The following is a 49,300-nucleotide window of genomic DNA, read 5'->3' as shown; positions in this document are numbered from 1 at the left end:
TGGACGGCGGAGCGGGCGTTTCCTCAGAACTTCATCGTGAACTCGGCGCCGACGGTGCGCGGTTCGTTGATGAATCCGGTCAGGTTGTTGAAGTCGATCGCGCCGACGATGCGGGTCTGGTCGGTGATGTTGCGGCCGAACAGCGCCACTTCGTAGTCACCGTAGTTCCAGCCGTAGCCGATGCGCAGGCCGCCTTCCAGCGAGGACTTGCCGGTGAATTCCACCGACTCGTACAGGAAGAAGTTCACTTCGCTGCGATAGGCCCAGTCGGTGTAGAAGTACAGCTCGGCGCCGTCGCCCATCGGCACGCTGTAGCGCGCGGTCAGGTTGTGCACCCACTTCGGCGCCTGCGGCAACGGATTGCCGTTGATGCGGGCAAAGCCATTGACGATCGGATCGGTGACTGTGCAGCCGCCGCCGCAGGGCGCGACGCCCAGGTCGGCGTCCTTGATCTCGGTGTCGTTGTAGCTGCTGCCGAAGGTCACCAGCAGGTTGTCCAGCACGTAGGCTTCCAGATCCAGCTCGAAGCCCTGGCCGATGGTCTTGTCGGCATTGAGCAGATTGGCCTGGTTGGTACCACCGCCGACCGCGATCAGCTGCTGGCCGTCGACGTTGTAGCGGAACACGTTGAAGCCCACGCGCGCGCGCTTGTCCCACAAGTCCGCCTTGACGCCGGCCTCGTAGGAAATCACTTCCTCCGAATCGGCCTTGGTCACGGTGCCGAAGGCTACGCGGCCCTGGATCGACGGCGCGCGGAAGCCCTTGGCGACGCGGGCATAGAAGTTCACGTTGTCGTTGAACGCATAGACCGCGCTGCCATCCCAGCTGACATCGTCCACGTCGGTGTGCTCGCGGAACGGACCGCCGACCGGCGAACCACCGGGCACCGCCTGCAGCACGCTGGCGCTGAAGTCCTTCTTGTCCTGCGTGTAGCGCACGCCGCCGCGCAGCTTCAGCTTGTCGGTAGCCTGGTACTCGCCGGAGGCGAACACCGCCCACGCCTTGTTCTCCTGCTCCTGGATCGCGTGGCCGCTCTGCGGATTGCTCGAGGCCAGCGAGTCGTAGTTGAAGCTGTCGATGCGGATGTCTTCCTTGAACCAGAACAGGCCGGCCTGCCAGTTGAACTTGCCGGCGTAGTCCGATTCCAGGCGGAACTCCTGGGTGAGCTGCTTGTGGTGCGGCAGGCCGTCGGCCGATTCGGACGGGAAGCGCGCGCCGATCAGCGGCTGGCCGGCGTCGATGCCGTCGGCCGGATTGAAGTCGAAGGTGTAGACGTAGCCGCCGTCGATGTCGCCGCGGTTGAGCGATTCGGCGGTCTCGTAACCGGTGATCGAGTACAGGTTGTAATCGCCCAGATCCCAGCGCAGGCGGGCGCTGCCGCCCCAGGTGTCGAGCTCGGAGAAGTTCACGCCATCCGTGTACATCTTGTCCTTGTCGAAGCCCGGCACGAAGTCATTCGTGCCGGGCTTGATGATGTTGGCGCGGAACAGGCGGGCGGTGCCGTTGAGGTGGCGCTTGTGCAGGTTGAACAGGCCTTCGAACGCGTCGCCCTCGTACAGGAACTGCACGCGCGCGGCGGATTCGTCGTAGCCCTCGGCGCCGCGATCCGGGCCGGCCGGGTTCTGGTTCGTCACCCAGTCTTCCTTGCGCTGGTACAGCGCCGACACGCGCGCGGACCAGCGCTCGCTCAGCGGACCGCCGATGGCGCCCTCGAAATTCCACATGTTGTCGCTGCCGTAGGACAGCTGGGCATAGCCGTCCAGCTCGCGGGTCGGCTTGGCCGATTCGAACTTGACCACGCCGGCCGGGGTGTTGCGGCCGAACAGCGTGCCCTGCGGACCGCGCAGCACCTCGATGCGCTCCAGATCGAAAATCGGGAAACCCTTCAGCAGCGGGCTTTCCTGGACCACTTCGTCGTACACCAGCGAGACCGGCTGCGAGGCGTTGAGATCGAAGTCGGTGTTGCCCAGGCCGCGGATGTAGAAGCGCGGGAACGCGCGGCCGTAGGAGGATTCGATGTTGAGGCTGGGCACCCGCGCGGAGAGGAAGCGGATGTCGTTGCCGCCGGAGCCGAGCACGTCCAGCTTCTCGCTGCTGACGCTGGAGATGGAGACCGGGACGTCCTGGATGTTCTCGACCTTGCGCTGCGCGGTCACCTGCACGGTGTCCAGCGTGGACGCTTCGGTCTTGGGAGCGGGGGTGGCCGCTTCCTGGGCGAGCACACTGCCGAACGGCAGCAGCGCGGCGATGGCGAAGGCAAGGCGGTGCGGCCGCACGGCGGTGGAGCGGAGTCGGGACATGGCGATGGCTTTCCGGTGGGTGGTCGGGAGCGGCGGGCGCCGCCTAGCATGCGAATGTTGCATTACAGCAACAGGCGGGGCAATGGCCGGAAGTCCTGTTCATGCCGAAGGTAACGGCAATCCCGCCGCCCCGCGATGGCGGTCGCGTTCCGACCGTACCGGGCAGGACTTCCGGGTATGTCGCGGCAGGGGCCGCGCGGCTAGACTCGCGGCTCTTTCCACCCCCGGACACCCTCATGAGCCAGTGGTATTTCCATAGTCCCAATGATCAGCAGCGGGTCGGTCCGCTGGACGACGAAGCCGCCCGCCGCCACGCCCAGCTCAACCCCGGCGCGCTGGCCTGGCGCGAGGGCATGCGCGAGTGGAAGGCGGTGCGCGAGGTGCCGGAACTGGGCGGCGCCGCCAGCACCCCGCCGCATGTGCCGCCGCTGCCGGGTTCCGGCGGACGCCGCGGTGCCGACGAGATCGATTTCCGCATCGTCGGCCACGACATGCAGTTCGTCGAGGTCGAGCTGGATCCGGGCGAGAGCGCGATCGCCGAAGCCGGCGCGCTGATGTTCAAGGACGGCACGGTGCAGATGGATACCGTGTTCGGCAACGGCTCGCACAGCGGCCAGGGCGGCGGCTTCATGGACAAGCTGCTGTCGGCCGGCAAGCGCGTGCTGACCGGCGAGAGCCTGTTCACCACGGTGTTCACCCATACCGGCACGGGCAAGGCCAAGGTCGCGTTCGCCGCGCCCTACCCCGGCACGGTGCTGGCGATGAAGCTGGACGAGCACGGCGGTCGCCTGATCTGCCAGAAGGACAGCTTCCTGGCCGGCGCGCGCGGCGTCAGCGTGGGCATCCACTTCCAGCGCAAGATCCTCACCGGCCTGTTCGGCGGCGAGGGCTTCATCATGCAGAAGCTGGAAGGCGACGGTTGGGTGTTCGTGCATGCCGGCGGCACCGTGGTCGAGCGCGAGCTGCAGGCCGGCGAGCGCATCGACGTGGACACCGGCTGCGTGGTCGCCTACCACGCCAGCGTGAACATGGACGTGCGTCCGGTCAGCGGCATCAAGAGCATGTTCTTCGGCGGCGAGGGCGTGTTCCTGGCCACCCTGACCGGTCCGGGCAAGGTCTGGATGCAGTCGCTGCCGTTCTCGCGCCTGGCCGGCCGCATGCTGCAGGCGGCGCCGCAGGCCGGCGGGCAGGCGCGCGGCGAAGGCTCGGTGCTGGGCGGGCTGGGCCGGATCCTGGACGGCGACAACAGCTTCTGAGCAGGCACCGGCGGCGGGAGCGCAACTACTCCCGCCGTCCCCGGAGCCGGCTGGCTGGGACAGGCTCGGGCGGCCGGAGCCGCCGGTTGGAAGCCATTGAACCGCCGCGCGGTATCCTGCGCCGTCGATTTCCACTCCACCTGCACATTCATGAATCCGCTCCGCCCTCGCCTTTCCTGGCTGCTGCCGCTGGTGCTGCTGGCCGCCTGCGGCGGCAACACCCGGCCATCGCCGCCGCCCGCCGCGGTGGCGCCGGTCGCGCCGGTACCGCCACCGCCGCCGGTGAAGGTCGGCATCGCCCTGGGCGGCGGCGCGGCCAAGGGTTTCGCCCACATCGGCGTGATCAAGATGCTCGAGGCCAACGGCATCCAGCCGGTCGTGGTCTCCGGCACCAGCGCCGGCAGCGTGGTCGGCGCGCTGTACGCCAGCGGCATGGATCCGTTCCAGATGCAGAAGCAGGCGTTCGCGCTGGACGAAACGAAAATCCGCGACGTGCGGCTGTTCTCCGGTGGCCTGGTGCAGGGCCAGGCGTTGCAGGACTACGTCAACGATCTGCTGGGCAAGCGCCCGATCGAAAAGCTGAAGAAGCCGTTCGCCGCCGTCGCCACGCAGCTGGAAACCGGACAGCGCACCGTGTTCGTGCGCGGCAATGTGGGCCAGGCGGTGCGCGCCTCCAGCAGCATCCCCGGCGTGTTCGAGCCGGTGGTGATCGGCAAGTCGACCTACGTCGACGGCGGCGTGGTCAGTCCGGTGCCGGTGGATGCCGCGCGCCAGTTGGGCGCGGACTTCGTGATCGCCGTGGACATCTCCACCAAGGCGTCCGGCACGCGGCCGGGCAGCATGCTCGGCATCGTCAACCAGTCGATCACGATCATGGGCCAGAAACTCGGCGAGCAGGAGCTGGCGCGCGCGGACATCGTCATCCGGCCACGGGTCAACGAGATTGGTCCTGCGGATTTCGAGCAGAAGAACAATGCGATCCTGGAAGGCGAGCGCGCGGCGATGGCGGTGATGCCGCAGATCCGCGAGAAGCTGCAGCGCGTGCAGCGCGAGCGCCTGGCCGCGCACACGGCGAAGACTGCGCCGGTCGTTCCGCCCAAGCCCGCGGACTGCGACGACGAGGGATTCCGCCTCGGCAAGCTGTGGGGCGGCAAGAAGAAATGCGAGTAGAGCGGAGCTTGCTCCGCTGAGCGTTTCCGGACCGGCGCCAATGCCGAGCAAGCTCGGCATCTACATGATGCCGCGTACCCGCCGCTACGCCACCGCGCGTGCCAGGTTTTCCTTTGCGCGGGTTTCCAGCCGGTCGTGGAAATATGGCGTCGTGTACAGTCGTGGCCGCTCCAGGAATCCCTGCAGGATGGCGCGCCGCTTGCGCCGGAACAGCCAGCCGGGCACGAAGGCGTATTCACGCCGGATCTGCGCTTCGTATTCGGCGAAGCGCGCCGTGTCCGCACCGAGGATGCCCAGATCGATATCCACCAGCAGCTGCGCGTCGGCATCGGAGGGAACCGCGTCGTGCCGGGTGGCCATGATCAGCGCATGCACGCGATCCGCGACCGCGCGTTCCACCTCCGCGTCCAGCAGCGCCTCACGCGCCCAGTCCGCGCTGCGTGCCTCGTTGTCGGATCGCTTCACGTCGTAGATGGCGTCGTGGAACCACAAGGCCAGCGCGATCTCATCGGGATGTGGCGCCAGCGCGCGCGCCTGGTCGAAGGCCGCCAGGCATTCGCCGAGGTGTTGCAGCGTGTGGTAGTGGCGATGCGGTTCCTGGTAGCAGGCCAGCAGCCGCTCGCACCACGCCAGGCCATCGCCGACCGCGCCGACGCCGCGCCATGTGCGCTGCCAGGACGATTGCAGATGCTGTTTCATCGTGCGGAGTCTACGCCTCTTGCCCACGCGTGATCCGCCCGCATCTCTGCCATCGAATCCCCCGCCGGAGTTCCCGCCGCATGTCCGTTTCCTCCCCTGCCGACCTGGCCGCCATCAACCACAAGATCGTCGCCGCGGGCGAAGTCCTGCCCGCGGTCACCCTGAAGGACGGCAGCCGCGTGCAGACCGGTACCGTGGCCACGCTGCTGCACAACATCACCCTGTACAACGCGGGCGAACGCGGCCGGGTGGAAACCGAACTGGCCGCCGCCATCCCGACCCTGTTCAAGGTCGGCCTGTTCGACCTGTTCCCGCCGGCCGAATGGATCGCCGGCGACAATCCCGGTCGGCGCCACGTGGGCGAACTGGCATTGGCGCACCGGGACGGCGCGCGCGTGGAAAGCGGCGACGCGTGATCGCGCGGGAGACGCCATCCGTCTAGAGCAGGCGGATCCATTGCCGCAGCACGGCTTCGAACGCGGCCTGGCGACGGCGCAGATCCGCCATGTCGGCGAAGGCCGCCCGCGCGCGATCCGGTCCCAGCCATTCCAGCAAGCCGTCGGGATCGTCAATCGCGGGTTTTCGCTCCGGCGCCCGCGTCTTCGCGCCCAGATGCAGGATCACGCCGATGCCCTGTTTCGCACGCAGGTGGGTGGTGGCGAAGTATTCGTCCAGGCGCCAGCTCGGCGCATTCCATTTGACGCCTTCGGCGATACGCGCGTCCACGCCGGTGATGATCCGGCGCAGCGCTTCCACTTCCGCCTTGCAGGGATGATCGAGCGCGGCCATGTAGGCATCGACGGCGTCCGTGGTGTCGGTGGTCTTGCGGTGCATGGCGGCGACGCTCCTGTCACCCGGGATCGGGCCCGCGGATTATTCCTGTTCCCCCCGGCGCAGGTCATGCTGCGCCCGCGCTTCGGCCAGTGCGGCCTGGTGGCGCTCCGCCCAGCGGTCCAGTCCGAGCAGCGTGCGGTCCAGCGAACGCCCCAGGTCGGTCAGGCGATATTCCACGCTCGGCGGCACCGTGCCATGGTCGATGCGTTCGATCAGGCCGCTGCGCTCCAGTTCGCGCAGGTTCTGGGTCAGCACTTTCTGCGACACCCCGTCGATGCGCCGAAGCAGCGCGTTGTTGCGCACCGAGCCGCGCGCCAGTTCGGTGAGGATCGGCAGTGCCCACTTGCCCGCGAGCAAGGCCATCACCGCCTGCGACGGACAGGCGCCGTTTGCGGTTTCCGGCTGTTCCGGCAGGGCTGGCTGAGCGCTGTCCACAGGCACCTCGAAGTGCGTACTTGTACGGTAGCCAGTGTGTGGTCAGGCTGGGCGCCCTTCAAGTGAGCCGGAGTCCGCGATGGCGTGGTGGCTGCTGATCCTTGCCGGCCTGATGGAAATCGTCATGGCCGGCGCGCTCAAATCCGCGCAGGGATGGACGCGTCCCCTGCCCGGCGTCATCGGCATCGTCGCGGCGCTGGTCAGCATCTTCCTGCTGACCCACGCCATCCGTGATCTTCCCACCGGCACCGCCTACGCGGTGTGGACCGGGATCGGCGCAATCGGCGTCGCCGCGCTGGGCATCTTCGCCTACGGCGACAGCCCGTCGCCGGCGCGGTTGGGCTGCATGGCGCTGATCCTGCTCGGCATCATCGGCCTGCGCTGGCTGGAAGCGTAGGAGGCGCGCCTACGGTTCGTAGTCGTCCAGGTACACCGGCGGCAGCACTTCGGCCTCATGCAGCCATTCGCGCACCGTGGGCCGGGACAACAGGCGCTCGCTCCAATCGACGGCATGCGGCCAGGCGCTGGCGTCGACATCGTGCGCGAACAATCGCCACAGTACCGGCACGAACGCCAGATCCGCCAGTGACAGCGCACCGCACAGATAGGGCCCACCGCTGTGCACCAGCGCCTGCTGGCAGGCGGCCAGGATGCGTCCGGCCTCGGCCTGTTCCTGCGCGGTCATGCGCCGCCGTTGCGGATAGAAAGCGCTTTCGAACGACAGCCGGCCACACAATCCGGACAGGCCCGAATGCACCCAGGCAAGCAGCGCGCGCGCCCGTGCCCGATCGCGGATGTCGGCGGGCAGCAGCGGCGAGGCCCCCAGTTCACTGGCGTATTCCATGATCGCGAGCGAGTCATGGATGACGACGTCATCATCCACCAGCACCGGCACGGCGGCCGGCGGCGAGAACACCGCGATGCGGGCGAGGTTCTCGAACCGCTGCGGCTTGCGGATGTCGACGATGCGTTCTTCGAACGCGATGCCCTGTTCGCGCAGCGCCAGCCACGCGCGGAACGCCCAGCTGGAGGCGTTGCGGGTGCCGCTGTAGAGGATGCGGCTCATGCGCCGAGGTCGCCGTAGGGTCCGGCCACGACCACGACATAACCATCCGGATCACGCAGCCAGATCTCGCGATGCTGCGCGTTCGGATTGACCTTCGGTCCTTCCAGCACCTCCGCACCGGCCTGTTCCACGCGCCGGATCGCGGCATCGAAGTCATCGGCCAGGAACCACAGCAGCACACCATTGCCGGGCGCGATATCCGGCTGGCCCAGATGCGGATGCGCATGCGCCTCCCAGCGGTGCAGTTGCAGGATCATCTCGCCGTCGGCCATCAGCTGTTCGTATTCATCGCCGCCGTGACCGCTGTCCAGGCCGAGCGCGGCCTGGTACCAGCGCCGGCTGGCCGCGACGTCGCGCACCGCGATCAGTGGCTGCGGTTTCATGCCGTCGCCTGTGCCAGACCATGGCCGCCGACGGGCGCGGTCTCGAAATATTCGCCGAAGCCGGCGATCAACGGCTTGGCGCGGGCAATCACCTGCTGCACGGCCGGCAACGACAGGGAAGCCTTGTGGCTGGCGGCGCTGTCCCAGACCTCGGTGATCCAGATGCCTTCGGCGTCGGCCGGGTCGCGGGCGACGATGTAGCTCAGGCAACCGGGCATGGCGCCGACTTCCTCCAGCATCAAGGCGATCAGCGCTTCGCGCTGGCCGTCCACCGCTTTCATCTTGCCAATCAATCCGTACATCGGGGGTTCTCCATGGAGATGGGCCGGCAGTCGTGCGGATACGAGCATTAGTGCCGCGCCGGTCCCGGCCAACAGATCGCGGCGTTTCATTTCACGGCTCCGAAGGCTTTCGATCGGAGGGATGGTTCACGCCATCCTCGACCGGCACCTCGCCCAGCGCGAACGGGTTGACGCCGTCCAGGCAACCGACGTTGTAGCCGTATTCGTTGGGATCGGAGCGGCGCTGGTGATGCGTGTAGATGCCGCAGCGCGAACAGAAGTAGTGCCGCGCGACCTTCGTGTTGAACTGGTACAGGGTCAACACGTCCCCGCCCTGCACCACCCGCAGGCCGGATAGTGGCACCGAAGCGACGATGGCAGCCTTGCGTCGGCACAGCGAGCAATCACAGCGACGCGGTTTGACGATGCCGTCCGGCAGATCCAGTTCCAGCACCACCGCGCCGCAATGGCAGCGCGCGCGATGCGTGGCCTGGATGGGTACACCGCCGACTTCCCGGATCATGCCGTGCCTGCCTCTCGTTCCGACGCGCCGCGCCGCGGGGACGCCAGTTTATTACGATCGTGATGAGCGACGTGGTGGCGCATCAGGTATGGGTCAACATCAACCGATAGCCATCCGGATCGGCCAGCGGGAACTCGCCCCGCGGGCAATAGAACGGATAGCTCATCGGATCGACCGGCCACCCCTCGGCGCCCAGTCGCGCATGCACCGCCGCGATATCGTCAAAGTACAGATAGAACAGGATTCCCTGCTTGCCCGCATCGACCGGCTCACTGGCCTTCGTCAGCATCAGCTGCCCTGCCCCGCCCTCCAGCCAGGCCCACACCGGCGCGCCATCGTCGTCGGCACCGCCCGGTGCATGAGTGTTGCGTAGCTCGAAACCCAGCCGCGAATAGAACGCCAATGAACGCGCCATATCGGTGACCTGGAGCATCGCGACCAGGTTGCGGGGCGGAACCGGAGGTGGAGCGCTCATCTCGGACTCCCTGCAGCGCATGCGGCGTCAACGCTTGAAGTCGGTCGGACGCTCGAGCTGGTAGATGGCGTCCTGGACATCATCCAGCTTCGCCACCAGCGCGGCCTGCGCGTCGTACAGGCCGCGATTGTAGTAATAGGCGCCGACCTCCCGGGAGAAGAAGTCGAGCAGGAACTCGGCGTCGAACCGGCCGATGGCCTGTTTCAGCTCTTCACTGAAGTACAGCTGGATCCGATTGACGATCAACGCCTTCTCTTCCGGGGAAAACTGGATTTCGCTCATTGGTGTCCGCATCACTCTTCGAGGCGCGCGACCCGCACCGGCGGGATCGACTCACACCACCATCATCACGCAACCGGTCTCACGCAATGCGATCGGCATGCTCGCGCGGTTCCCGCGTCATGCCTTTGCATCGGCTTCCGGCGGCTCCAGCGCCCGGAACATCACGTACGCATCCACCCAGCCCAACCGCTCGTGGCGGAACGCGCCGGGCAGTGTCCCGACGATGTCGAAACCGAGCCGGCGATAGAGTTCCACCGCGCCCCCGTTGGTACTGACCACGTAGTTGAACTGGATGCCACGGAACCCGGCGGCGCGTGCACGGGCCAGGCTGTGCTCGACCAGTCGCCTGCCCACCCCCCTGCCCTGCATGGCGGGCGCGACCGCGTAGGTGGCGCTGGCGACATGCGCACCCCGTCCGGCGTGGTTGGCCCCCAGCTTGTACATGCCGATCACCTCGCCGCCCTGCTCCGCCACCGAGGCGGCATGGGCGCCGAACCAGTGCTCGCGAAAGGTGTCGCGATCGAAACCCTCGTCGAACGGCAGTGCGTCGCCCGGCGCGATCACCGCGCGGAAAATCGTCCACATGGCGTCGAGGTCGCCGGTCGTGGCGGGCCGGATGTGCAATGTGTCCATTCAATCTCCCGGGAGCGTTCTCATGCCTTCGGCAGCGGCCAGCCACCGAAGGCTTTCACGGTGCGCAGCACGAAACTGGAATTCACGTCGGCGACGCCGCTGGCGTCGAGCAGCTTGTCCAGCAGGAAACGCGAGAAGTGTTCCAGATCCTGCACCACGACGTGCAGCAGGTAGTCCATGTCGCCGGTCAGGGCGTGGCAGGTGACCACTTCATCCCAATGCTGCACGTTGTCGGCGAACAGGGCGATGCCGCTCTGGCCATGCTTCTCCAGCTGCACGCGCACGAACGCCTGCAAGCCCAGGCCGACGCTCTGCGGTTCCACCCGCGCGGCGTAGCCGGTGATGACCCCGGCCGCTTCCAGCCGCTGGATCCGGCGCAGGCAGGCCGAGGCCGACAGGTTCACCTGGGTGGCGATGTCGGAGTTGGGGGCCCGGCCCTGCTGCTGCAGCAGGGCCAGCAGGCGCAGGTCGGTCCGGTCCAGAACCAGGGAATCGGCCATTTGTTGCCTCGTAACATGTTTTTACGCAACAAGATTGCGCCCAAGGCCCCTGCACACGCAACTTTGCAAGCCCATTGCGCGGTCCCGGCGCTAGCATGCGATCGCAGGACTTGCCCTGCCAGGAGCCCATCATGAACGAACCCCGCCGCGTCGAGCACCAGCAGACCGACAAGGGCTACGTGCCGGTCTACACGACCGCCGTGGTGGAGCAGCCGGCCGACTATCCGGCCGCCGACCACGACACCTGGGGCAAGCTGTACGAACGCCAGCGCCAGCTGCTGGTCGGGCGGGCCTGCAATGAATTCCTGCAGGCACAGGACGCGATGGGCATGACCCCGGACCGCATCCCGCGCTTTGACGAGCTCAACCGGGTGCTGAAGGCGACCACCGGCTGGACCCTGATCGGCGTCGAGGGCCTGCTGCCGGAACTGGACTTCTTCGATCACCTGGCCAACCAGCGTTTCCCGGTCACCTGGTGGATTCGCCGCCCCGATCAGATCGACTACATCGCCGAACCGGATCTGTTCCACGATCTGTTCGGCCACGTGCCGCTGCTGATGAATCCCGTCTTCGCCGACTACATGCAGGCGTACGGCAAGGGCGGGGTGAAAGCGCACGGCATCGATCCGGAGGCACTGGTCCACCTGACCCGGCTGTACTGGTACACGGTGGAATTCGGCCTGATCAACACGCCTGACGGCCTGCGCATCTACGGTGCCGGCATCGTCTCGTCGAAGGGCGAATCGCTGTACTCGCTGGAATCGCCGGCGCCCAACCGGATCGGTTTCGATCTGGAGCGGCTGATGCGCACCCGCTACCGCATCGATACCTACCAGAAGACCTACTTCGTCATCGACAGCTTCGAGCAGCTGATGAACGCCACCGCGCCGGACTTCACCCCGATCTACGCGCGCCTGGCCGACCAGGAGGCCATTCCGGCCGGCGACGTGCGCGAGGGCGACCGGGTGTTCACCCGTGGCACCGGCGAAGGCTGGCTGACCGACGGCGACGTCTGACCCGGACTCCCGGTTCGCTGTAGGAGCGACGTCAGTCGCGACCACATCACCAGGTCCATCATCTGTCTCCAACGCCCGGTTGGCTTCATGGCCATCGAGGGGGAGCCGGTTGCCCGGACATTCCGGTCGCGACTGACGTCGCTCCTACAGGGCGGGGACCCTAGAATGCGCGCATGACGCATCTACCTCGCGCCAGGCTGGCGCTGGCCCTTCTCGTCGCCTTGCCGGCGGCCGCGCAGGACACCGCGCGCACCCTGGACCGTGTCACCGTGCAGGCCGCTCGCCTGGAGGGTGTCTCGGCGTTCGACACACCAGCCTCGCTCGATCTGATCGATCTGCGCGAGGACGCCGCCACCGCCGGGGTAAACCTGTCCGAGCGCCTGGGCGGCGTGCCCGGACTGCTCGCGCGTGACCGGCAGAACTACGCGCAGGACACCCAGTTGTCGATCCGCGGTTTCGGCGCGCGCGCGACCTTCGGGGTACGCGGGGTGCGGCTGTATGCCGACGGCATTCCGGCCACGCTGCCGGACGGGCAAGGCCAGCTGTCGCATTTCAACCTGATGGGTGCCGAACGGGTGGAAGTGCTGCGCGGTCCGTTCTCGGCGCTGTACGGCAATTCCTCCGGCGGAGTGGTGCAGTTGTCCAGCGCGCGCGGCGAAGCGCCAGGCGAACTTCGGGTGCGGGGCTCGGTGGGCAGCCATGCGACCCGCACGCTGGGCGCGCAATGGTCAGGCGCGCAGGGCGGGGTGCACTACAACCTCGCGGCCAGCATTTTCGACACCGACGGCTACCGGGATCACAGCGCGGCGCGGCGCGAGTCGTTCAACGGCAAGCTGGGTTTCGATCTGGTAGGCGAGGGCACGCTGGATCTGGTATTCAACCATTTCGATTCGCCGCGCGCGCAGGATCCGCTCGGCCTGACCCGGGCACAGTGGCGCGCGGACCCGGCGCAGGCGATCGCCGCCGCGCACCAGTTCAACACCCGCAAGTCGGTGCGCCAGGATCAGCTCGGGCTGGTGCTGGATCAACCGCTGGCCACCGGTCATCGCCTGCGCGCGACGGCCTATGCCGGCAGCCGCGATGTCGAACAGTTCCTGCCGCTTCCCGTCGGTGCGCAGGGCAATCCGCTCAACAGCGGCGGCGTCATCGATCTGGGCAATGACCAGGCCGGCATCGACGCGCGCTGGTCGTGGCAGGGCGAACTGGCCGCGCGGCCGTTCGAGGCCACCGTGGGCGTGAATGCGGACCGCCAGCGCCAGCACCGGCGCGGTTACGAGAATTTCATCGATGCGGAGTGGGGCGTGCGGGGCCGGCCGCGTCGCGACGAACGCAACCGGGTGGAGAACGTGGACCAGTATGCGCAGGCGTGGTGGCGCTTCGCCGATCGCTGGTCGCTGCTCGCCGGCGCGCGCCACAGCGCGGTGCGGTTCGCCTCGCGCGATCATTACGTCACCGCCACCAACCCCGATGACAGCGGTCGCGTGCGCTATGTCGAGACCACTCCGGTCGCGGGCGTGATGTTCGATGCCGGCGCCGACTGGCGCCTGTACCTGTCGAGCGGACGTGGTTTCGAGACCCCGACCTTCAACGAACTCGGCTATCGCGCCGATGGCGGTGCCGGGTTGGCGCTGGACCTGCGTCCGGCGATCAGCCGGCACTGGGAACTGGGCAGCAAATGGCGCTGGTCCGCCGGCGACCTGGCGTTCGCGCTGTTCCGCGCCGACACCGACGACGAGTTGTCGGTCGCCAGCAACCTGGGCGGGCGCAGCACCTACCGCAACGTGGGGCGTGCGCGACGGCAAGGCGCGGAGGCGAGCATGCGCGCGTCGTTCGGCGAACACTGGCAATGGCAGGCCGCCTGGACCTGGCTGGATGCCGAGTTCCGCGACGGCTTCCTGACCTGCGCACGCAGCGGTTGCGCCGTGCCGGACACGCCGGTGAAGGCGGGCGCGACGATTCCCGGTATCGCGCGCCAGCAGTTCTTCGGCCGGCTTGAATGGCGTTCGGAGAACTGGAGCGCGGCCGCCGAAGCCGTCGCCCAGGATCGGGTGGGCGTGAACGATATCGGCAGCGAGCAGGCCCCGGGCTACGCATTGCTGCACCTGGAAGCCGCGCGCCGCTGGCGATTCGGCGACGATATGCTGCGCGCGTTCCTGCGCGTGGACAACGCGCTGGACCAGCGTTATGCCGGATCGGTGATCGTCAACGAAGGCAACGGCCGTTACTACGAGCCCGGACCCGACCGTGGATTCCTGCTGGGCCTGGAGTGGCGCAGGATGCCCTGACGCCCCTCAGGCATCCGAAGGCGGCGGGCCGACCCGGCGGAAGTACGCCTCCAGGCCATGCTCGGGATCGTCGGCGAAGATCTCGCCGGTCTCATCCAGTTGAAGGATGCGGTCGGGACGGAAGTTGCGAAAATCGCGGCGGAAACGGCACCAGGCCCCGAGCGTCCAGCTGCCGCCCCAGAACGCCAGGCACAGCGGCTCGATGTCGCGCCCGGTTTCCTCGCCGGAATGATCGGCGTAGCGGAACCGCAGCACGCGGCGCTGCTCGATGGCTTCGTGCAGGCGATCCAGCAGGCCGGTGGATTCGAAGCGGTCCTTCAGTTCCGGCGCATAGATGCGGGTGCGCTGCGCACGCGCCTGCAGATCCGGCGGCAACACCGCCTGTATTTTCAGCAGTGCCGAGCGCGCGCCGACGGACAGGCGCTTGCCGCCGAACGCACGGACGAAGCGCGTGCCGACCACCAGGGCTTCGAGTTCGTCGGCGTTGAACATCAGCGGAGGAATGTCCGCGCCCTTGCGCAGCAGATAACCGATGCCGGCCTCGCCTTCGATCGGCACGCCGGACAATTGCAGGTCGGCGACATCGCGATAGACCGTTCGCAGCGAGACCGCCAGGGTCTCGGCGAGGGTACGGGCGGGCAGGGCGGTGCGGCGTCCACGCAGGGCATGGATGATCAGGAACAGGCGGTCGGCGCGGCGCATGTCGGCATCATCCCTTGCCGGCGCCGGGGGACGCAAAGGGACGCGCGCATCTCACGCCTCCCCGCCGGGACGCGGGTCGCGCCCCATCCGCGAACGCGCGGTGGGCGCCAGCCGCAGCAACTCGGTGCGATGCGGCTGCGCGCCGATCCGCCAGGCGGCCTGGAGCTGGCGATCGCAGCGTTCGTGGGTGGCTTCGTCGGCGAACTGCAGGAGACAGGCGAACACGTGCTCGCCCTCGCGCACCGGCAGGGCGGCGTAGTCGTTCGGCGCGGCGCTGCTCACCAGCGTGCCAAGCACGCGCGCCTGCATGTCCTCCAGCCATGGCCGTTGTATCTGTTCGAAATGATCCCGCCACTCCTGGCTCACCGGCGCATCGAAATGGTGCAGGCAGATGACGACGCGGGCCTGCTCCGGCGCGGCCGCGTCCATCGGCGGCGGCGGCGTCGACACCCGCAACGCCGGGCCCGGATGCGCGGGCTGCAGCAGCAGCACGTTGTCCGAATCGATCATCGTCGCGTTGGCGGCATCGCGATTCGCGCGCCAGGCCTGTCCCTGGTAGAACCGCGCCAGTGCCTCCCGCCGCGTCGCCATGTCGGCGAATCCGCGCAACCAGACGAAGCGATCCGGATCGTCCAGATCGCGGAACTGGCCCAGCAGGTGCATCCCGGCCGCTTCCTGGGTTTCGATGAACTCGCGTTCGAACAGGGTGATCAGTTCGTCGCGCCGGCCCGGGTGCAGGGTGTACTGGCGCAGTTCGATCACGCCGGGAACCACGGTGGCGACCGGCGGGACAGCGAGGGGACGGGAAGGGCGGGCCGTCGTGGGGGAGAGGGTATCCAGCATCACGTCACTCCTGGCGCAGGGCATCGACAACGGCGGTGTCCATCTCGATCACCACCGACAGGTATTCCTCGATCAGATCGAGCACGGCCTGGCGCGGTCCCTCGCGCCATTGATCGCTGCCGTAGAAGGCGTCCTGCTCGCGCTGGCGCGCGTCCAGATCCGCGTAGGCACGGATCAACAGGTAGGAAGTGCGGTCGTGCGGGGAAGGCCCGTGCCGGACCACGTCCATCGGCCAGCCGCGCAGCATCGGCATGACCGTGGCAGTGATCAGCCGGTGGAAGTCTTCGCGCGTGCCGGGGCGCAGGCGATAGCTGCGGAACTCGACGGCCCGGGTGGAAACCGGCGCGCTCATGCGGCCTCCCGGCTCAGGTACATGTGCCAGTTGGTTTCCCAGTGGCCGCCACGATCCGGCGAGAACGCCTGCTCCCAGTGCGCGCTGTCCGGCTGGATCTCGTGCCAGCGGAACCGCACCCACACCTCGCGGCCCTTGTGGCGATCGCGGCCATGGAAGGTGCCGACGCCGTTCTCGAATCGGCCGATCACCGGCGGTTCGAGCAGGCCCTGGAGGTTGTTGGCCCAGTACAGGCTCCACTGCCGCTGGAGCGGGTCGTACAGGCGCAGGGTCATGCCGCGATAGCCACCCGACCAGTCGGTGACGAACTCGTCCATGTTGCCGACGCCGCCCAGCACCGGGCCGCACTGCTGGCGCGCCTCGAAGTGTTCCCATTCCTCGCACCCGGCCAACCGCTCCTTCAACCGCACGTTGCGCACCCGCCAGCGGCCGTGCAGGAAATCGAAGTCGTGCCGGCCTTCCGCGGGCAATGGGTGGCCGGGCGACGCCGGATAGACAAGCTGGTCGCCGCTCACCAGGCTACGTCCCAGGCCGGCAACGTAGGCGTGGAAGGCGCGCGGCAGCAGGTCCTGGGCGCGCGCGGTCAGACTCCGGGGGCTCATGCGTATTTCCTCCTGAAAATGGCAGGGGTCCATCCTGATGCGGGGCTGCTGACAACGTGGTGTCAGCAGCCATCGACCTGCCGGAAGTCACGACTTGCGCGATGCCCGTGGCGTCCGCCAGCGGCGGCAGGCAGCATGTCCGCATGCGCGAACGCCTGAAGCTGCTGCTGCAACCCCTCAATCTGTCCGGCGTCCTGACCTGGGCGGCGGTGATGCTGGCGATGCGCGGTGAGACCGGCGGCCTCGACGGCCCGCGCCTGGGTACGCTGCTGGCGTTCCTGGCCGCCTTCCTGCTGCTGGATCAGCCCGGCGTCGGCCGGCGCCTGCGCGATGCGCTGTTGTGGCTGCAACTGCTGCTCGCCTTGCTCATGATCGAACTGGCGCCACGCACCGGAACCGCGCCGGTCCTGCTGGTGGTGGTCGCCGCGCAACTGGCGATGACCTGGCGCCCGCTGCATGCGCTGCTGGTGATGCTGGCGGCGAACCTGGTGTTCGGCCTGCTGATGGTCCGTGCCGGGCACGATGCGGCCTGGTTCATGGTCGCCATCTACGGCGGCTTCCAGGCCTTCGCCGCGCTGATCGGCCACTACGCGCGCAGCGCCGAGAACGCCCGCGATCGCCTGGCGCTGGTCAACGCCGATCTGCTCGCCACCCGCGCGTTGCTCGCCGACAGCGCGCGCGACGCCGAACGCCTGCGGGTGGCGCGCGAGCTGCACGATGTCGCCGGGCACAAATTGACCGCGATGAAGCTCAACCTGCGCGCGCTGGCTTCCGATCCCGCGCTGGCCGGACGTCCGCAGGTGCGCTTGAGCGAGCAGCTGGCCAGCGAACTGCTGGAGGACATCCGCAACGTGGTCCAGGCGCTGCGCGATTCGCGCGGGCTGGATCTGGAAACCGCGCTGCGCGCATTGGCCGCGCCGTTGCCGCAGCTTCGCATGCAGCTGAACATTGGCGAGGACGCGGTGATCCGGGATCCACAGCTGGCCGAGACCGTGCTGCGGATCGTGCAGGAAGCCATGACCAACGCGGCCCGCCATGCCGGCGCGGCGACGTTGTGGGTCGAACTGCGACGCGAGGGTTCGCGGCTGTGGCTGCGGATCGCCGATGATGGCCAGGCACCAGCGCTGCTGCGCGAAGGCAACGGGCTGGCCGGCATCCGCGAACGGGTGGCCGCGGTCGGCGGGGATCTGCACATCGGCCGCGGCCTGGCCGGCAACCTGGAACTGACCGTGGAGTTTTCTCATGAGTGATATGTCCGGATCCGCGATCGTGCGGGTCGCGCTGGCCGACGATCAGGCCCTGGTCCGCGCCGGCCTGCGCGCGTTGCTCGACGGGCCGGACGGAATCCGGGTGGCGTTCGAGGCCGAGGGCGGCGCGGAATTGCTCGAGCGGCTCGCCGATAGCCCGGTGGACGTGATCCTCAGCGACATCCGCATGCCCGGCGTGGACGGCATCGACGCGCTGCTGCGACTGCGCGCGCGCGGTGACCGGACACCGGTGCTGCTGCTGACCACCTTCGATGACGGCGACCTGCTGCTGCGCGCGGCCGAAGCCGGCGCACAGGGATTCCTGCTCAAGGACGCGGCGCCGGAAGACCTGCGCGCCGCCATCCGCCGGGTCGCCGCCGGCGACACCCTGCTGCAGCCGGTCGCCACCGATCCGGTGCGCGCGCGCTACCGGTTCCACGACGAGAGTCCGTCAAGCGATCGTTTCAGCGAGCGCGAAGTCGCGATCCTGCGCCTGCTCGCCGGTGGCTACTCCAACAAGGAAATCGCGCGCACGCTGTTCCTCGCCGAAGGCACGGTGAAGAACTACGTCTCCAACATCCTCGACAAACTCGGCACCCGCGACCGCACCCGCGCCGTGCTCAAGGCAATCACGCTGCGGATCATCTGATCGATTTCCCCCTGTAGGAGCGACGTAAGTCGCGACCTTTTCGTATGGGGATGGATGACGGTCGCGACTTACGTCGCTCCTACAAGAGCAGCGTCCCTCGCACTCAGGTCAACACCAGCACCGCCAACCCCGCCGCCAGCGCGGCCAGCAATCCAGCCGCGACGCGCACCCCGTAGGCGGCTCCGCCACTGATCCAGGCGATCACCGATTTGGTCGCCAGGCTCGCGCCCAGCAGCGCCAGCATCAGCCAGCGCGCCTCGATGTCGCTCAGGCCGCCGCGGGCGAACTGGTTGGCCAGCGTCGCCACCGCCGCGTGCAATTCGGCGGTCGCCGAGATCACCGCCGCGGCCATCGCGCCACGCGGCCCGATCCATGCCGCCAGCGCGGCCGACACGAAGATCAGCACGGCCACCACCAGCGCGAATCCGAGCGCCTGTCCGAACCGGAACATCCGGCTTTCCGCGGTCGGCGGCGCGGCGGGATCGTCGCGTCCCGCGCGCAGGCCCAGCAGGCCGCCGGCCAGCAACACCGCGCCGATCGCGGCCAGCTCGGGCCACAGGTCGATGACCAGCGGCGGCGACACCGCCCACAGGATCGGCACGCACAGACTCAACGACGCCAGGTTGGAGAGCAGTGCCGCGGCCACCGTCGAGGACAGCAGCGCGGGGGTTTCCCGCGCCCGCTGGCCGAAACCGATCACCGCCGCGGTGGAGGACACATAGCCGGCGAAGAATCCCGCCGCGGCCAGGCCCCAGCGGTTCCCGATCAGGCGCAGCGCGACATGGCCGAGCGCGCTGACCGCCATCACCAGCACCACCAGCTTCCACAGGGTCGCCAGGTTGATGGCCTGGAACGGACCGATCGCCTCGTCCGGCAGGATCGGCAGGATCACCAGCGCCGAGGCCAGCAGCAGCAGGCCGTCGAACACCTCGCGTTCGCTCAGCACCTGGCGGGTCAACCGGTGCAGAGGCTCCTTGGCGTACAGAAGCAGTGCCGCGACCACCGCCAGTCCGGTCGCCAGCGGCGGCGACTGCATCGCCAGCGCACCCAGCAGGGCGGTCAGGAGCAGGGCGACCTCGCTGGTCAGGCCGGCATCGTGGTCGCGCGTGCCCAGATAAGCCAGGGCGGCCAGGACCACCACCCCGGCCAGCATCACCAGCAGCACCGGCAGGCCAAGCTGGGCGGCGACCGCCGCGCCCAGTGCGGTCAGGGCGTGGGTGCGCAGGCCGGCGATGGCGCGCGCCTCTCCCCCGGCGCGCTCGCGGACCAGGCCGATCAGCAGGCCCAGGCCCAGCGCCGAAGACAGGGAAAGCCATACCGCCGGGGGGGTCGGAATCAAGGTGTGCCCTCGGGATCCATGAAATTGGTCTTGCATTGGTCCGCAATGTCCGGACAATGCGCGGTTCTTCCGCCCGCCATCCTGCCATGCCCACGCCCACCGCCCATACCGTTTCCCTCAGCCGCTACCTGATCGAGGAACAGCGCGCCGGCCGCATCGACGCCGAACTGCGCCAGCTGATCGCGGTGGTCGCGCGGGCCTGCACCAGCATCTCCATCGCGGTCAGCAAGGGCGCGCTGGGCGGGGTGCTTGGCGACGCCGGCACCGGCAACATCCAGGGCGAGGCGCAGAAGAAGCTGGACGTGCTGAGCAACGACATCCTGCTGGAGGCCAATGCCTGGGGCGGCCACCTGGCGGCCTGCGCCTCCGAGGAAATGGAGCACAGCCAGCCGATCCCGGACGCCTATCCGCGCGGCGGCTTCCTGCTGCTGTTCGATCCGCTGGACGGCAGTTCCAACATCGACGTCAACGTCTCGGTCGGCACCATCTTCTCGGTCCTGCGCAGCCCCGAGGGCGTGAGCCGGCCGGGCGACGAGCATTTCCTCCAGCCGGGACGCCGGCAGGTCGCCGCCGGCTACTGCATCTACGGGCCCAGCACGATGCTGGTGCTGACCACCGGCCACGGCACCCACGCCTTCACCCTGGACCGGGAACAGGGCGCGTTCGTCCTGACCCAGCGCGACATGCGCATCCCGGAGGACACCCGCGAGTTCGCCATCAACGTCTCCAACCAGCGTCACTGGGAGCCGGCGATGCAGGCTTACGTGACCGACCTCCTGGCCGGCAAGGAAGGCCCGCGCGGCAAGGATTTCAACATGCGCTGGATCGCCAGCATGGTCGCCGACGTGCATCGCATCCTGACCCGCGGCGGCATCTTCATCTATCCCTGGGATCGCAAGGAACCCGGCAAACCGGGCAAGCTGCGCCTGATGTACGAGGCCAATCCGATGGGCATGCTGGTCGAGCAGGCCGGCGGCGCGGCCAGCACCGGGCGCGAATCCATCCTCGATCTGCAACCCGACCACCTGCACCAGCGCGTGCCGGTGTTCCTGGGCTCGCGCAACGAGGTGGAAGCGGCCGCGCGGTATCACCTCGAAGCCCGCTGATCCCGGCCCTTGTAGGAGNATTCTCATGGTCGCGACTTACGTCGCTCCTACAAGACCCGACAGCAACTCAGAACAGCTCCCCCTGCGGCGAGGGCGGCCGCGGTGGCACGAACTTGCGCACATCCAGTCCCTGGTGCCTGCGCCGATCGAAACCCAGTCGCCGATAGGCCAGGCCGAAGCGGCGCGCCAGCAGCTCCGCATACACCCCGTCACCGCTGAATCGCTTGCCGAAGCGGGCGTCGTAGTCCTTGCCGCCGCGCAGTTGCTGGATGGTGCTCATCACGTGTTCGGCGCGCTGCGGCAGGTGGGTCTGCAACCAGTCGCGGAACAGGGGCGACACCTCGTGCGGCAGGCGCAGCAGCACGTAGCCGGCGGAATCGGCGCCCGCATCCCGCGCCGCCTCCAGCACCGCTTCCAGCTCCGCATCGTTCACCCAGGGGATCACCGGCGCGAACATCACCCCGACCGGAATGCCGGCCTCGCTCAGCCGGCGGACGGCGCGCAGGCGCGAATGCGGCGCCGACGCCCGTGGCTCCAGCCGCGCGGACAGGTGGTTGTCCAGGGTGGTGATCGAGAAATACACCTGCACCAGGTGTTCGCGCGCCATCGGCGCCAACAGATTCAGATCGCGCTCGACCAGCGCATTCTTGGTGATCAGCGAGAACGGATGCCGGGTTTCGGCCAGCACCTCGATGATGCGCCGGGTCAGACCCAGTTTCCGCTCGGTCGGCTGGTAGGCGTCGGTATTGATGCCCAGCGCGATCGGGCTGCACCGGTAGCCCGGCTTCGCCAGCTCCTTGCGCAGCAGTTCCGGCGCGTTGGTCTTGGCGAAGATCCGGGTCTCGAAGTCCAGGCCGGGCGACAGGTCCAGATAGGCGTGGCTCGGCCGGGCAAAGCAGTACGAGCAACCATGCTCGCAGCCCCGGTAGGGATTGAGCGATTGCTGGAACGGAATGTCCGGCGACTGGTTGCGGCTGATGATGCTGCGTGCGCGCTCCTCGGTCACCCGGGTCGCCGGCGAGGACGCGATCTCGTCCTCGCGATCCCGTTCGTGCCAACCGTCGTCCTCGGCCTGCGCCGTGGTCACGGCGAACCGGCCGGGCAGGTGTCCCGTGGAACCGCGGCCTTTGATCATCTCGCCCATCCATGCAGGTTACGCCGCCGGCGTCTCAGCGGCGGCGACACCGCATGGGCAACACCGCATAGAATCCCGCCATGCTGGAAACCTTGCACACCTGGTGGGATGCCTTCCTGTCCATCCCGCACTTGAACCGCTGGCTCACGGCGGCCTGGCTGCTCTACCTGATCCCGCTGTGCGGCTGGATCGTGTTGCAGAAGCGCGAGCCGGTCGCCACCCTCAGCTGGGTGCTGTCGCTGTCGCTGCTGCCCTATGTCGGCTACCTGATCTACTTCCTGCTGGGGCCGCAGAAGATCAAGCGCCAGCAGCTGCGCCGGCACCAGTCACGCACGGGAATGGATACCTACGAGACGTTCTGCCCGGTCGATGAGGGCTGCACCGAACTGGCGATGCTGGCCCAGACCACCACCGGCCTGCCGCCGTCCACCGCCACCTCGGTGCAGTTGCTGGTGGACGGCTCGGCGACCTACGAAGCCATCCTGGACGCGGTCCGCCAGGCCACCAACCACATCCATCTGGAGTACTACATCTACAACCCGGATCGCTGCGGCCAGCGCCTGCTGGAAGCGTTGATCGCCAAGGCGCGGGAAGGGGTGAAGGTGCGGCTGCTGCTGGACGCGGTCGGCTCCTCGCAGGTGGGTCGGCGCTTCCTCCAGCCGCTGCACGAGGCCGGCGGCGAGAGCGCCTGGTTCCACCCGACCCGGTTCCGGCCATTCACCCGTCCCTGGGTCAACCTGCGCACCCACCGCAAGATCGTGGTGGTCGACGGCCGCATCGCCTTCACCGGCGGCATCAACATCACCGACGAGGAAGACGAATCGCTGCGCCCCGATGCCTACCGGGATCTGCACCTGCGGATGGAAGGCGACGTGGTGCGCAGCGTGCAGCAGGTGTTCGTCGAGGATTGGGTGTACGCCACCGGCCAGAAGCGCAAGGACTTCCAGGGCACGCGCCTGTGGCATGCGACCGACAACGGCATCGAGGGCGGCATCGCGGCGCAGACCCTGGTATCGGGACCGGATTCGTCCTGGGAGCCGATCCACCGCACCTACGTGTCCGCCATCCACGAAGCGAAGTCGCGGGTATGGCTGGTGACGCCCTATTTCGTCCCGGGCGAGGCGGCGCGGATGGCGTTGACCTCGGCGGCGCTGGGCGGACTGGACGTGCGCCTGCTGGTGCCGCGGATGAGCGACTCACGGCTGGTCACCTACGCCGCGCGTTCCTATTTCGATGAACTGCTGGCCGCCGGCGTGAAGGTCTACGAATACGGGCCGCGCATGATGCACAGCAAGGCGCTGCTATGCGACGACAACCTGGCCCTGATCGGCAGCGCCAACTTCGATCACCGCAGCTTCCGGCTGAATTTCGAGATCTCGATGCTGTTCCGCGACCGCGGCCTGGCCGGCCAGCTGGCGCAGTTGCTGGAGGGTGAATTCGCATCCTCGAGGCCGGTCAGCCCGGAGCGTCGGCGGTCATTGTGGCGGCACCGCCTGCCGGAGGCGCTGGCGCGACTGACCTCCCCGCTGTTGTGATCCGCAACGCTTCACGCCGTCGCCGGGCGTTGTAAACTCCCGCCATCCAGGGGAGGGACGGTCATGCACTGGCTCTATCTATTGTTCGCCGCCGGCGCGCTGGTGCTGTCCATGCGCACCACCTCCACCGCATTGATGGTGGTCGGCCTGATCGCGTCGCTGGGCCTGTTCGTCGCATGGATCGTCGGCTGGTACGCCGCACGGATGGGCGACAGCCAGCGCGACGAATCGCACATGATCGACCCCACCGAACTGCGTCGCCTGCGCGAACTGGCCGAGGCGCGCAAGCAGGGCACGGTGCCGCCGCCGGGACCACCACCGCTGTGAGAGGCGAACCTTGTTCCGCAGGGAAGCCGGCATGAGCCTCCTGAGCGTCAACGTCAACAAGATCGCGGTGCTGCGCAATTCGCGCGGCGGCAGCGAGCCGGATGTCGTGCGCGCCGCCCGCGCCTGCCTGTATGCCGGCGCGCATGGCATCACCGTGCATCCGCGGCCCGACCAGCGCCACATCCGCGCCGATGATGTCCACGGACTGGCCGAGCTGACCCGCGAAAGCCAGGTGGAGCTCAACCTAGAAGGCAACCCGTTCGCGCCGCCGCGCGAGGGCTATCCGGGTTTCCTGGCCCTGTGCGAACAGGCGCGTCCGGCCCAGGCGACCCTGGTTCCCGACAGCGACGGTCAGATCACTTCCGACCACGGTTTCGATTTCGATCGTGACGGCGAGCGCCTGCGGCCGCTCGTCGCCGAGCTGAAATCCTACGGCTGCCGCGTGAGCGTGTTCGTCGACGCCGGTTGTTCTTCCCTGGAAAAGGCGGCCGCCATCGGCGCCGACCGCATCGAGATCTATACCGGTCCGTTCGCCGAGGCAATGGCCGCCGGCGACGCGGAGGCGGAACTGGCGCACTGCATCCAGACGGCGCGCCTGGCGCGCTCGCTGGGCATGGGAGTCAATGCCGGCCACGATCTCAGCCAGGCCAACCTGCAGGAATTCCTGGAAGCCGTGCCCGGCGTGCTCGAGGTTTCCATCGGCCACGCCCTGATCGGCGAGGCGCTGTACGCGGGCCTGCACCGCACGGTTCAGAACTACCTGGCCATCCTCGAATCGGTACGCGCGGCACAGGCGAACCACTGAGGTTCGCCTGGCCGTTTCACGGCAACCGCCCGCGAATCAGCGCTCGCCGCGCCAGGACACCTGCTCGATCCCGCTGGCACGGACTTCGGCCAGGGCGGTAACCACCTGCTGATAGTCCGCATCGGGCGAAGCACTCAGGGTCAGCACCGTCTTCGGGTCGCTGCGCAGCGCATCGTCCAGGCGCACGCGCAGATCCCGCGCCGAAAGCGGACGATCGTCCAGCCGCAACGTGCCATCGGCGGCGACATCCAGACTGAGGATGCTGGGTTTGTCGGGCGAGGGCGTATCTCTACCCTGTGGCAGGGACAGGTCCAGTGGCCGCGAGAGCAGCGGAGCCGTCACCATGAAGATGATCAGCAGGACCAGCATGACATCGACCAACGGGGTGACATTCATCTCCGCCAGGGCGGAGGGACGTGCGGTTGCGGAGAAAGCCATGGCGTACTCCTTTCGCGTCGGATCGACTCCACGCTACGCCTGCCTGTTGCCTCCTGGCAAGAGGGGAGAAAAGTCCCGTAGGAGCGACGTCAGTCGCGACCGTGAAGCTTGGTTGGTTGTGGAGCCAACCCATGCGGGCGAAAGGACGCCGTGAGCAGATGCTGGATTCCGGTCGCGACTGACGTCGCTCCTACAAGGACTAACTTCGGCGGGGAACGGCCAAAAAAAACGCCGCCCGAAGGCGGCGTTCAACAGGTTTGCGTCTATGCGTATTACTGCACGAAGCCGATTTTCTGCATCTGAGCGTTCTTGGCCGCGGCCAGTACTTTCGCCATCACGTCGTACTGGGCGTCCGGGTTCGCGTCGATGCGCAGTTCCGGCTGGTTGGTCGGATCACGCTGGATCTCCTGCTCCATGCGCTGCTGCAGATCGCGCACGTTGACAGGCGAGTTGTTCCAGTAAACCGAGCCACCCGCATCGATACGCAGATCGATCGGTGGCGGCGGTTCCTTCAACTGCGGCGGCGGGTTGATCACACGCTGCGGCAGGGCGACGTCGATCGGGTAGGTCATGATCGGCGCGGTCACGATGAAGATGATCAACAGCACCAGCATCACGTCCACAAGGGGCGTGACGTTGATGTCGGCCATGGGGCCCTTGCTTCCACCACTACTGAATGCCATGGCTTACTGACCCTTCTCTTTGGTAGCGACGTAGCCGATATCCAGCATGCCCTGGCCCTGCGCGATCTTCGTCACCTCGGTGATCGTGCGCATCTTGGTGGTGCGATCACCACGCAGATTGAGCTTGGGCTGCGGCTGCAGCTGCGCCGTACTGGACAGACGCGACTCAAGGATTTCCTTGCCGATCTTCTCGTCGTTCCAATACAGCGAGCCATCCTCCTTCACCGAGATGGTGATCGGCGGAACCGGCGGAGCCTGCTTGTCCTTGTCGTCCTGCACGAGATTGGCCTCGGGCAGTTCGATCTTCACCTTATGCGACATCAGCGGCGCGGTGATGATGAAGATGATCAGCAGCACCAACATCACGTCCACGAGGGGCGTGACGTTGATCTCGGCCATCGGGCCACTGCTATTACCACTACTGAAAGCCATTTTCGGGCTCCGTCAATGCTAGTCGATGTGCGTGGGACTGCTGTTGCCTGGGCCTTAGCGGACGCGCGAGCCGGTGGCGAAGAAGTCGTGCAGATCGTGGGCGAACGTATCGAACTTGGAGATGGTCGAGCTGTTCGTCTTGCTGAAGAAGTTGTAGGCGAACACGGCCGGGATGGCGACGAACAGACCGATGGCGGTCATGATCAGCGCTTCACCCACCGGGCCGGCAACGGCGTCGATCGAAGCCTGGCCGGTGGCGCCGATGCGGATCAGGGCGCCGTAGATGCCCCACACCGTACCCAGCAGACCCACGAACGGGGCGGTCGCACCGACGGTGGCGAGCAGGGTCATGCCGCTCTGGAGCTTGGCGCTCTCGCGGGTGACGGCCTGGCGCAGGGCGCGGTCGACGAACTCGGAACGGCTCAGGGCTTCACCCAGACCGGCGCTGGAACCTTCGGCGCGCTGGTGGTGGGCGGCGGCCTGGGCTGCGTCCAGGGCAATCTTGGAGAACGGCTCGTTCTTCGGCTGTTCTTCCATCAGGCGGATGGCGTCCTGCGCGTTCGGGGTTTCCCAGAAGGTGCTGACGACGCGGTCGGCCTGGCCCTTCAGGCGCACGCTCTTGAGCGAGTTGATGACGGTCCAGTACCAGGACATGGCCGACATCGCGACCAGGATGAGCAGCACTGCCCAGGAGACGGCGTACTCGCCGGGCTTTTGCACCATTTCGGTGATCAGGTGCTCGAAGCCCATGTTGGTGAGGGCACTCGCGGCGTTGTTGCCCCCGGCTGCGGCGGCGATGATGGTTTCCTGCAGCATGACGCTTACCTTTATTTAAGAGTGTTGATTGAGGGTGTTGCGGGTGACGAAACGGATGGAGTAACTCGCGAGGGGCGGCCGATCAGCCGCCCATCTTGAAGTCGACCGGGACGCGGACGCGGCCGGCGGCCTTCTGGCCGTTGACGACGGACGGATTGAAGCGCCACTTGCGGGCGGCTTCCATCGCCGCGCGGTCCAGGTCGCGGTTGCGGCTGGACTTCTCGACGGAGACGTTGGTGACGTTGCCACTGGCGTCCACGTCGATGATCAGGATGACCGTGCCTTCGATGCCGGCGCGGGCGGCCGACGGCGGGTAGCGCGGCGGGTTCATGTTCTTGGACGAGATGTCCACGCTGGCGCCGATGTCGGCGACCGGAGCCGGCGGCGCCGGGGGAGCCGGCGGCTGGTAGACGTCGGTCGGACGCGGCTCGGACACTTCGACCGGCGGCGCTTCCGGCGGCGGTGGCAGCGGAGTCTGCTTCGGCGGCGCCAGGTTCTTGACCGGCGGCGGAGGCGTGTCCTGCTTGGGCGGCGGCGGCGGCGGCGGCGGCGGGGGAGGCGGTGCGTCAACGATCACCACGGAGGTACGTTGCGTTTCTTCCTTTTCCGCCGGCGGAGCCACAGCCGGAATGAGGAGCAGCAGCAGCGCGGCCGCGTGCAACGCGATCACGAAGGCAATGCCGATGATCCGGGGCCAGTTGAGGCTCTTGTCCTCTTCCTCTTCCCGATACCTATTGATGACCAGTTGTTCAGCCATGCGCCAATGAACTCAAGGTTGGTGCGGGACGCCGCAACGTCCGCGTCGTATTGGTTTCCCCCCACCTGACTTTTGGCAGGGGGAACTCTCAGCTTATACCATTCCGTGGTGCCAAAACCATCGTTTTTTCGATGTTTCTGGCCGTCGGTTTATTGGTTTCCCGTTAGGGCAGGGCCAGGATTTTCTTGGCGTCCTCGGGCTTCTTCAGACCCTTGTCCAGTGCGGACTTGGCGGCCTGCTTGGCCTCCGGGATCCGGTTTTCCTGCCACAGCACGCGCGCCAGGTTCAGGTAGGTTTCGCCGTTGGGCGACTGCGGCGCGGCCTTCTTCCAGGCCTCGATGGCCTGCGGGATCTGCTCGGAGTAGTAGTACGACTGGGCCAGCGCCAACTGGGTCTGATAGTCGTCCTTCAGGACGCCTTTCTGCAGGCCTTCGTTGATGACGGCGATGACGTCCTTTTCGCGGCCGTCCATGTTCGCGTACATGCTGTACAGCTGGCGATACTCGCGATCGTCGGTGAGCTGGCCGGAAGCGCGCAGCTTCTCCAGCACGCCGGCGGCCTGGTCGGTCTTGTCGGCCTGCAGGTAGACCGAGGCCAGGTTCATCTGCGCCTTCTTGTCGGTCGGGCTCTTGGCGGCCAGCTGTTCGGCGAGCTTGACGGCGGCGTCGTTCTGGCCGGCTTCGGCATAGCTGGCCATCAGGATCTGCAGCCATTCGTTCTTCGGTTCCGGCGAGCCTTCCACAGCCTGCTTCAGGAACGGAATCGCGTCGGCGTAGCGCTCGGCGCGATACAGGATGTTGCCCTTGACCACCAGTTCCTCGGGCTTCTGCGACTTGGTCTCGGCGAAGAACTTGTCCATCGTCGCCAGCGCTTCGTTGAACTGGTCGTCCTGCATCTGCAGCTGGGCCAGGAAGAACATCGTCTGGTAGTGGTTGTTGTTGTCCAGGCCGTTGAACTCCAGGACCTTGTTCGCGTAGTCCTTGGCCAGCTTGGAATCATCCTTGCCGTAGGCGGCCTGCGCACCGATCTGCGCGGCGACCGACTTGTCGTAGGCGTTGGCCTTGTCGCTGGCGATGATCTCGTTGACGAGCGTCATCGTCTCGTCTTCGTTGTTTTCCTTCTCGTAGGCCTTGAACAGCTTGTTGAGCTGGTTCTGCATCTTGGCCGACGCCTTTTCCTTCGGCTCCTGGCGGGTCGCCTCGGGATACCTGATCTCGACCTTTTCCTTCTTCTGCCGGCGCATCGAACTGCTGTCATCGCGGTTCATCTGGGCAACGGCATCGGCGGCAACCCCTGCGCCCAGCAGGCCGATGATGGCGAAGGAAAGCAGGGCGTGTCTGGACTTGCGATGCAGCATGGGGGTCACCTCAAAGCGGACGGCAGAAGTCTATCGGGGGCGGTCGGATCCTTCCGGGGCCGGAAAAGCTATCAGAAACTTCGGTGAAACAGGTAAGGTTTTTGTTGCTGCAGGGCAGCAATACCCTGGCGTTCTCAGCCGCAGCGGGGGATGTTTCCGGCCTTGCGGGCAGCTTCGTAGGTGGGGACCAGCGCCGGGGCATCGCGCTGGAGTTCGCGGATGCGGTTGGTCGGGTCCGGGTGGGTGGACAGCCACTGCGGCGGCCTTCCGCCGCCTGCGGCCATCATGTTTTCCCACAGATTGACCGCCTGGCGGGGGTCGAAGCCGGCCTGGGCCATCAGCCGCTGGCCGACCACGTCCGCCTCGCTTTCCTGGGTGCGGGAATTGGGCAGCAGGATCAGGCCCTGCGCGCCCAGGCTGCCGAACTGGCTGACCGCGTCCATGCCGGTCTGGCCGTATTTGGCGCCGGCCAGCGCGCCAAGGATGCTCAGGCCCGTCTGGGTGCCCATCTGGCGCGTGATGCGCTCCTCGTGGTGGCGACTGATGACATGGCCGATTTCATGCCCCAGCACCGCGGCGAGCTGGTCCTGGTTCCTGGCGACCGTGAAGATGCCGGTGTTCACCCCGACCTTGCCGCCCGGCAGGGCGAAGGCATTGGGTTCCTTGTCGACGAATACCGCCGTTTCCCACGCGACCGAGCGCTGCGCGGGCGGCAGCTGGCGCACCAGCGCGTTGACCACGCAGGTGACGTAGGCGTTCTGTTTCGCGTCGCGGTTGGCGGGTTCCTTGGCCTTGGTCTCGGCGAAGGCCTGGGCGCCCAGCTGGTCCAGCTGCTGCTGCGAAATGCCGCCCACCACCTGGGTGCGGCCGGTGGGCGAGGTGGTGGTGGCGCAGGCGACCAGCAAAGTCGCGACGGCGGCGGCGAGCAACCAGGGTTTCATGGCAGTGCACTCCAGTGCGGAACCGCGTTTAGTGTCGGCAAGGCCGTCTTAACATTCCGTCAACCGGGCGCGGCGGTCAGCCACCGGCCAGCTGCATGGCCCCCAGGGCCAGGGCGTTGTTCAGCGCATGGGCGGCGATGGGCGCCCAGAGCGTGCCCGTGCGCCGATACAGCCAGGCGAAGGCCACGCCCATGCCGGCGTAAACGACCAGCAGCAGTGCCGTGGCCGCCGCGCCGTTGCCGTTGAGTCCGGGCGCCTCGTGCGCGAGCGCGAAGGCGCAGCCGCTGAGGATCATGCCCAGCACCGGATATCCGGCCTGCCACATGCCACCGAACAGCACGCGCCGGAACAGCAGTTCCTCGTACAGCGGCGCCAGCAGCACCGCGAACGCCATCATGAAATAGGGATGGTGTTGGGAGAGGTCCTGGATCGGCGCCAGGTTGCTGGGATTCGGCGGCACCCCCATCCGTTCGCCCAGCCAGCTCGCCAGGCTGCTGGACAGGAACGTCAGCACCGCCACGCCGACCACCGCGACCCAGGTGCCGGTCCGACGCACCGCCCATTGCGAATGCCGGCGTTCCTGCGCGCTGGCGGGACGCCGCCAGAAGTACAGCAGCAAGGCGGCGCTGCCCATCGAGAACAGCGCGATCAGGATCTGCACGACCGCGTCGGGCCTTTCGAGCGCGGCCGTGATTTCGGCTTGCTCGGCGCCCGCGGCAGCCAACTGGATGGCGCGCGCGACGCCCCAGAAAACGCCGGCGCCCAGCATCAGCACGACGGTGATGACGAGCGCCAGCGCGGTGTCGGCGCAGAAGCCGGCAAGGGCCGAACGCAGCGGCCGCAATGGAGGCGGCGAAGACAGCCCTGTTTCCGGCGCGTCCGGCATCGGATCAGACGTCGAGGTTGGCGACCTTCAGCGCGTTGGCTTCGATGAAGTCGCGGCGCGGCTCCACCACGTCACCCATCAACGTGCTGAAGATCTGGTCGGCGGCCACCACGTCCTCGATGCGCACCTGCAGCAGGCGGCGGGTATCCGGATTGACCGTGGTATCCCACAACTGCTCGGGGTTCATTTCACCGAGACCCTTGAAGCGCTGGATGCTGCGGCCCTTCTTCGCTTCCTCCAGCAGCCAGGCCTGCGCCTGGGCGAAACCTTCGATCGCCTGGGTCTTGTTGCCGCGCACGATGGTCGCGCCTTCGCGGACCAGGCCATGCAGCAGATCCGCCGATTCGCGCAGCGCGCGCAGTTCGCCGGTTTCGAATACCGACAGCGGCAGCACCTGGGTCAGTTCCTCGCCCATGTGCCGGCGGGTGGACAGCAACGCGGCCGGACGCTGTTCGTTGGCCGACTGCAGGTGCAGCGAATAGCGCGGACTGCCCAGGCGGCCCCGGTTGAGCTTGGCTTCCAGCGCGTCGAGATCGGCGCGCTGGTCCTGGTTGCGCTCGGCGAAAGCGGCATCCAGCGCCGGTGCGTCGATCAGCGCTTCGAGCAGCTGCGAATCGAAGCGGTGCGCATTGCGCGCAATCGCTTCGCGCGCGTTGGCGTAGGCGAGCAGCAGCTTCTCCAGCGCTTCGCCGGCGATCGGCGGTTCGCCGTCGGCCGGGATCAGCGAAGCGCCTTCCACCGCGCTGTTGGCGAGATAGACGTTCAGTGCCGCGTCGTCCTTCAGGTACAGCTCCTGCTTGCCCTGCTTGAGCTTGTACAGCGGCGGCAGGCCGATGTAGACGTGGCCGCGCTCGATCAGTTCCGGCATCTGCCGGTAGAAGAACGTCAGCAGCAGCGTGCGGATGTGGGATCCGTCCACGTCGGCGTCGGTCATGATGATGATGCGGTGGTAGCGCAGCTTGTCCGGGTTGTATTCGTCCTTGCCGATGCCGGTGCCCAGCGCGGTGATCAGCGTGCCCACTTCGGCCGAGGACAGCATCCGATCGAAGCGCGCGCGTTCCACGTTGAGGATCTTGCCGCGCAGCGGCAGCACCGCCTGGTTCTTGCGGTTGCGGCCCTGCTTGGCGGAGCCGCCTGCCGAGTCACCCTCGACGATGAACAGTTCCGACAGCGCCGGATCCTTCTCCTGGCAGTCGGCCAGCTTGCCGGGCAGGCCGGCGATGTCCAGCGCGCCCTTGCGGCGGGTGAGTTCGCGGGCCTTGCGCGCGGCTTCGCGGGCGCGGGCGGCGTCGACGACCTTTTCCGCGATGGCGCGGGCCTCGTTCGGGTGTTCCTGCAGGAACTCCTCCAAACGTGCACCGAACGCGGCCTCAACGGCCGGCTTCACGTCGGAACTGACCAGTTTTTCCTTGGTCTGCGAGGAGAAGCTGGGATCCGGCACCTTCACCGACAGCACCGCGATCATGCCTTCGCGCATGTCGTCGCCGGACAGGTTGACCTTGGCCTGCTTGGCGATGCCGTTCTGTTCGATGTAGTTGCTGAGGGTGCGGGTCAGCGCCGCGCGGAAACCCGCAAGGTGGGTGCCGCCGTCCTTCTGCGGGATGTTGTTGGTGAAGCAGAACATCGTTTCCTGGTAGGCGTCAGTCCACTGCAGGGCGACGTCCACGGTGATGCCGTTGGTTTCGCCGGTCACCGAGATGACGTTCTGGTGCAGCGGGGTCTTCAGCTGGGCCAGATGCTCGACGAAGCTGCGGATGCCGCCTTCGTACTGGAACACGTCCTGGCGGCCTTCGCCACGCTCGTCGATCAGGGTGATCTTCACGCCCGAATTGAGGAACGACAGTTCGCGCAGGCGGCGGGCCAGGATGTCGTAGTGGAATTCGACGTCGGTGAAGATTTCCGCCGACGGCCAGAACCGGGTCAGGGTGCCGCGCTTGCTCGAGGCTTCCAGCTGCCTCAGCGGATACACCGGCTCGCCGAGCTTGTATTCCTGCTCGTGGTGGAAGCCATCGCGCCAGATATCGAGGGTGAGCTTGTTCGACAGGGCGTTGACCACCGACACGCCGACGCCGTGCAGGCCGCCGGAAACCTTGTAACTGTTGTCGTCGAACTTACCGCCGGCATGCAGCACGGTCATGATGACTTCGGCCGCCGAAACGCCTTCTTCCTTGTGGATGTCGACCGGAATGCCGCGGCCGTTGTCGGACACCGAAACCGAGCCGTCCTCGTGGATCTTCACGATCACGTCATCGGCATGGCCCGCCAAGGCTTCGTCGATCGAGTTGTCGACGACTTCGAACACCATGTGGTGCAGGCCGGTACCGTCGTGCACGTCGCCGATGTACATGCCGGGCCGCTTGCGGACCGCTTCCAGGCCCCGAAGGACGGTGATTTTGCTGGAGTCGTAATTGCCGTTCGGTGCAGGAATCGTTTCGTCGGTCATTCGCTTCGTGGTCGGCTGCATAGCCGCTGGTGCCGGACCGGGGAACGCCGGGCAGGCACGCAGCTATAGGGATACGAAGCGAAATTATAGCATCCCGGGCGAACCCGGCCCCGCCGCGTGGCGGCGTTAGACGGGGGACAGCCGGCCGTGTTCCACGTGGAACCGGGTTGGGCTGACACCCATTTCCTCCAATGCGGCCGGAGGCTCGGTGCCAGTGATGAAGACCTGGGCACCACTGCCCAGCAGGCGTTCCAGCACGCGGCGTTGGTGCCCGCGGTCCAGTTCGGAAGCCAGGTCATCCAAGGCGATCACCGGCCACTCGCCGCGCCGGGCGGCGTAGTCCTCGGCTTGGGTGAGCAGGCAGGCCAGCGCGGTGAGCTTGGCCTGGCCGCGCGAAAGCGCTTCCCTGGCGGGGCAGGCGGCGTAGTCCACCCGCCAGTCGGCGCGATGCGGCCCCACCGAGGTATGGCCGGCCGCGCGGTCCCGGTCCCGCGCCAGCAAGAGGGCATCGGCCAGGGACAGTTCGTGACGGCGCCAGCCGGGCTGGAACTCCAGGGTGGCCCGGCCCAGCCCGGGGACCAATTCAGCCGCCATCCGGCTCAGGCGAGGTTGCAGCTGCTCCAGATATCCGAGTCGCCGCTGGGTCAGCGGTTCACCGGATTCGGCCAGCTCATGGTCCCAGGCGTCCAGCTGGGCACCGCCGATTCCGGATTTGAGCAGCGCATTGCGCTGCTTCAGGGCGCGGGCATAGCGGCGCCATAGTCCCAGGAAGTCCTGTTCCACGTGGAACAGGCCCCAATCGACGAAGCGCCGGCGGGGCTCCCCGCCCCCGGTGACCAGGGCATGGCTGCCAGGTTCGAAGCTCACCACGGCCAAAGCCGCGCAAAGCTCGCCCAGCTGACTGACCGTCTCACCATCCAACCGCCCCGTCCAGGCCTGGCCGCTGTGGCGCAGGCCGGCGCGGCGCGGCCGGATGGCCATCGCTTCCTCCCACTCCACGAAAATCTCGACCGCCTCGCTTCCCGTCCGTACCAGCCCGTCCCGGACCCGGCCGCGAAAGCTCCGGCCATAGGCCATCACGTGCAACGCCTCCAGCAGGCTGGTCTTGCCCGCACCGTTTTCCCCGATCACCAGGTTCAGGCCCGGGCCCGGCTGCAGGCTGGCCTGCTCGAACCGACGCAGCCCTGCCACCGTCAATCGGGTCACATGCATAGGGACACCGCTCCGGCCTGGCGGGGGCTGGAAACAGGGAACGAAACGCGGGAAGCCGCCGGTGTTGGCGGAAAGGTGCGGGAGGGCATGCAGGGATCTTACCGGGATCCGGCGCCACCGATTCCGGGAGCGGAGGCGCAACGGGCAGCCATCACATCAGGGCCAGACATGCGTGTCCCGAAGAATCCGGGAATCAACACCGTAGTGCCCTGGGCACCTTGGGAACGTCGACGGGACTCCCCAACGAAAACGCCCGGCATCAAGCCGGGCGTTGTTCGTGTTCCACGTGAAACCAGATGTCAGAGGCGCAACGGCATGACCACGTGGCGGGACTTCTCGCTGCTGGCCTCACGCACCAGGGCGGAGGAGTTGGCGTCACGCAGCTGGATGACGACCTGCTCGTCGCGCAGGGCGCTGAGCGCATCCAGCAGATAGTTGACGTTGAAGCCGATGGCCAGTCCGTCCACCTTAGTGTCGGCCTCGATTTCTTCCTGGGCTTCTTCCTGTTCCGGGTTGTGCGCGCTGATCTTCAGCTGGCCGGGCGAAACTTCCACCCGCACGCCGCGGTACTTTTCGTTGGACAGGATCGCCGCGCGTTGCAGCGCCGCGCGCAGGACTTCGCGATCCAGCAGAACCTCGCGATCCGCGCCAATCGGAATCACCGCGGCATAGTCCGGAAAACGGCCATCGATCAGCTTGGACGTGAAGGTGACATCGTCACGCTTGACCCGGATGTGGCTGCGACCGACTTCCAGTTCCAGCGCCCGATCACCGCCTTCCAGCAGGCGCTGCAGCTCGGTCACGCCCTTGCGCGGCACGATGATCTGGCGCTTGGACAGCGGCGAGCCTTCCAGTTGCGCTTCGCACAGGGCCAGGCGATGGCCGTCGGTGGCCACGCAGCGCAGGGTACGGTCGGCCAGATCGAACAGCAGTCCGTTGAGGTAATAGCGCACGTCCTGCTGGGCCATCGCGAACGCGGTGCGCTCGATCAGTTCCTTCAGGGTCGCCTCTGGCACGTCCACGCGTTCGGTCGCCTCGACTTCATCCACCGACGGGAAGTCGTTGGCGGGCAGGGTGGCGAGGGTGAAACGGCTGCGCCCGGCTTGCACGGTGACCTTGTCTGCCGATTGGCTGACGGTGACCTTGCTGCCATCGGGCAGGGCCCGGACGATTTCAAACAGCTTGCGCGCGGGGATCGTGGTTTCGCCGTCCTGCGCGTCCTCGACCGCGCTGCGCGCAATCATTTCCACTTCCAGATCGGTGCCGGTCAGCGACAGCTGCCCGTTCTGCACCTGCACCAGGAAGTTCGCCAGGACCGGCAGGGTCTGCCGCCGTTCGACCACATTGACCACCTGGGCCAACGGCTTGAGGAATGCTTCGCGCTGAAGGCTGAAACGCATGTCGGTGGGTGCCCCTTGTGCCTTGTGCTTCTAAAAAGAAGGAAAGATCTTAAAAACTGGTGGTGATGGTTTCGCCGATTTCAGTGGGGAACCATCACAAACATTTGAATCACAACGATTTTCCGACAGATCCAACCCCGTGGACAAGCCCCTCGGGAAGGGCACTGAAACCTGTGGATAAATTTCGGCGGAAATTCCAGCCACAGTTTGTCCACAAGGGAGCAGGCCGCTTACTCACTGAGTTTACGGATCAACTTATCCCAATCCTCGCGGAGTTTGCCATCGGTCTCCATCAGGCTTCGGATCTGGCGGCAGGCATGCAGGACGGTGGTGTGGTCGCGGCCGGCGAACGCGTCGCCGATTTCCGGCAGGCTGTGTTCGGTGAGTTCCTTGGCCAGCGCCATCGCGACCTGGNCAGCGAGCGGGTGCGGCGCTTGGACAGCAAATCCTTGATCTGCAGTCCGTAGTAGTCGGCGACCGTTTTCTGGATGTTGGGAATGCTGATCGCCTGCTGCTGCGCGCGCAGCAGATCGCGCAGGGTTTCCTGGGCGAATTCCGGCGTGATCGCGCGTCCGGTGAAGTTGGCGCGCGCGGCCAGGGTGTTGAGCGCACCTTCCAGATCGCGCACGTTGCTGCGCATCTTCTTGGCCAGCAGGAACGCGACCTCGTCGGGAATCTCGGCGCCGCGATCGCGCGCCTTGGCCAGCACGATCGCCGCGCGGGTCTCGAAATCCGGCGGTTCGATGGCCACCGACAGGCCCCAGGCCAGGCGCGATTTCAGTCGCGGCTCGAGCCCTTCCACTTCGCGCGGATAGCGATCGCAGGTCAGGATGATCTGCTGGCGGCTGTCGAACAGCGCGTTGAAGGTGTGGAAGAACTCTTCCTGGGTGCGGTCCTTGCCGGCGAAGAACTGGATGTCGTCAATCAACAGCGCGTCGACCTGCTGGAAGCGGCGCTTGAACTGATCCATCGATTTCTCGATCAGCGCCTTGGTCATCGCACTGAAGAACTGCTCCGAACGCAGGTAGAGCACGCGCGCGTTCGGGTTCTGCCGACGCATCTCATTGCCGGCGGCGAACATCAGGTGGGTCTTGCCCAGGCCGGTGCCGCCGTACAGCAGCAACGGGTTGTGGGCGCGGTCACCCGGCTTCTGCGCTGCCTGCCAGGCCGCGGCGCGGCCCAGCTGGTTGCTGCGGCCTTCGACGAAATTGTCGAAGGTGTAATGGGTATCCAGGTTGCCGGCATAGGGCTCGGCCGCGGCCACGGCCGGCATTCCCTGGCCGGGGGCGGCCGGCCTGGCCGGTTCCGGCGCGCGGGCGCGCGAGCCGATCTCCAGCGAAACCTCGGCGTGGCCGGCGAAATAGTCCAGCAGCTCCCGGATCCGGTCCAGGTAACGCTCGCGCACCTGTTCCACGATGAAGGCGTTCGGCGCGTACAGGACCACCGCATCGCTGCGCTGTTCGGCCTGCAGCGGCTTCAACCAGGTGTGTACATCCTCTGCCGGAAATTCGGCTTCCAGGCGTTCAAGGCAGCGGGGCCAGGCATCCATCGCGTGAAACAACTCGTTCTTGATAAGGTGTGGAAAACACGGCGTCCGCGCCACGCGATTGCGCGGACGGGAGCCTGTAAAGAAGGGGTCGGCCAGACTACCACCGCCATCCGGCCGCGCCAATGGTTCCTGTGCATAAGATGTGGATGAATGGACCGGCGGCGATCCCTTCCGGCGCGGGGCCTTGCGCGGCCCATTTCGATCTTCTTCGCCGGTGTTGACCGTAACCGGCGGATACCTATAGAATTTCCGGTTCTTTCCATCCGCAAACCCGCACGAGGGCCCCATGGCCACCAAGCGCACTTACCAACCCAGCAATCTCAAGCGCAAGCGCGACCACGGTTTCCGTGCCCGCATGAAGACCGCCGACGGCCGCAAGATCCTGTCGCGTCGCCGCGCCAAGGGCCGCAAGCGCCTGACCGCCTGATGGCTTTGCCGCAATTCGCGGCCGAGACATCAATCATGCGATGCCCTTGCCAGGAGCCCGCACTGAACGGTGCGGGCTTCTTGCTGTCATGAGCGCAGCATTTCCACGCCACGCCCGGGTCCGCACGGGCGCGGAGTATGCGCGCGTGTTCGAGCAGTCACGCCGTACTTCGGATCCGTTGCTGAGCCTGCACTGGCTGGCCGGCGAGCAGCCGGCCCGGCTGGGCATGGCCGTTTCCCGCAAGGTCGATCGCCGCGCGGTGGGCCGCAACCGGATCAAGCGCCAGCTGCGCGAACAGTTCCGCAGCCTGCGTTCGCAGCTGCCCGGCGGCGATTATGTCGTGGTTGCGCGACCGCCGGCCGCCGCCGCCAGCAACGCGCAGCTGCGCGCGACCTTCCTGCGCGTGCTGACCCGCGCCGGCGCATTGCCGCCGCCAGCGACGGTAGGCACAATGCCGGCGGCCTTGAATTCCCCCTCTTCTCCCTCCACGACACCGGAACCCGACGCCGGTTGAGATTGCCTGTCCGATGAACCAGACCCGTGTTTTCCTGATTTTCGCCTGGCTGATGGTGGCGATCCTGTTGTGGATGGAGTGGGGCAAGTTCAATGCGCCCGCCGTCGCCGCGCCCACCGTGGCGGCCGCCGCCGCGACGCAGTCCGGTAGCACCGTGCCCACCTCGGCGCCCGCCGCGCAACCCGGCAGTACGGTCCCGCAGGCGCCGGCCGCGGTCGAGGCCCCGGCCGTCGCCGCCGCCGCGCCCTCGGCCGGCCAGCGCGTGACCGTCAGCAGCGATGTGCTGAAACTGACCCTGGATGGCGGCAGCGTGCTGGAAGCCGAACTGCTGCACTACCCGCAGGACAAGCGCCCCGGCAGCCCGGCGGTGAAGCTGTTCAACCAGGATCCGGCGCACTACTACGTCGCCGAGAGCGGCTGGGTGCCCGCCGGTGGAACGCGCGCCGCGCCGAATCACGAGAAGGGTTTCGTGCCGGAAGCCGGCACCGCCTTCGCGCTGGCGGCGGGTGGCAATGAAATTTCCGCGCCCTTCATCTGGCGCGGTCCGGACGGCGTGACCATCCGCCGCGTCTACACGCTCAAGCGCGGCGAATACGCGCTGACCGTGCGCGACGAAGTGGTCAACGGTGGCAGCACGCCGTGGCAAGGTGCGATCTATCGCCAGCTGACCCGCAACCCGCCGCTGGTCAAGCGCGGCATGACCAACCCGGAATCCTTCAGCTTCAGCGGCGCGACCTGGTACGACGGCAGCTACCAGCGGCGCAAGTTCGACGAGGACTACGTGGCCGATGGCCGCGTCGATTGGCGCGGCACCGGTGGCTGGATCGCGATGCTCCAGCACCACTTCTTCACCGCCTGGATTCCGCAGGCGGCCGATCACACCACCATCTCGCTGGACGAGCCCAAGTACGCCACCGGCCCGCGTCCGCTGATCCGCGACATGGCCGATCCGCTGAACGTCGCGCCGGGCCAGACCGTGGCCACCAGCGCGCGGCTGTGGGTGGGCCCGAAACTGGTCAACAAGATCAAGGCCGAGAACGTGCCGGGCCTGCACCGCGCGGTCGACTACAGCCAGTTCCAGATCTTCGATCTGATCGGCCAGGGCCTGTTCTGGATCCTGGCGCACCTGCATGCGCTGCTGGGCAACTGGGGCTGGTCGATCATCGGCCTGGTGGTGCTGGTGAAACTGGCGCTGTATCCGCTGTCGGCGGCGCAGTACAAGAGCTTCGCCAAGATGCGCAAGTTCCAGCCGCGCATCCAGCAGCTGAAGGAACGCTACGGCGACGACAAGCAGAAGTTCCAGGTCGCCATGATGGAGCTGTACAAGAAGGAGAAGATCAACCCGATGGGCGGCTGCCTGCCGATCCTCGTGCAGATGCCGATCTTCCTGTCGCTGTACTGGGTGCTGGTGGAATCGGTGGAACTGCGCCAGGCGCCGTGGTTCGCCTGGATCCAGGACCTGACCGCGCAGGATCCGTACTTCATCCTGCCGATTCTCAACATGCTGGTGATGTGGCTGACCCAGAAGCTGACGCCGGCGCCGGGCATGGATCCGATGCAGCAGAAGATGATGCAGTTCATGCCGCTGGTGTTCGGCGTCATGATGGCCTTCTTCCCGTCCGGTCTGGTCCTGTACTGGGTCACCAACGGCGCGCTGGGCCTGCTCCAGCAGTGGTGGATGACCAAGCGGCACGGCGAACCGGCCACCGCGACGGCCACCGCCAAGAAGTAAGCCGCGCCGCTTCGAGAAAAACCCGCTGCAAGGCGGGTTTTTCTTTGCCGCGGTAACATGCGCGGCCACCTTCCCTCCGTTCCCACGGATCCTGCCGTGATGCCATTCCGTCGTTTCCCCGTCCTGTTGCTGGTGCTGTTCGCCGGCTTCGCGCTGGTGGCGTGCGGCAAGGGCGACGGCGCTTCGACCGGCGGCGCCGGGAATGCGCAAACCGCGGTGCGGGCGGATGCGGCCAGCGCGGTGGATACCCGCGCGATCGACGCCGAGCTCAAGGCGCAACTGGAAAACCATCGCCGGATCATCGTCCTGCTCGACGACGAAGCGTCCCTGCCGGCGAGCGCACGCGCGAGCGCCAGCGCGATAGGCCAGAGCCTGTTCCACGAAAACCTGGAGCGCGCCGAGCGCCTGCAAGGCCTGTTCGCCGCGCTGCTGGCCCGGCCCGAGCCGGAACGTTTCGCTGCCATCGGCGGCTACCTGGACTACATCGAATCCGCACCGGATCTGTACGACGCGGATCGCCTGGCCTTTCGTGAAATCCTGCGGGACCTGCAGGCACTGGTCGGCAAGGATTCCTCGTTGCCGGCAATCAAGCTGCATCAGCGCATCGGCGAGGATCTGGAAGCGCTGGAGGAAATCGAGCGCAACTACAACCGCGAGATCACCCGCATCTTCAGCCGCTTCGATGCCACCCGGGCCATCGAACTCAAGCGCGAGAAGTGGGACGACTACGTCGCCGGCCTGCGCAAACGCTACGACCGTGATGCCCTGCTGCGCGAACATGGCGTCATCGCGCCCTATCCGATGTCGATGGCCGATGGCGATCGCGAGGTGTTCGGCCGCGACCTGCCCGCCAGGACCGTGGTGCTGAGCTTCGACGACGGTCCACATCGCGCCTACACCGACGAAATCGTCGCCATCCTCAAGCGCTACGACGTGCCCGCCACGTTCTTCCAGGTCGGCCGCAACCTCGGCAAGCTCGACGACAAGGGCCAGGCCGCGCTCGGGCCGCTGGCCGGGGTCACCCGCGATCTGATCGCGCAGGGCTACACGGTCGGCAATCACAGCCTGACCCATGCGCAGCTCTCCAAGCAGACCGGCGACGCTTTGCGCAGCCAGATCCTCGACACCGACACGCTGCTGCGCGATATCGATGCCCGACGCGCGCCGCTGTTCCGTTTTCCCTATGGCGCGCGCAATGCCGAAGGCATGCGCGTGCTCGGCGAAGCGAAACTGCGTTCGGTGATGTGGAACATCGATTCGCTGGACTGGGCCGACCCGGTGCCCGAATCGATCGTCCAGCGTGTGCTCGACCAGGTCCACAAGGAACAACGCGGCATCCTGCTGTTCCATGACATCCACGAACGCACGGTCAAGGCGTTGCCGCAGATCCTGGATCGCCTGTCCGCCGAGGGCTACCAGTTCGCCGCCTGGAACGGACGCGACTTCAGCGTCGCCCGCGCCGCGCGCAGCCAGGAGGCCGCGGTCACCACCGGCTATGCGCGTTCCTGGGCGATCGTCATCGGCATCGACGACTACCTGCGCTGGCCGAAGTTGCGTTACGCCGGCAACGATGCCCAGGCCATCGCCGATACCCTGACCGGCCAGTTCGGATTCCCGTCCTCGCAGGTGATCGTGCTCAAGGACAAGGAAGCCACGCGCAACAATATCCTGGCGGCCTTCCACGATCGCCTCGGCCACGGCGGGCTGGGCAAGAACGATCGCGTGTTCGTGTTCTTCGCCGGCCATGGCGCCACCCGCCGGCTGGCATCGGGACGCGAGCTGGGCTACATCATTCCGGTTGATTCGGATCCGGCGCAGTTCGCCAACGACGCCATCGCCATGACCGACATCCAGAACATAGCCGAGAGCCTGGAGGCCAAGCACGTGATGTTCGTGATGGACGCCTGCTACAGCGGCCTGGGCCTGACCCGCGGCGGCAATGGCACCAGCGCCTACCTGCGCGAGAACGCGCGCCGGATCGCGCGGCAGATGCTGACCGCCGGCGGCGCCGATCAGCAGGTCGCCGACAGCGGGCCCAACGGCCATTCGGTGTTCACCTGGGTGCTGCTGCAGGCGCTGTCGGGCAAGGGCGATCTCAATGGCGATGGCCTGATCACCGGCACCGAGCTGGCGGCGTACGTCGCACCCGCGGTGTCGAGCATTTCGCCGCAGACGCCGGCGTTCGGATCGCTGCCGGGATCGCAGGGCGGCGAGTTCGTGTTCGAGGTGCCGGCCGGCGACGAATTCCTGACCGCGGGTACCCAGCAGTTGTCGACCGAGGCAATCGCCCTCAACGGCAAGGTCGAGGCGTCCACACCCGAAGCGGGAGCGGGCCAGGTGACCATCCGGGATCTGCAGGGTGACGCGCGCCAGGTCGCGCTGCCGGCGGCGGCCGGCCGGATGTCCGATCGCCAGCAGGCGCAGCGCGCCAACGATCGCGGCCTGCGGCTGTACAAGGAAAAGCGTTACGCCGAGGCCGAGGAAGCCTTCGCCGAAGCACTGAAGCTGCGGCCGGATTTCGCCCTGGCCGCCAACAACCTGGGCTTCGTCTACTACAAGCAGGGCAAGTACGCGCAGGCGGCGCGCTGGTTGGAGAACACCCTGCGCATCGACCCTTCTCGTGCGGTTGCCTACCTCAATCTCGGCGATGCCTATCGTCACCTCGGCGATGTCGCCAAGGCGAAGAAGGCGTATCAGACCTATCTGGAACTGCAACCGGCCGGCGCCTCCGCCGACGCGGCGCGCGAACAGTTGAGGCAACTGCAATGAATCCCGCGCCGGCTTCCGACACCATCGCCGCCGTCGCCACCGCGCCCGGTGCGGGCGGCGTGGGCATCGTGCGCCTGTCCGGACCGCGCGCGCTGGCCATCGCGGCGGCGATGTGCGGACGCGCGCTGCATGCGCGGCGTGCCCACCACGTGCGTTTCGATGACGGCGAAGGCGGCATCCTGGACGACGGCATCGCGCTGGCGTTCCCGGGTCCGGCGAGTTTCACCGGCGAGGACGTGGCCGAACTGCAGGCGCACGGCAGTCCGGTGGTCTTGCAGGCACTGGTCGATCGCGCCTGCGCGCTGGGGGCCCGACGTGCCCGTCCCGGCGAGTTCAGCGAACGCGCCTTCCACAACGACAAGCTGGATCTTGCCCAGGCCGAAGCGGTGGCCGATCTGGTCGCCGCGTCCGACACCCGCGCCGCGCGAGCCGCGCGGCGTTCGCTGGACGGTGTGTTCTCGCGCCGGGTGGATGACATCGCCGCGAGCTTGCTGCGGTTGCGCGTGCATGTCGAGGCGGCGATCGATTTCGCCGACGAGTCGATTGAAACGCTCGGCGGCGGCGAGGTCCGGGCCGGGTTGCAGCAGGCGCAGGCCGAACTGCGGCAACTGCTGGCCGACGCCGAACGCGGGCGCAAACTGCGCGACGGCCTGCATACGGTCATCGTCGGCCCGCCCAACGCCGGCAAGAGCTCGCTGCTGAACGCGCTGGCCGGCAGTGATCGCGCCATCGTCACCGATGTCGCCGGCACCACCCGCGACACCCTGCACGAAACCATCCGCCTGGATGGACTGGAATTGCATCTGGTCGACACCGCCGGCCTGCGCGAGGGCGGCGACGCAATCGAACGCGAAGGCATGCGCCGCGCTCGCGCCGAATTGCAGCGCGCGGACCTGGCCCTGATCGTGGTCGATGCCCGCGACGTGCAGGCCGGCGCGGCGGCGGTGGCCGACGTGGTTGCCGACGTGCCGCGCAGGTTGTGGATCCACAACAAGGTCGACTTGCTGCCGACGGTGCCGGAGGATCCCGATGCGGAGGTCGTGACGGTTTCAGCCGCGACCGGCCAGGGTTTGCCGGCCCTGCATGCGCGCCTGCGGGAACTGGCCGGGCAGGGAGCGGGCGAGGGCAGCGAAGGGGAGTTCTCCGCCCGGGCCCGCCACGTCGATGCCCTGCGCCGCGCGTCCGGGCATGCTGAACAGGCAAATAGTGAACTGAATCACGAAATGCTGGAGCTGGCCGCCGAGGAACTGCGGTTGGCGCACGATGCGCTGGGGGAGATTACCGGCAAGATTTCCGCCGACGAGATGCTGGGATACATCTTCTCGACCTTCTGCATCGGCAAATAAGGTGACAAGATTGACAGACGGGGCGTGATCCCGTGTGCTGGGCACGCGGGATCCATTGATTCACTTTCGTGTTTCCGGGGGAACAACCGATGCTGTCGAAGACGCACTACGCCAAGTCGCGCTTGGCGGTACCGCTATTGCTGGTACTGGCCATCGCCGCATGCTCCAAGGACGAACCGGCCACGGCTCCCGCCGCCGGCCAGGCCGCCGCCGCGGGACAGGCCGCGCCGCCGCCGCCGGCGGTTTCAGCGGAAGTCCAGGCCATGAACGTGGACCAGCTCCGCGACGCCGCCACCAACGCGTTGCGCGAGAACCGCATCTACGCGCCCGGCGGCAACAACGCCATGGAGTACTACCTGGCCCTGCGCGACAAGCTGCCCAACGATCCGGGCGTGACCAGCGCCTTGACCGACCTGATGCCCTACACGCTGATCGCCGCCGAGCAGAGCATCGCGCGCGAGGAGTTCACCGAGGCGCAACGCCTGTCGGCGATCATCGAGAAGGCCGATCCAAAGGCGCCGGCACTGCCGCGCCTGAAGCAGAGCATCACCGCGGCGCAGGAAGCGGTCGCCCAGCGCGCGCAGGACAGCGAGGCCAAGACCAAGGCCGCGGAAGAGGCGAGGTTGAAGGACCAGCAGCGACTGGCGCAGCAGGCCGAACAGCAACGCGCGACCGAGGCCGCCGCCGCGCAACAGCTGGCCCAGCAGCAGGAAGCCGCCCGCCAGGAAGCCGAACGCCAGGCCGCGGCGCGGCGCGAGGCCGAACAGCGCGAGGCCGCCGCCCGCGCGGCGGCGCAGACACCGTCCGCACCCGCGTCGGCGCCAGCCAGCACCGCGGCGACTTCCAGCGGCAGCAACCAGTTGCGTCCGATCAGCACGCCGGCGCCGCGCTATCCGCCGGAAGCCCTGCGCGCCGGTACCGCCGGCGAGGTGCTGGTGGAATTCACGGTGGGCACCGATGGTTCGGTCACCTCCGCGCGGGTCGTGCGCGCCACTCCGGCCCGTGTATTCGATCGCGAAGCGGTCAACGCGGCCAAGCGCTGGAAGTTCCAGCCGGTCAGCGAGCCGGTCACCACCCGCCGCACCATCGGGTTCAATCCGGGCGGTTGAACCGGAACACCGGGCAGCAAAAGTGGGGGCGGAATTTCCGCCCCCTTTTTCATTCCGGCATCGCGTTCCCGTCAGCCCGAGATCGCCAATCGCTCCTGGTGGTAGCGGCGCACCGCGGCGAACCACAGCAGCGCCGCCAGGGCGAACGCGCTGGCCAGGTAGACGCCCCAGATCTGCGGGGTGATGGCCTCGTTGCGGATGACCTTGAGGATCAGCTGGTTCTGCGCGAGGAACGGCACCGCAAATTGCCACAGCTGGCTCTTCACCGGGCTGGCCATCAGCGCGAAGGTCGGCACCATCGGCAACAGCAGCAACCAGGTCATGTGGCTCTGCGCTTCCTTCATGCTCTTGGCGCTGGCGGCCAGCCAGGTCAGCAGCGACGTGCCGATGAACAGCATCGGCAGCAGCACCAGCAGCATCTGCGCCATCGCCGGGAACGACACGTTCAACTGGCGGCCGACGCCGGAGGAAATCTGCGCGCTGAAACGGAACGCCAGCAAGGTCAGCACCAGCGTGCCCATGCCGATCACGCAGGCCGCGGCGATCTTGCCGCTGACCACCGCGCCGCGCGAAGCCGGCGTGGCAAGCAAGGGTTCCAGCGACTGCCGTTCGCGTTCGCCGGCGGTGGCGTCCAGGATCAGGTAGGCGCCGCCGATGAACGAGGTCAGGATCAGCAGGTAGGGCAGAAGCACCGACAGCAGCACGCCACGCTTGGCTTCCGGCGTGGCCAGATCCTGCGCGCCGATGTTCACCGGCTTGGCGACCGAGGCATCCAGCCCCCGCGCCATCAGCCGCAGCGCGCCCGCCTGCTGGCTGTAGATCGCCAGCGTGGTTTCCAGCCGTCGGCTGGGAATCTCGGCATCGCGACGGGTGCTGTCCTTGATGATTTCCACCAGCGCCGGCTTGCCGGCGCGCCAGTCCCGGGCGTAGTCGGGGCTGATGCGCAGGGCGACGTCGATGTCCTGGTTGCGGATCGCCGCGGCCAGATCCTTCGGCGGGTCCACTGCCTTCAGGCCGTAGCTGGCGAGGAAGGCCACCAGGTTGGGCGCGTTCTCCTTGCCGACCACGGGAATGTCGAGTTCCTTGTCGATCTGGGTGCGGGCGCGCTTCTCGGCCAGCGAACCCATGCCCAGCATCAGTGCCGGGTACAGCAGCGGGCCGAGGAACAGGGCCAGGGCGAGCGTGCGGCGATCCCGCGACAGGTCCTTGAGCTCCTTGCGCATCACAGTGATGACGGTACCGAACAGGCTCATGCGTGCAGTCCCTCCTCGGACCCGATCACTTTGACGAAGGCGTCTTCCAGGTTGTCCTCGCCGACCTGCTGGCGCAGTTCGTCGGCGGTGCCGGCGGCGACCACGCGCCCCTTGGCGATGACCACGATGCGATCACACAGCGCGGCGACCTCCTGCATGATGTGGCTGGAGAAGATCACGCAGCGGCCCTCCTCGCGCAGCTGGCGCAGGAAGCCGCGCATGGCGCGCGTGGTCATCACGTCCAGGCCGTTGGTCGGTTCGTCGAGGATGACGTTCTTCGGGTCGTGCACCAGCGCCCGCGCAATCGCGGTCTTGGTGCGCTGGCCCTGCGAGAATCCTTCGGTCTGCCGATCCAGGATGTCGTCCATGTCCAGCGCCTGCGACAGCTTGCGGGTGCGCTCGGCGATGACCTCGCGCGACAGGCCGTGCAGCTCGCCGAAATAGGCGATGTTCTCGCGCGCGGTCAGGCGCTTGTAGACGCCGCGCGCATCCGGCAGCACGCCCAGCGCGCGGCGCACCGCGACCGGGTCGCGGGCGGCGTCGATGCCGTCGACCAGCACGCTGCCGCGATCCGGCGACATCAGGGTGTACAGCATGCGCATGGTGGTGGTCTTGCCGGCGCCGTTGGGGCCGAGCAGGCCGGTGATCTCGCCGTCGCGCGCCTGGAAACTGACCGCGTCCACCGCGTTGACCAGGCCGGTCTTGGTCTTGAAGCTCTTGTGCAGATCCTGTGCCACGATCATCGAATGTCTCCTGGAATCGCTGCTGCGGATGGGAAGGGGATGCGAAGGTCCATCACGGCTCCCATCCGTTGAAGCTGGTGAAGGCGGGCGTGCCGTCGATCGCGTCCAGGCACTTGGCGTCCAGCGCCTTGGCATCCGTCGATTCGATGAACTGGCTGACCAGCTTGGGCATGCAGCCCTGGCCGATCACGTTGTGGCCCTGGCCGCGCAGGACCAGGTGGCGGCCGTTGGACAGCCCCTTGAGCACGGCGTCGCCGTAGCTGGGCGGGGTGACCGGATCCTGCTCACCGGACATCAGCAGCGCCGGCACCTTCGACACCAGCGGCTGGTTGAAGCCGGCCGGGCGTTCGCCCTTCGGCCACACCGCGCAGGGACTGAAGAACAGCCGGGCCAGGTCGTCGCCCATCACCGTATCGGCGTCGGCCGGATCCGGCCGATAGCGATCGGCGTCCTCGGCGCAGATCACCGACAGCTGCATGCCGCGCGCCATCTGGCCGGACACCTGTCCGTCCATGAACTTGGCCAGCGACATCAGCGGGCCGTAGCGGCCCTGGTCGGCTTCGTCCAGCACCAGCGGCAGCAGCGAAGTGGTGGCCGGCATGTAGGAGAACGCGTGGGTCAGGCCCGTCACCGTCGAGGCGGACAGCTTGTCCCGCTTCTCCTGTCCGTTGGACGGATCCCGGTAAGTCACCTCCACCGGCGCGGCGGACAGGCGCTGCTTGAGCGCCAGCAGGCGGGTGCGCAGGTCGGTCGGATAGCGCGCGCGACAGGCGGCATCGGCGGCGCAGGCCTTGGACTGCAGCGCCAGCGCGTCATCGAAACGGCGGGCGAACTCGCCGCCGACCACCAGCGCGTTCGGCGCCACGCCGTCCAGCACGATCGCGCGGGTGTGCTGCGGATAGGTGCCGGCATACTGCTGGGCGACGCGGGTGCCGTAGGACACGCCGATCAGGTTGATCTGCGCGGCGCCGATCGCGGCGCGCACGGCGTCCAGGTCACGGATGGCCTCGGTGGTGGTGTAGAAGCGCAAATCGGCGTGCTTGGACAGCGCGTCCACGCACTTGCGTGATATGGCCTGCAAGGCGGCCTCATCCAGCGAATCCATGTCGGCGACCGACGGCCCGTCCTCGGGGCCATCGCATTCCAGCGGATTGGAGCGGCCGGTGCCGCGCTGGTCCACCAGCACCACGTGGCGCTGCTTGCGGACCTCGCGCAGGGCTGCGTCGACCAGGACCGCATGCTCGGTCGCGGCCTGGCCGGGACCACCGGCCAGGAAGAACACTGGATCCTCGAGGGCCGCGCCTTCATCGGTGGCCGGCAGCCAGGCGAGGTTGAGGGCGATCTTGCGGCCCTGCGGCGCCTGCCGGTTCTCCGGCACCTCGAAGGTCGCGCATTGCGCCTCGACGTTCCCGCCGGTCCCGGCCTCGGCCAGGGTGCAAGGCTGGAAAGTGACGCGGCCATAGTGGCGGCCGGTGGCCGCCTTGTCCGGCGCGGGGGCGTTGCTGCAGGCGGTGAGCGCGAGGGTGAGCGCGAGCAGGCTGGCGCAGGCCAGCAGGGTCTTGCGGTGGTGTCGCATGGGCGTTCGTCCTGGTTGCGATGCGTTTCAGGATGCCATGACGACGCCAACCGACGGATGTGACCAAAGTGCGGTGGCTTTTTTCCGACCACCCGTAGGCATCCCAAACCATCGGAATCACCGACCGGCGGTAGGAG

At 67.3% G+C, this 49,300-nt stretch carries 50 protein-coding genes and 1 pseudogene; 18 read left to right on the top strand and 33 right to left on the bottom strand.

The genetic code is table 11. The annotated features are described in order from the left end of the window. Positions 1–23: 23 nt before the first annotated feature. The gene (locus ACTJI2_RS16090; RefSeq protein ID WP_440842711.1) at positions 24–2,300 is read right to left on the bottom strand and encodes a TonB-dependent receptor; all 2,277 of its coding nucleotides are present in this window, start codon (positions 2,298–2,300) and stop codon (positions 24–26) included. 236 nt (positions 2,301–2,536) lie between these two features. Here ACTJI2_RS16090 and ACTJI2_RS16085 point away from each other — a divergent pair, with 236 nt between their 5' ends. Then, positions 2,537–3,556 (top strand): TIGR00266 family protein, encoded by a 1,020-nt coding sequence (locus tag ACTJI2_RS16085; protein WP_192198257.1) that lies wholly within the window; start codon positions 2,537–2,539, stop codon positions 3,554–3,556. Positions 3,557–3,706: 150 nt separating this feature from the next. Next, entirely contained in the window at positions 3,707–4,726 is a 1,020-nt protein-coding gene (locus ACTJI2_RS16080; RefSeq protein ID WP_440842710.1) for a patatin-like phospholipase family protein, read from the top strand. Between the two features lie 84 nt (positions 4,727–4,810). Here ACTJI2_RS16080 and ACTJI2_RS16075 read toward each other — a convergent pair whose 3' ends face one another. Next, positions 4,811–5,425 (bottom strand): HD domain-containing protein, encoded by a 615-nt coding sequence (locus ACTJI2_RS16075; protein ID WP_440842709.1) that lies wholly within the window; start codon positions 5,423–5,425, stop codon positions 4,811–4,813. An 80-nt stretch (positions 5,426–5,505) separates the two neighbouring features. Here ACTJI2_RS16075 and ACTJI2_RS16070 point away from each other — a divergent pair, with 80 nt between their 5' ends. Beyond that, complete coding sequence (locus ACTJI2_RS16070) at positions 5,506–5,841, top strand: DUF7709 family protein (protein WP_183639899.1); 336 nt, start codon at positions 5,506–5,508, stop codon at positions 5,839–5,841. A 22-nt stretch (positions 5,842–5,863) separates the two neighbouring features. Here the strand turns inward: ACTJI2_RS16070 and ACTJI2_RS16065 are convergent, their stop codons facing one another. Together ACTJI2_RS16065 and ACTJI2_RS16060 are read right to left on the bottom strand one after the other, a co-directional pair. Then, positions 5,864–6,259, bottom strand: a complete 396-nt coding sequence (locus tag ACTJI2_RS16065; RefSeq protein WP_440842708.1) for a DUF1801 domain-containing protein — start codon at positions 6,257–6,259, stop codon at positions 5,864–5,866. A gap of 39 nt (positions 6,260–6,298) precedes the next feature. Beyond that, positions 6,299–6,694, bottom strand: a complete 396-nt coding sequence (locus ACTJI2_RS16060; RefSeq protein ID WP_440842707.1) for a winged helix-turn-helix transcriptional regulator — start codon at positions 6,692–6,694, stop codon at positions 6,299–6,301. A gap of 79 nt (positions 6,695–6,773) precedes the next feature. On the opposite strand from ACTJI2_RS16060, the gene ACTJI2_RS16055 reads away from it, so the two are divergent. Then, positions 6,774–7,091 (top strand): DMT family transporter, encoded by a 318-nt coding sequence (locus tag ACTJI2_RS16055; RefSeq protein WP_183639895.1) that lies wholly within the window; start codon positions 6,774–6,776, stop codon positions 7,089–7,091. A gap of 9 nt (positions 7,092–7,100) precedes the next feature. Here the strand turns inward: ACTJI2_RS16055 and ACTJI2_RS16050 are convergent, their stop codons facing one another. The 8 genes from ACTJI2_RS16050 to ACTJI2_RS16015 all read right to left on the bottom strand — a co-directional run bounded on the left by ACTJI2_RS16050 (position 7,101) and on the right by ACTJI2_RS16015 (position 10,837). Continuing rightward, entirely contained in the window at positions 7,101–7,760 is a 660-nt protein-coding gene (locus tag ACTJI2_RS16050; protein WP_440842706.1) for a glutathione S-transferase family protein, read from the bottom strand. Further along, on the bottom strand, positions 7,757–8,143 hold the full coding sequence (locus tag ACTJI2_RS16045; RefSeq protein ID WP_440842705.1) for a VOC family protein: 387 nt from the start codon (positions 8,141–8,143) through the stop codon (positions 7,757–7,759). Before ACTJI2_RS16045 ends, ACTJI2_RS16050 begins: the two co-directional genes overlap by 4 nt. Beyond that, positions 8,140–8,445, bottom strand: coding sequence for a putative quinol monooxygenase (locus tag ACTJI2_RS16040; protein ID WP_440842704.1), 306 nt, complete (start codon positions 8,443–8,445; stop codon positions 8,140–8,142). The genes ACTJI2_RS16045 and ACTJI2_RS16040 overlap by 4 nt, the downstream gene beginning before the upstream one ends. A 91-nt stretch (positions 8,446–8,536) precedes the next feature. Beyond that, positions 8,537–8,947 (bottom strand): GFA family protein, encoded by a 411-nt coding sequence (locus ACTJI2_RS16035; RefSeq protein ID WP_440842703.1) that lies wholly within the window; start codon positions 8,945–8,947, stop codon positions 8,537–8,539. Between the two features lie 82 nt (positions 8,948–9,029). Next, positions 9,030–9,422: a VOC family protein gene (locus ACTJI2_RS16030; protein WP_440842702.1), complete on the bottom strand. Its 393-nt coding sequence runs from the start codon at positions 9,420–9,422 to the stop codon at positions 9,030–9,032. Positions 9,423–9,449: 27 nt separating this feature from the next. After that, positions 9,450–9,704 (bottom strand): DUF2164 domain-containing protein, encoded by a 255-nt coding sequence (locus tag ACTJI2_RS16025; protein WP_440842701.1) that lies wholly within the window; start codon positions 9,702–9,704, stop codon positions 9,450–9,452. Positions 9,705–9,821: 117 nt separating this feature from the next. Then, the gene (locus ACTJI2_RS16020) at positions 9,822–10,337 is read right to left on the bottom strand and encodes an N-acetyltransferase family protein (RefSeq protein WP_440842700.1); all 516 of its coding nucleotides are present in this window, start codon (positions 10,335–10,337) and stop codon (positions 9,822–9,824) included. A 20-nt stretch (positions 10,338–10,357) separates the two neighbouring features. Further along, positions 10,358–10,837: an Lrp/AsnC family transcriptional regulator gene (locus ACTJI2_RS16015; protein ID WP_192198266.1), complete on the bottom strand. Its 480-nt coding sequence runs from the start codon at positions 10,835–10,837 to the stop codon at positions 10,358–10,360. A 131-nt stretch (positions 10,838–10,968) separates the two neighbouring features. On the opposite strand from ACTJI2_RS16015, the gene phhA reads away from it, so the two are divergent. Together phhA and ACTJI2_RS16005 are read left to right on the top strand one after the other, a co-directional pair. Beyond that, positions 10,969–11,853, top strand: a complete 885-nt coding sequence (gene phhA / locus ACTJI2_RS16010) for a phenylalanine 4-monooxygenase (RefSeq protein WP_440842699.1) — start codon at positions 10,969–10,971, stop codon at positions 11,851–11,853. Positions 11,854–12,026: 173 nt separating this feature from the next. Further along, a complete protein-coding gene (locus tag ACTJI2_RS16005) occupies positions 12,027–14,138 on the top strand; it encodes a TonB-dependent receptor family protein (RefSeq protein WP_440842698.1) in 2,112 nt (703 codons plus the stop codon). Positions 14,139–14,144: 6 nt separating this feature from the next. Here the strand turns inward: ACTJI2_RS16005 and ACTJI2_RS16000 are convergent, their stop codons facing one another. Genes ACTJI2_RS16000 through ACTJI2_RS15985 form a run of 4 tightly spaced genes read right to left on the bottom strand, consistent with a single transcriptional unit; the run spans position 14,145 to position 16,637 of the window. Then, positions 14,145–14,840 (bottom strand): helix-turn-helix transcriptional regulator, encoded by a 696-nt coding sequence (locus ACTJI2_RS16000; RefSeq protein ID WP_183639877.1) that lies wholly within the window; start codon positions 14,838–14,840, stop codon positions 14,145–14,147. Positions 14,841–14,891: 51 nt separating this feature from the next. Beyond that, positions 14,892–15,683 (bottom strand): NIPSNAP family protein, encoded by a 792-nt coding sequence (locus tag ACTJI2_RS15995; RefSeq protein WP_440842697.1) that lies wholly within the window; start codon positions 15,681–15,683, stop codon positions 14,892–14,894. 4 nt (positions 15,684–15,687) lie between these two features. Next, positions 15,688–16,035, bottom strand: a complete 348-nt coding sequence (locus tag ACTJI2_RS15990) for an NIPSNAP family protein (protein WP_192198270.1) — start codon at positions 16,033–16,035, stop codon at positions 15,688–15,690. Beyond that, positions 16,032–16,637, bottom strand: coding sequence for a hypothetical protein (locus ACTJI2_RS15985; protein WP_203322049.1), 606 nt, complete (start codon positions 16,635–16,637; stop codon positions 16,032–16,034). Before ACTJI2_RS15985 ends, ACTJI2_RS15990 begins: the two co-directional genes overlap by 4 nt. A gap of 101 nt (positions 16,638–16,738) precedes the next feature. Between ACTJI2_RS15985 and ACTJI2_RS15980 the strand changes: the two genes are divergently transcribed. Both ACTJI2_RS15980 and ACTJI2_RS15975 read left to right on the top strand, forming a co-directional pair. Beyond that, on the top strand, positions 16,739–17,887 hold the full coding sequence (locus ACTJI2_RS15980; RefSeq protein ID WP_440842696.1) for a sensor histidine kinase: 1,149 nt from the start codon (positions 16,739–16,741) through the stop codon (positions 17,885–17,887). A 1-nt stretch (position 17,888) separates the two neighbouring features. After that, positions 17,889–18,533 carry a response regulator gene (locus ACTJI2_RS15975; protein ID WP_440842714.1) on the top strand — a complete coding sequence of 215 codons (645 nt, stop codon included), beginning with the start codon at positions 17,889–17,891 and terminating at the stop codon, positions 18,531–18,533. A gap of 103 nt (positions 18,534–18,636) precedes the next feature. Here ACTJI2_RS15975 and ACTJI2_RS15970 read toward each other — a convergent pair whose 3' ends face one another. Continuing rightward, positions 18,637–19,872, bottom strand: coding sequence for an MgtC/SapB family protein (locus tag ACTJI2_RS15970; RefSeq protein WP_440842695.1), 1,236 nt, complete (start codon positions 19,870–19,872; stop codon positions 18,637–18,639). Positions 19,873–19,958: 86 nt separating this feature from the next. Between ACTJI2_RS15970 and ACTJI2_RS15965 the strand changes: the two genes are divergently transcribed. Beyond that, positions 19,959–20,978 carry a class 1 fructose-bisphosphatase gene (locus tag ACTJI2_RS15965; protein ID WP_440842694.1) on the top strand — a complete coding sequence of 340 codons (1,020 nt, stop codon included), beginning with the start codon at positions 19,959–19,961 and terminating at the stop codon, positions 20,976–20,978. Positions 20,979–21,045: 67 nt separating this feature from the next. Here the strand turns inward: ACTJI2_RS15965 and ACTJI2_RS15960 are convergent, their stop codons facing one another. Next, positions 21,046–22,122 (bottom strand): PA0069 family radical SAM protein, encoded by a 1,077-nt coding sequence (locus ACTJI2_RS15960; RefSeq protein WP_440842693.1) that lies wholly within the window; start codon positions 22,120–22,122, stop codon positions 21,046–21,048. A gap of 71 nt (positions 22,123–22,193) precedes the next feature. Here ACTJI2_RS15960 and cls point away from each other — a divergent pair, with 71 nt between their 5' ends. The 3 genes from cls to ACTJI2_RS15945 all read left to right on the top strand — a co-directional run bounded on the left by cls (position 22,194) and on the right by ACTJI2_RS15945 (position 24,780). After that, the gene (gene cls / locus ACTJI2_RS15955; protein ID WP_440842692.1) at positions 22,194–23,648 is read left to right on the top strand and encodes a cardiolipin synthase; all 1,455 of its coding nucleotides are present in this window, start codon (positions 22,194–22,196) and stop codon (positions 23,646–23,648) included. Positions 23,649–23,711: 63 nt separating this feature from the next. Continuing rightward, the gene (locus tag ACTJI2_RS15950; RefSeq protein ID WP_183639865.1) at positions 23,712–23,975 is read left to right on the top strand and encodes a hypothetical protein; all 264 of its coding nucleotides are present in this window, start codon (positions 23,712–23,714) and stop codon (positions 23,973–23,975) included. 31 nt (positions 23,976–24,006) lie between these two features. Further along, positions 24,007–24,780 (top strand): pyridoxine 5'-phosphate synthase, encoded by a 774-nt coding sequence (locus ACTJI2_RS15945; protein ID WP_440842691.1) that lies wholly within the window; start codon positions 24,007–24,009, stop codon positions 24,778–24,780. Between the two features lie 36 nt (positions 24,781–24,816). Here ACTJI2_RS15945 and ACTJI2_RS15940 read toward each other — a convergent pair whose 3' ends face one another. The 12 genes and pseudogenes from ACTJI2_RS15940 to dnaA form a co-directional block, all read right to left on the bottom strand. After that, complete coding sequence (locus ACTJI2_RS15940; protein WP_183639861.1) at positions 24,817–25,218, bottom strand: ExbD/TolR family protein; 402 nt, start codon at positions 25,216–25,218, stop codon at positions 24,817–24,819. Positions 25,219–25,490: 272 nt separating this feature from the next. Beyond that, a complete protein-coding gene (locus ACTJI2_RS15935) occupies positions 25,491–25,901 on the bottom strand; it encodes an ExbD/TolR family protein (RefSeq protein WP_183639859.1) in 411 nt (136 codons plus the stop codon). Between the two features lie 3 nt (positions 25,902–25,904). Beyond that, positions 25,905–26,333, bottom strand: a complete 429-nt coding sequence (locus ACTJI2_RS15930) for an ExbD/TolR family protein (protein WP_440842690.1) — start codon at positions 26,331–26,333, stop codon at positions 25,905–25,907. Between the two features lie 54 nt (positions 26,334–26,387). Then, positions 26,388–27,149 (bottom strand): TonB-system energizer ExbB, encoded by a 762-nt coding sequence (gene exbB / locus ACTJI2_RS15925; RefSeq protein WP_141454935.1) that lies wholly within the window; start codon positions 27,147–27,149, stop codon positions 26,388–26,390. Between the two features lie 82 nt (positions 27,150–27,231). After that, positions 27,232–27,906, bottom strand: coding sequence for an energy transducer TonB (locus tag ACTJI2_RS15920; RefSeq protein WP_183639854.1), 675 nt, complete (start codon positions 27,904–27,906; stop codon positions 27,232–27,234). Between the two features lie 163 nt (positions 27,907–28,069). Further along, positions 28,070–29,263 carry a tetratricopeptide repeat protein gene (locus tag ACTJI2_RS15915; RefSeq protein WP_440842689.1) on the bottom strand — a complete coding sequence of 398 codons (1,194 nt, stop codon included), beginning with the start codon at positions 29,261–29,263 and terminating at the stop codon, positions 28,070–28,072. A 134-nt stretch (positions 29,264–29,397) separates the two neighbouring features. Further along, positions 29,398–30,204, bottom strand: a complete 807-nt coding sequence (locus ACTJI2_RS15910; RefSeq protein WP_203322053.1) for a M48 family metallopeptidase — start codon at positions 30,202–30,204, stop codon at positions 29,398–29,400. A gap of 76 nt (positions 30,205–30,280) precedes the next feature. Next, positions 30,281–31,090, bottom strand: coding sequence for a lysostaphin resistance A-like protein (locus tag ACTJI2_RS15905; RefSeq protein ID WP_440842688.1), 810 nt, complete (start codon positions 31,088–31,090; stop codon positions 30,281–30,283). Positions 31,091–31,094: 4 nt separating this feature from the next. Continuing rightward, complete coding sequence (gene gyrB, locus ACTJI2_RS15900; RefSeq protein WP_440842687.1) at positions 31,095–33,533, bottom strand: DNA topoisomerase (ATP-hydrolyzing) subunit B; 2,439 nt, start codon at positions 33,531–33,533, stop codon at positions 31,095–31,097. A 126-nt stretch (positions 33,534–33,659) separates the two neighbouring features. After that, positions 33,660–34,745, bottom strand: a complete 1,086-nt coding sequence (recF, locus tag ACTJI2_RS15895) for a DNA replication/repair protein RecF (protein ID WP_440842686.1) — start codon at positions 34,743–34,745, stop codon at positions 33,660–33,662. 299 nt (positions 34,746–35,044) lie between these two features. Further along, positions 35,045–36,145, bottom strand: coding sequence for a DNA polymerase III subunit beta (gene dnaN, locus ACTJI2_RS15890; RefSeq protein ID WP_141454943.1), 1,101 nt, complete (start codon positions 36,143–36,145; stop codon positions 35,045–35,047). A 230-nt stretch (positions 36,146–36,375) separates the two neighbouring features. Next, positions 36,376–37,694: pseudogene (dnaA, locus tag ACTJI2_RS15885) on the bottom strand (chromosomal replication initiator protein DnaA). 286 nt (positions 37,695–37,980) lie between these two features. Here dnaA and rpmH point away from each other — a divergent pair. The 6 genes from rpmH to ACTJI2_RS15855 all read left to right on the top strand — a co-directional run bounded on the left by rpmH (position 37,981) and on the right by ACTJI2_RS15855 (position 45,591). Continuing rightward, on the top strand, positions 37,981–38,121 hold the full coding sequence (rpmH, locus tag ACTJI2_RS15880) for a 50S ribosomal protein L34 (protein ID WP_097123437.1): 141 nt from the start codon (positions 37,981–37,983) through the stop codon (positions 38,119–38,121). A gap of 88 nt (positions 38,122–38,209) precedes the next feature. Continuing rightward, positions 38,210–38,635 carry a ribonuclease P protein component gene (rnpA, locus tag ACTJI2_RS15875; protein WP_203322056.1) on the top strand — a complete coding sequence of 142 codons (426 nt, stop codon included), beginning with the start codon at positions 38,210–38,212 and terminating at the stop codon, positions 38,633–38,635. 13 nt (positions 38,636–38,648) lie between these two features. After that, on the top strand, positions 38,649–40,367 hold the full coding sequence (yidC, locus tag ACTJI2_RS15870; protein WP_440842685.1) for a membrane protein insertase YidC: 1,719 nt from the start codon (positions 38,649–38,651) through the stop codon (positions 40,365–40,367). Positions 40,368–40,466: 99 nt separating this feature from the next. After that, positions 40,467–43,136: a polysaccharide deacetylase family protein gene (locus tag ACTJI2_RS15865; RefSeq protein WP_440842684.1), complete on the top strand. Its 2,670-nt coding sequence runs from the start codon at positions 40,467–40,469 to the stop codon at positions 43,134–43,136. Continuing rightward, the gene (mnmE, locus tag ACTJI2_RS15860; protein ID WP_440842683.1) at positions 43,133–44,482 is read left to right on the top strand and encodes a tRNA uridine-5-carboxymethylaminomethyl(34) synthesis GTPase MnmE; all 1,350 of its coding nucleotides are present in this window, start codon (positions 43,133–43,135) and stop codon (positions 44,480–44,482) included. Before ACTJI2_RS15865 ends, mnmE begins: the two co-directional genes overlap by 4 nt. Before the next feature lie 89 nt (positions 44,483–44,571). Further along, on the top strand, positions 44,572–45,591 hold the full coding sequence (locus ACTJI2_RS15855; protein WP_440842682.1) for an energy transducer TonB: 1,020 nt from the start codon (positions 44,572–44,574) through the stop codon (positions 45,589–45,591). Positions 45,592–45,662: 71 nt separating this feature from the next. Here the strand turns inward: ACTJI2_RS15855 and ACTJI2_RS15850 are convergent, their stop codons facing one another. From ACTJI2_RS15850 to ACTJI2_RS15840, 3 genes are read right to left on the bottom strand one after another with little or no spacing between them, the layout of a single operon-like run. Beyond that, positions 45,663–46,844, bottom strand: coding sequence for an ABC transporter permease (locus tag ACTJI2_RS15850; protein WP_440842681.1), 1,182 nt, complete (start codon positions 46,842–46,844; stop codon positions 45,663–45,665). Beyond that, positions 46,841–47,587 (bottom strand): ABC transporter ATP-binding protein, encoded by a 747-nt coding sequence (locus tag ACTJI2_RS15845; RefSeq protein WP_141454960.1) that lies wholly within the window; start codon positions 47,585–47,587, stop codon positions 46,841–46,843. Before ACTJI2_RS15845 ends, ACTJI2_RS15850 begins: the two co-directional genes overlap by 4 nt. A 52-nt stretch (positions 47,588–47,639) precedes the next feature. Then, complete coding sequence (locus ACTJI2_RS15840) at positions 47,640–49,163, bottom strand: alpha/beta fold hydrolase (RefSeq protein ID WP_440842680.1); 1,524 nt, start codon at positions 49,161–49,163, stop codon at positions 47,640–47,642. Positions 49,164–49,300: the final 137 nt, after the last annotated feature.

Origin of the sequence: Pseudoxanthomonas sp. 22568 (genome assembly GCF_052044485.1) — a bacterium.
Taxonomy (GTDB): Bacteria; Pseudomonadota; Gammaproteobacteria; order Xanthomonadales; family Xanthomonadaceae; genus Pseudoxanthomonas_A; species Pseudoxanthomonas_A beigongshangi.
The sequence above is the reverse complement of the archived record's forward strand: the minus strand, read 5'-3'. Positions and strand labels throughout refer to the sequence as shown.

Bases quoted from the DNA above. Each gene is read 5' to 3' on its own strand.
- ACTJI2_RS16090 (WP_440842711.1), bottom strand. From the start codon at position 2,300: ATGTCCCGACTCCGCTCCACCGCCGTGCGGCCGCACCGCCTTGCCTTC.
- ACTJI2_RS16085 (WP_192198257.1), top strand. From the start codon at position 2,537: ATGAGCCAGTGGTATTTCCATAGTCCCAATGATCAGCAGCGGGTCGGT.
- ACTJI2_RS16080 (WP_440842710.1), top strand. From the start codon at position 3,707: ATGAATCCGCTCCGCCCTCGCCTTTCCTGGCTGCTGCCGCTGGTGCTG.
- ACTJI2_RS16075 (WP_440842709.1), bottom strand. From the start codon at position 5,425: ATGAAACAGCATCTGCAATCGTCCTGGCAGCGCACATGGCGCGGCGTC.
- ACTJI2_RS16070 (WP_183639899.1), top strand. From the start codon at position 5,506: ATGTCCGTTTCCTCCCCTGCCGACCTGGCCGCCATCAACCACAAGATC.
- ACTJI2_RS16065 (WP_440842708.1), bottom strand. From the start codon at position 6,259: ATGCACCGCAAGACCACCGACACCACGGACGCCGTCGATGCCTACATG.
- ACTJI2_RS16055 (WP_183639895.1), top strand. From the start codon at position 6,774: ATGGCGTGGTGGCTGCTGATCCTTGCCGGCCTGATGGAAATCGTCATG.
- ACTJI2_RS16050 (WP_440842706.1), bottom strand. From the start codon at position 7,760: ATGAGCCGCATCCTCTACAGCGGCACCCGCAACGCCTCCAGCTGGGCG.
- ACTJI2_RS16045 (WP_440842705.1), bottom strand. From the start codon at position 8,143: ATGAAACCGCAGCCACTGATCGCGGTGCGCGACGTCGCGGCCAGCCGG.
- ACTJI2_RS16040 (WP_440842704.1), bottom strand. From the start codon at position 8,445: ATGTACGGATTGATTGGCAAGATGAAAGCGGTGGACGGCCAGCGCGAA.
- ACTJI2_RS16035 (WP_440842703.1), bottom strand. From the start codon at position 8,947: ATGATCCGGGAAGTCGGCGGTGTACCCATCCAGGCCACGCATCGCGCG.
- ACTJI2_RS16030 (WP_440842702.1), bottom strand. From the start codon at position 9,422: ATGAGCGCTCCACCTCCGGTTCCGCCCCGCAACCTGGTCGCGATGCTC.
- ACTJI2_RS16025 (WP_440842701.1), bottom strand. From the start codon at position 9,704: ATGAGCGAAATCCAGTTTTCCCCGGAAGAGAAGGCGTTGATCGTCAAT.
- ACTJI2_RS16020 (WP_440842700.1), bottom strand. From the start codon at position 10,337: ATGGACACATTGCACATCCGGCCCGCCACGACCGGCGACCTCGACGCC.
- ACTJI2_RS16015 (WP_192198266.1), bottom strand. From the start codon at position 10,837: ATGGCCGATTCCCTGGTTCTGGACCGGACCGACCTGCGCCTGCTGGCC.
- phhA (WP_440842699.1), top strand. From the start codon at position 10,969: ATGAACGAACCCCGCCGCGTCGAGCACCAGCAGACCGACAAGGGCTAC.
- ACTJI2_RS16005 (WP_440842698.1), top strand. From the start codon at position 12,027: ATGACGCATCTACCTCGCGCCAGGCTGGCGCTGGCCCTTCTCGTCGCC.
- ACTJI2_RS16000 (WP_183639877.1), bottom strand. From the start codon at position 14,840: ATGCGCCGCGCCGACCGCCTGTTCCTGATCATCCATGCCCTGCGTGGA.
- ACTJI2_RS15995 (WP_440842697.1), bottom strand. From the start codon at position 15,683: ATGCTGGATACCCTCTCCCCCACGACGGCCCGCCCTTCCCGTCCCCTC.
- ACTJI2_RS15990 (WP_192198270.1), bottom strand. From the start codon at position 16,035: ATGAGCGCGCCGGTTTCCACCCGGGCCGTCGAGTTCCGCAGCTATCGC.
- ACTJI2_RS15985 (WP_203322049.1), bottom strand. From the start codon at position 16,637: ATGAGCCCCCGGAGTCTGACCGCGCGCGCCCAGGACCTGCTGCCGCGC.
- ACTJI2_RS15980 (WP_440842696.1), top strand. From the start codon at position 16,739: ATGCCCGTGGCGTCCGCCAGCGGCGGCAGGCAGCATGTCCGCATGCGC.
- ACTJI2_RS15975 (WP_440842714.1), top strand. From the start codon at position 17,889: ATGTCCGGATCCGCGATCGTGCGGGTCGCGCTGGCCGACGATCAGGCC.
- ACTJI2_RS15965 (WP_440842694.1), top strand. From the start codon at position 19,959: ATGCCCACGCCCACCGCCCATACCGTTTCCCTCAGCCGCTACCTGATC.
- ACTJI2_RS15960 (WP_440842693.1), bottom strand. From the start codon at position 22,122: ATGGGCGAGATGATCAAAGGCCGCGGTTCCACGGGACACCTGCCCGGC.
- cls (WP_440842692.1), top strand. From the start codon at position 22,194: ATGCTGGAAACCTTGCACACCTGGTGGGATGCCTTCCTGTCCATCCCG.
- ACTJI2_RS15950 (WP_183639865.1), top strand. From the start codon at position 23,712: ATGCACTGGCTCTATCTATTGTTCGCCGCCGGCGCGCTGGTGCTGTCC.
- ACTJI2_RS15945 (WP_440842691.1), top strand. From the start codon at position 24,007: ATGAGCCTCCTGAGCGTCAACGTCAACAAGATCGCGGTGCTGCGCAAT.
- ACTJI2_RS15940 (WP_183639861.1), bottom strand. From the start codon at position 25,218: ATGGCTTTCTCCGCAACCGCACGTCCCTCCGCCCTGGCGGAGATGAAT.
- ACTJI2_RS15935 (WP_183639859.1), bottom strand. From the start codon at position 25,901: ATGGCATTCAGTAGTGGTGGAAGCAAGGGCCCCATGGCCGACATCAAC.
- ACTJI2_RS15930 (WP_440842690.1), bottom strand. From the start codon at position 26,333: ATGGCTTTCAGTAGTGGTAATAGCAGTGGCCCGATGGCCGAGATCAAC.
- exbB (WP_141454935.1), bottom strand. From the start codon at position 27,149: ATGCTGCAGGAAACCATCATCGCCGCCGCAGCCGGGGGCAACAACGCC.
- ACTJI2_RS15920 (WP_183639854.1), bottom strand. From the start codon at position 27,906: ATGGCTGAACAACTGGTCATCAATAGGTATCGGGAAGAGGAAGAGGAC.
- ACTJI2_RS15915 (WP_440842689.1), bottom strand. From the start codon at position 29,263: ATGCTGCATCGCAAGTCCAGACACGCCCTGCTTTCCTTCGCCATCATC.
- ACTJI2_RS15910 (WP_203322053.1), bottom strand. From the start codon at position 30,204: ATGAAACCCTGGTTGCTCGCCGCCGCCGTCGCGACTTTGCTGGTCGCC.
- ACTJI2_RS15905 (WP_440842688.1), bottom strand. From the start codon at position 31,090: ATGCCGGACGCGCCGGAAACAGGGCTGTCTTCGCCGCCTCCATTGCGG.
- gyrB (WP_440842687.1), bottom strand. From the start codon at position 33,533: ATGACCGACGAAACGATTCCTGCACCGAACGGCAATTACGACTCCAGC.
- recF (WP_440842686.1), bottom strand. From the start codon at position 34,745: ATGCATGTGACCCGATTGACGGTGGCAGGGCTGCGTCGGTTCGAGCAG.
- dnaN (WP_141454943.1), bottom strand. From the start codon at position 36,145: ATGCGTTTCAGCCTTCAGCGCGAAGCATTCCTCAAGCCGTTGGCCCAG.
- rpmH (WP_097123437.1), top strand. From the start codon at position 37,981: ATGGCCACCAAGCGCACTTACCAACCCAGCAATCTCAAGCGCAAGCGC.
- rnpA (WP_203322056.1), top strand. From the start codon at position 38,210: ATGAGCGCAGCATTTCCACGCCACGCCCGGGTCCGCACGGGCGCGGAG.
- yidC (WP_440842685.1), top strand. From the start codon at position 38,649: ATGAACCAGACCCGTGTTTTCCTGATTTTCGCCTGGCTGATGGTGGCG.
- ACTJI2_RS15865 (WP_440842684.1), top strand. From the start codon at position 40,467: ATGCCATTCCGTCGTTTCCCCGTCCTGTTGCTGGTGCTGTTCGCCGGC.
- mnmE (WP_440842683.1), top strand. From the start codon at position 43,133: ATGAATCCCGCGCCGGCTTCCGACACCATCGCCGCCGTCGCCACCGCG.
- ACTJI2_RS15855 (WP_440842682.1), top strand. From the start codon at position 44,572: ATGCTGTCGAAGACGCACTACGCCAAGTCGCGCTTGGCGGTACCGCTA.
- ACTJI2_RS15850 (WP_440842681.1), bottom strand. From the start codon at position 46,844: ATGAGCCTGTTCGGTACCGTCATCACTGTGATGCGCAAGGAGCTCAAG.
- ACTJI2_RS15845 (WP_141454960.1), bottom strand. From the start codon at position 47,587: ATGATCGTGGCACAGGATCTGCACAAGAGCTTCAAGACCAAGACCGGC.
- ACTJI2_RS15840 (WP_440842680.1), bottom strand. From the start codon at position 49,163: ATGCGACACCACCGCAAGACCCTGCTGGCCTGCGCCAGCCTGCTCGCG.